Annotated in this window: 47 protein-coding genes and 8 pseudogenes (1 of these 55 running past the window's edge); 19 read left to right on the top strand and 36 right to left on the bottom strand. The window is 58.9% G+C overall.

What is annotated here, in order from left to right; translation table 11 throughout:
• The 23 genes and pseudogenes from EN955_RS09285 to queC all read right to left on the bottom strand — a co-directional run.
• Positions 1-809: the 5' portion of a TlpA disulfide reductase family protein gene (locus EN955_RS09285; RefSeq protein ID WP_024505905.1), read on the bottom strand. The gene continues 349 nt to the left of window position 1, outside the view; the window shows 809 of its 1,158 coding nt (coding positions 1-809); the start codon lies at positions 807-809; its stop codon lies beyond the left edge, outside the window.
• A gap of 599 nt (positions 810-1,408) precedes the next feature.
• Positions 1,409-2,422 (bottom strand): 1-aminocyclopropane-1-carboxylate deaminase, encoded by a 1,014-nt coding sequence (locus EN955_RS09280; protein WP_024505903.1) that lies wholly within the window; start codon positions 2,420-2,422, stop codon positions 1,409-1,411.
• Between the two features lie 230 nt (positions 2,423-2,652).
• Entirely contained in the window at positions 2,653-2,850 is a 198-nt protein-coding gene (locus tag EN955_RS35315) for an exopolysaccharide production repressor protein (protein WP_081714487.1), read from the bottom strand.
• 79 nt (positions 2,851-2,929) lie between these two features.
• Positions 2,930-3,247: a ferredoxin III, nif-specific gene (gene fdxB / locus EN955_RS09270; protein WP_174800308.1), complete on the bottom strand. Its 318-nt coding sequence runs from the start codon at positions 3,245-3,247 to the stop codon at positions 2,930-2,932.
• Complete coding sequence (locus tag EN955_RS09265; RefSeq protein WP_224571204.1) at positions 3,244-3,402, bottom strand: CCE_0567 family metalloprotein; 159 nt, start codon at positions 3,400-3,402, stop codon at positions 3,244-3,246. The genes fdxB and EN955_RS09265 overlap by 4 nt, the downstream gene beginning before the upstream one ends.
• 90 nt (positions 3,403-3,492) lie before the next feature.
• Complete coding sequence (locus tag EN955_RS09260; protein WP_245454719.1) at positions 3,493-3,936, bottom strand: DUF269 domain-containing protein; 444 nt, start codon at positions 3,934-3,936, stop codon at positions 3,493-3,495.
• 320 nt (positions 3,937-4,256) lie between these two features.
• Positions 4,257-5,402 (bottom strand): TlpA disulfide reductase family protein, encoded by a 1,146-nt coding sequence (locus EN955_RS09255; RefSeq protein WP_024505906.1) that lies wholly within the window; start codon positions 5,400-5,402, stop codon positions 4,257-4,259.
• Positions 5,403-5,673: 271 nt separating this feature from the next.
• Positions 5,674-6,051 carry a hypothetical protein gene (locus EN955_RS09250; RefSeq protein ID WP_024505270.1) on the bottom strand — a complete coding sequence of 126 codons (378 nt, stop codon included), beginning with the start codon at positions 6,049-6,051 and terminating at the stop codon, positions 5,674-5,676.
• A gap of 13 nt (positions 6,052-6,064) precedes the next feature.
• The gene (locus EN955_RS09245; protein ID WP_024505269.1) at positions 6,065-7,363 is read right to left on the bottom strand and encodes a SidA/IucD/PvdA family monooxygenase; all 1,299 of its coding nucleotides are present in this window, start codon (positions 7,361-7,363) and stop codon (positions 6,065-6,067) included.
• Positions 7,364-8,204: 841 nt separating this feature from the next.
• The gene (locus EN955_RS09240) at positions 8,205-8,840 is read right to left on the bottom strand and encodes a universal stress protein (RefSeq protein ID WP_245265404.1); all 636 of its coding nucleotides are present in this window, start codon (positions 8,838-8,840) and stop codon (positions 8,205-8,207) included.
• Positions 8,841-9,171: 331 nt separating this feature from the next.
• Positions 9,172-9,987: a response regulator transcription factor gene (locus EN955_RS09235; RefSeq protein WP_032899653.1), complete on the bottom strand. Its 816-nt coding sequence runs from the start codon at positions 9,985-9,987 to the stop codon at positions 9,172-9,174.
• Positions 9,984-10,463 carry a NifX-associated nitrogen fixation protein gene (locus EN955_RS09230; RefSeq protein WP_024505267.1) on the bottom strand — a complete coding sequence of 160 codons (480 nt, stop codon included), beginning with the start codon at positions 10,461-10,463 and terminating at the stop codon, positions 9,984-9,986. The genes EN955_RS09235 and EN955_RS09230 overlap by 4 nt, the downstream gene beginning before the upstream one ends.
• A gap of 16 nt (positions 10,464-10,479) precedes the next feature.
• Positions 10,480-10,977, bottom strand: coding sequence for a nitrogen fixation protein NifX (gene nifX / locus EN955_RS09225; RefSeq protein ID WP_024505266.1), 498 nt, complete (start codon positions 10,975-10,977; stop codon positions 10,480-10,482).
• A complete protein-coding gene (gene nifN, locus EN955_RS09220) occupies positions 10,974-12,326 on the bottom strand; it encodes a nitrogenase iron-molybdenum cofactor biosynthesis protein NifN (RefSeq protein ID WP_024505265.1) in 1,353 nt (450 codons plus the stop codon). Before nifN ends, nifX begins: the two co-directional genes overlap by 4 nt.
• A gap of 8 nt (positions 12,327-12,334) precedes the next feature.
• The gene (gene nifE, locus EN955_RS09215; RefSeq protein ID WP_024505264.1) at positions 12,335-13,819 is read right to left on the bottom strand and encodes a nitrogenase iron-molybdenum cofactor biosynthesis protein NifE; all 1,485 of its coding nucleotides are present in this window, start codon (positions 13,817-13,819) and stop codon (positions 12,335-12,337) included.
• A gap of 61 nt (positions 13,820-13,880) precedes the next feature.
• Positions 13,881-15,422: a nitrogenase molybdenum-iron protein subunit beta gene (gene nifK / locus EN955_RS09210; RefSeq protein ID WP_024505263.1), complete on the bottom strand. Its 1,542-nt coding sequence runs from the start codon at positions 15,420-15,422 to the stop codon at positions 13,881-13,883.
• Positions 15,423-15,551: 129 nt separating this feature from the next.
• Positions 15,552-17,054 (bottom strand): nitrogenase molybdenum-iron protein alpha chain, encoded by a 1,503-nt coding sequence (gene nifD / locus EN955_RS09205; protein ID WP_024505262.1) that lies wholly within the window; start codon positions 17,052-17,054, stop codon positions 15,552-15,554.
• An 87-nt stretch (positions 17,055-17,141) separates the two neighbouring features.
• A complete protein-coding gene (gene nifH / locus EN955_RS09200) occupies positions 17,142-18,035 on the bottom strand; it encodes a nitrogenase iron protein (protein WP_024505261.1) in 894 nt (297 codons plus the stop codon).
• A 1,050-nt stretch (positions 18,036-19,085) separates the two neighbouring features.
• Positions 19,086-19,282, bottom strand: a pseudogene (locus EN955_RS35310) (7-carboxy-7-deazaguanine synthase QueE); the annotation flags it as partial.
• A 160-nt stretch (positions 19,283-19,442) separates the two neighbouring features.
• Positions 19,443-20,195, bottom strand: a complete 753-nt coding sequence (locus EN955_RS09185) for a carbonic anhydrase (RefSeq protein ID WP_024505260.1) — start codon at positions 20,193-20,195, stop codon at positions 19,443-19,445.
• A gap of 767 nt (positions 20,196-20,962) precedes the next feature.
• Positions 20,963-21,688 carry a 7-carboxy-7-deazaguanine synthase QueE gene (gene queE / locus EN955_RS09180; protein WP_164752747.1) on the bottom strand — a complete coding sequence of 242 codons (726 nt, stop codon included), beginning with the start codon at positions 21,686-21,688 and terminating at the stop codon, positions 20,963-20,965.
• A 5-nt stretch (positions 21,689-21,693) separates the two neighbouring features.
• Positions 21,694-22,050: a 6-carboxytetrahydropterin synthase QueD gene (queD, locus tag EN955_RS09175; protein ID WP_024505258.1), complete on the bottom strand. Its 357-nt coding sequence runs from the start codon at positions 22,048-22,050 to the stop codon at positions 21,694-21,696.
• Positions 22,050-22,748, bottom strand: coding sequence for a 7-cyano-7-deazaguanine synthase QueC (queC, locus tag EN955_RS09170; protein WP_024505257.1), 699 nt, complete (start codon positions 22,746-22,748; stop codon positions 22,050-22,052). Before queC ends, queD begins: the two co-directional genes overlap by 1 nt.
• 369 nt (positions 22,749-23,117) lie before the next feature.
• Here queC and EN955_RS35305 point away from each other — a divergent pair.
• Positions 23,118-23,247, top strand: a pseudogene (locus EN955_RS35305) (transposase); the annotation flags it as partial.
• Positions 23,248-23,253: 6 nt separating this feature from the next.
• Here EN955_RS35305 and EN955_RS09160 read toward each other — a convergent pair.
• From EN955_RS09160 to EN955_RS09145, 4 genes and pseudogenes are all read right to left on the bottom strand, one after another.
• A pseudogene (locus EN955_RS09160) lies at positions 23,254-24,456 on the bottom strand (IS3 family transposase).
• A gap of 254 nt (positions 24,457-24,710) precedes the next feature.
• Positions 24,711-25,745: an LLM class flavin-dependent oxidoreductase gene (locus EN955_RS09155; protein WP_081714418.1), complete on the bottom strand. Its 1,035-nt coding sequence runs from the start codon at positions 25,743-25,745 to the stop codon at positions 24,711-24,713.
• A 78-nt stretch (positions 25,746-25,823) separates the two neighbouring features.
• Positions 25,824-26,954, bottom strand: a complete 1,131-nt coding sequence (hisC, locus tag EN955_RS09150) for a histidinol-phosphate transaminase (protein ID WP_127218593.1) — start codon at positions 26,952-26,954, stop codon at positions 25,824-25,826.
• A gap of 872 nt (positions 26,955-27,826) precedes the next feature.
• The gene (locus EN955_RS09145; RefSeq protein WP_196815419.1) at positions 27,827-28,099 is read right to left on the bottom strand and encodes a hypothetical protein; all 273 of its coding nucleotides are present in this window, start codon (positions 28,097-28,099) and stop codon (positions 27,827-27,829) included.
• Positions 28,100-29,272: 1,173 nt separating this feature from the next.
• On the opposite strand from EN955_RS09145, the gene EN955_RS09140 reads away from it, so the two are divergent.
• Together EN955_RS09140 and rpoN are read left to right on the top strand one after the other, a co-directional pair.
• Positions 29,273-29,806, top strand: coding sequence for a peroxiredoxin (locus EN955_RS09140; protein WP_024505252.1), 534 nt, complete (start codon positions 29,273-29,275; stop codon positions 29,804-29,806).
• Between the two features lie 68 nt (positions 29,807-29,874).
• Positions 29,875-31,308, top strand: coding sequence for an RNA polymerase factor sigma-54 (gene rpoN, locus EN955_RS09135; protein WP_024505251.1), 1,434 nt, complete (start codon positions 29,875-29,877; stop codon positions 31,306-31,308).
• Here the strand turns inward: rpoN and EN955_RS09130 are convergent.
• From EN955_RS09130 to EN955_RS09110, 6 genes and pseudogenes are all read right to left on the bottom strand, one after another.
• Positions 31,305-31,931 (bottom strand): nitrogen fixation protein NifQ, encoded by a 627-nt coding sequence (locus tag EN955_RS09130; RefSeq protein WP_024505250.1) that lies wholly within the window; start codon positions 31,929-31,931, stop codon positions 31,305-31,307. The genes rpoN and EN955_RS09130 overlap by 4 nt on opposite strands.
• Entirely contained in the window at positions 31,918-32,970 is a 1,053-nt protein-coding gene (locus EN955_RS09125) for an LLM class flavin-dependent oxidoreductase (protein WP_024505249.1), read from the bottom strand. The genes EN955_RS09130 and EN955_RS09125 overlap by 14 nt, the downstream gene beginning before the upstream one ends.
• A gap of 138 nt (positions 32,971-33,108) precedes the next feature.
• Positions 33,109-34,710 carry an SDR family oxidoreductase gene (locus EN955_RS09120; protein WP_024505248.1) on the bottom strand — a complete coding sequence of 534 codons (1,602 nt, stop codon included), beginning with the start codon at positions 34,708-34,710 and terminating at the stop codon, positions 33,109-33,111.
• Positions 34,711-34,858: 148 nt separating this feature from the next.
• Positions 34,859-35,446, bottom strand: coding sequence for a nuclear transport factor 2 family protein (locus tag EN955_RS09115; protein ID WP_050580531.1), 588 nt, complete (start codon positions 35,444-35,446; stop codon positions 34,859-34,861).
• Positions 35,447-35,584: 138 nt separating this feature from the next.
• Positions 35,585-35,707: pseudogene (locus tag EN955_RS35300) on the bottom strand (ferredoxin); the annotation flags it as partial.
• Positions 35,708-35,736: 29 nt separating this feature from the next.
• Positions 35,737-36,915, bottom strand: a complete 1,179-nt coding sequence (locus EN955_RS09110) for a cytochrome P450 (RefSeq protein ID WP_024505246.1) — start codon at positions 36,913-36,915, stop codon at positions 35,737-35,739.
• A 336-nt stretch (positions 36,916-37,251) separates the two neighbouring features.
• Here EN955_RS09110 and EN955_RS09105 point away from each other — a divergent pair.
• Positions 37,252-38,485, top strand: a pseudogene (locus EN955_RS09105) (IS3 family transposase).
• Between the two features lie 1,233 nt (positions 38,486-39,718).
• Positions 39,719-40,951, top strand: a complete 1,233-nt coding sequence (locus EN955_RS09100; RefSeq protein ID WP_024505243.1) for an MFS transporter — start codon at positions 39,719-39,721, stop codon at positions 40,949-40,951.
• A gap of 261 nt (positions 40,952-41,212) precedes the next feature.
• Here the strand turns inward: EN955_RS09100 and EN955_RS09095 are convergent.
• Positions 41,213-42,244, bottom strand: a pseudogene (locus tag EN955_RS09095) (hemin-degrading factor); the annotation flags it as partial.
• Between the two features lie 586 nt (positions 42,245-42,830).
• On the opposite strand from EN955_RS09095, the gene EN955_RS09090 reads away from it, so the two are divergent.
• The 14 genes and pseudogenes from EN955_RS09090 to EN955_RS09025 all read left to right on the top strand — a co-directional run bounded on the left by EN955_RS09090 (position 42,831) and on the right by EN955_RS09025 (position 54,332).
• On the top strand, positions 42,831-43,151 hold the full coding sequence (locus EN955_RS09090) for an iron-sulfur cluster assembly accessory protein (RefSeq protein ID WP_024505241.1): 321 nt from the start codon (positions 42,831-42,833) through the stop codon (positions 43,149-43,151).
• A 349-nt stretch (positions 43,152-43,500) separates the two neighbouring features.
• Positions 43,501-44,712 carry a cysteine desulfurase NifS gene (gene nifS / locus EN955_RS09085; RefSeq protein ID WP_024505240.1) on the top strand — a complete coding sequence of 404 codons (1,212 nt, stop codon included), beginning with the start codon at positions 43,501-43,503 and terminating at the stop codon, positions 44,710-44,712.
• Positions 44,713-44,892: 180 nt separating this feature from the next.
• Positions 44,893-45,270 carry a nitrogenase stabilizing/protective protein NifW gene (gene nifW, locus EN955_RS09080; RefSeq protein ID WP_024505239.1) on the top strand — a complete coding sequence of 126 codons (378 nt, stop codon included), beginning with the start codon at positions 44,893-44,895 and terminating at the stop codon, positions 45,268-45,270.
• A gap of 188 nt (positions 45,271-45,458) precedes the next feature.
• Positions 45,459-46,310, top strand: coding sequence for an electron transfer flavoprotein subunit beta/FixA family protein (locus EN955_RS09075; protein ID WP_024505238.1), 852 nt, complete (start codon positions 45,459-45,461; stop codon positions 46,308-46,310).
• Positions 46,311-46,326: 16 nt separating this feature from the next.
• Positions 46,327-47,436 carry an electron transfer flavoprotein subunit alpha/FixB family protein gene (locus EN955_RS09070; RefSeq protein ID WP_024505237.1) on the top strand — a complete coding sequence of 370 codons (1,110 nt, stop codon included), beginning with the start codon at positions 46,327-46,329 and terminating at the stop codon, positions 47,434-47,436.
• A 10-nt stretch (positions 47,437-47,446) separates the two neighbouring features.
• A complete protein-coding gene (locus EN955_RS09065; RefSeq protein ID WP_024505236.1) occupies positions 47,447-48,751 on the top strand; it encodes an FAD-binding protein in 1,305 nt (434 codons plus the stop codon).
• A gap of 12 nt (positions 48,752-48,763) precedes the next feature.
• Positions 48,764-49,063, top strand: a complete 300-nt coding sequence (locus EN955_RS09060; RefSeq protein ID WP_024505235.1) for a ferredoxin family protein — start codon at positions 48,764-48,766, stop codon at positions 49,061-49,063.
• Between the two features lie 391 nt (positions 49,064-49,454).
• Entirely contained in the window at positions 49,455-50,036 is a 582-nt protein-coding gene (locus tag EN955_RS09055) for an alpha/beta fold hydrolase (protein WP_338101325.1), read from the top strand.
• 670 nt (positions 50,037-50,706) lie between these two features.
• Positions 50,707-50,810 (top strand): annotated as a pseudogene (locus EN955_RS35295) (helix-turn-helix domain-containing protein); the annotation flags it as partial.
• Between the two features lie 273 nt (positions 50,811-51,083).
• Positions 51,084-52,565, top strand: coding sequence for a nitrogenase cofactor biosynthesis protein NifB (nifB, locus tag EN955_RS09045; RefSeq protein WP_024505233.1), 1,482 nt, complete (start codon positions 51,084-51,086; stop codon positions 52,563-52,565).
• 29 nt (positions 52,566-52,594) lie between these two features.
• Entirely contained in the window at positions 52,595-52,789 is a 195-nt protein-coding gene (locus EN955_RS09040; protein WP_024505232.1) for a 4Fe-4S binding protein, read from the top strand.
• 85 nt (positions 52,790-52,874) lie between these two features.
• On the top strand, positions 52,875-53,195 hold the full coding sequence (locus EN955_RS09035) for a nitrogen fixation protein NifZ (protein ID WP_024505231.1): 321 nt from the start codon (positions 52,875-52,877) through the stop codon (positions 53,193-53,195).
• A complete protein-coding gene (gene nifT / locus EN955_RS09030; RefSeq protein WP_024505230.1) occupies positions 53,192-53,404 on the top strand; it encodes a putative nitrogen fixation protein NifT in 213 nt (70 codons plus the stop codon). Before EN955_RS09035 ends, nifT begins: the two co-directional genes overlap by 4 nt.
• A gap of 34 nt (positions 53,405-53,438) precedes the next feature.
• Complete coding sequence (locus EN955_RS09025) at positions 53,439-54,332, top strand: SIR2 family protein (protein WP_024505229.1); 894 nt, start codon at positions 53,439-53,441, stop codon at positions 54,330-54,332.
• A gap of 307 nt (positions 54,333-54,639) precedes the next feature.
• Here the strand turns inward: EN955_RS09025 and EN955_RS09020 are convergent, their stop codons facing one another.
• The gene (locus EN955_RS09020; RefSeq protein WP_024505228.1) at positions 54,640-55,206 is read right to left on the bottom strand and encodes a sugar O-acetyltransferase; all 567 of its coding nucleotides are present in this window, start codon (positions 55,204-55,206) and stop codon (positions 54,640-54,642) included.
• Between the two features lie 583 nt (positions 55,207-55,789).
• A pseudogene (gene nifA / locus EN955_RS09015) lies at positions 55,790-56,833 on the bottom strand (nif-specific transcriptional activator NifA); the annotation flags it as partial.
• Between the last annotated feature and the right edge of the window lie 838 nt (positions 56,834-57,671).

Genomic DNA, 57,671 nt, shown 5'->3' with positions numbered 1-57,671 from the left:
TTGTCCATCGTGGGATCGAAGAGTTGGTTGAGGGCCAAGGCCATCCACGACACCGCGTCGGACGTTTTGTCGATCGCGTCCTCGACCAATTCTCGCATGACCGGCATGCCGGTCTTGATGTCGCGCAGCTTGTGAAGCAGAAGATCCGCATGAATCTGCCGGAACTCACAAGAGTCTGGCATCAAGGCGAGGCCTTCTTCGATGGCCAAGAGCGCCGCCGTCCAATCCTCGGCCTGCATCGCCGGCTCAAGTTTGGCGTATATCGGCCCGGTAAGCGACATTTCGCGCGCTGCAAGTTGGTTATGCGCGATGCGCTTTGCATCGGCGGCTTTCGCTTCATAGCTACTGCGCCAGCTGCCGTTAAGGACTTTCGGCAAAACGTCATCGAGTTCCGCCGGGTGGCCGATAAAAGCGATGTGGCCGTCGCGGTCGACCACGAACGAGGTGGGAATCCCAATCGAAGAGCTGGGATCCATCCAGAGCTTGTTCATTTCGCCAATGTAATCGAACCCGATACGATAATTCAGATTCGGGAACTTCTCGGTCAGCCAGGCATCCACGTTGGTCCGCGCCTCGTCTGCGGTAGGACCCTGTTCGCAGGCGGCAACTCCGACCGCCTCAAATCCGCTGCCTTCATATTTCTCCTGCAGTTCGATCAAATGGGGCATGGCGTCGACACATGGTCCGCACCAAGTCGCCCAAAACTCAACGAGGTAGACCTTGCCGGGCCGAAAGTTCGTGAGGGGCTCGCCACGCAGCCAGTTCTCCACTTTGATCGCAGGAGCCGGGGACCCCATACGCAGTTCCATCTTGGTGTCCAAAGTCATTCCACACCTTTCGTCTCTTTTGTCGCGGAATATTTTCCAGTCAAAATCGGACACGGTCTCGAGGGCATCGCTCCCTCTGGCTTGCTTCAGCGAAGCTCTCACCGTGTTGCCGCACATCAAGCTGCAACGGAGGTGCCAATTCCCTCAGCTCCGGTAAGCGGCGGGAAATGCTTTGAAATTCTCCACGAGCCCAAATGCGGCCGATTGTCGTGAACCCGACATGTCTTCTGCCGCTGTCGGGTTTCGCCCTATCACTCTTGAGAGCTTGGACGGTTCGCCTGTGATTAGACTGGCCTCGGTCCTCGAGCAGTGGCAGTTTGGCGCCAGTTCGAAAGCGCGAACTCGCCGGCTTGGTCCTCGTGCCGCCACCGCCGCGTGTGGATTCTTGCCCCGGAGTCAAAATTCGCCTCGCGGTTGCCAACGGCGGCATGCGCTCAATGCGCGTGGCGTTGAGCCCCGACAGCACGTAATGGTACCAATTAGTGGATGCCCGTCGCTGCCTCCACTTCTCCAGCCAAGCGCTCGAACGACGCTACCTACCCACGTTCGAGCGCGACCGCGGAATCGCAGACTGCCGAACGTCAGCCGTTGCGAAAGGTGTAGCCGTACCCGTTGATCGCCGGCGCGCCGCCTAGATGTGCGTAGAGGACCCTCGATCCCTGTGGAAAGAAGCCCCTCTGGACGAGGTCGATCATCCCTTGCATCGATTTGCCCTCGTAAACGGGGTCCGTAATCATGCCCTCGAGCCGCGCGCACAAACGGATTGCCTCTTTGGTTTCTTCCGATGGAACGCCATAACCCGGGTACGCGTAGTCCATGAACAACACCACGTCTGCCTCGACAATTTCCGCTCCGAGGTGGACGAGCTTCGCTGTATTTTGGGCGATGCCAAGCACCTGCGCCTTGGTCTTGGCGGGCATGGCGGAGGCATCGATACCGATCACGTTGCGCTGTCGACCATCCTTGGCGAACCCGACGAGCATGCCGCCGTGGGTTGAACCAGTCACCGTACAGACGACGATATAGTCGAAGGCAAACCCAAGCTGCTCTTCCTGGGCACGCACCTCCTCAGCGAACCCCACATAGCCCAGGCCGCCGTATTTGTGGACAGAGGCGCCGGCAGGTATCGCATATGGCCTGCCGCCCCTTGCCTTGACTTCATAAAGTGCCTTTTCCCAGCTGCGGCGGATGCCGATGTCAAAGCCCTCGTCAACCAGGCGCACCTCTGCCCCCATGATGCGGCTCAAGAGGATATTGCCGACCCGGTCGTAGACAGCATCATCATGTGGGACCCAGCTCTCCTGGACCAGGAGGCATTTCATGCCGATCTTGGCGGCGACCGCAGCGACCATGCGCGTATGGTTGGACTGCACGCCACCGATTGTGACGAGCGTATCGGCATCTGACGCGATCGCGTCGGGCACAATGTATTCGAGCTTGCGCAGCTTGTTTCCGCCGAACGCGAGACCGGAGTTGCAGTCCTCGCGTTTGACGTAGATTTCCACCTTGTCGCCCAGATGCTTGCCGAGGCGGTCGAGCCTCTCGATCGGCGTGGGTCCAAAGGTGAGCGGATAACGTTCGAATTTTTCCAGCATGCTATCTCCAGCAAAAAAGTACCTGAACCGGCTACGCACCGGTCAGCCCAGGGGTATGGTCGCGTGTTAGCCGAACACAGATTCCCTATACGATCAGCTCAGTCATCAGAGGGTGACCAAAATTGGTGTGGGTCTGAGCACTGATCCTGTCATCCGCGCATCAAAGCAGCAGCACATGCTGGGCATTCGACCAAGCCGGGACACAGCTGAAAATTGCATTCCGCAGTTGATCAGAGTGAGACGACTGGTACCCGAGCTTTCCTGTAACCATCGGCATGCTGGCCCCTGTGGCGAGTTCCACGAGCGCGGCTAGAGGACTGCCAGATCAGAAAGAGCACGCGGCCGAAGGAGCCGGCCTGAAGCAGCAGCGAACAGGCCAGCGTCGTGACGACTGCCACACGGAGCGAATCCAAAGCGAAGTAAACCATCGACGCATTGCTGCACAGGACCAGCCCCACGAGCCGACAAAAAGATGAAGTGCACGCCGCTCCCCTGGTTTTCGCCAGATCATGTTGCGAGCTCGTCGGCCGCAACATGCGTCTGGCAGTTCTTGGGGCAGACGCGGCCGCAGGCTCCGCAGCCGATGCAGCGGCCGGCATCATCGACAACCATGATCATGCGATTGAGCTTGCCGTCGAAATCGTCGTCCTCGTCATCGCAGGGGCCGAGGATTTCACCCGCATCATCAACGCCGTGAAGATGCATGACATCGCGCGAGCAGACCTTGAAACAACGGCAGCAGCCGATGCAGGTCTTGCTATCGATGGAGGTCAGGTACGACGGCATCCAAATGGAGCCGTCACGGGTGGTGAATGTGCGCATCATCCTAAATTCTTCATTGAAGCGAGTTCTCTCTTGGCAACATCCAACTCGGCATAAACGGCTTGGGTTTTCTCGGCGACTTCCTGTATGTCGGCCCACTTGCCCGGCAGACCCTCGACGAGGTCCTGCAATGCCATCTTGGCAATAGCTGCACGCAACTGGAGCTTTCAGACTTTTTTCCTCATCCTATCTAGGTCTGACATAGATCCTTCCTGGAACAATGGTTTCTTGATGCGCTCCATCTCGGGCTAGGCTTCAATGGCTGCAGTCGCATCGTCGACCAGTTTCGTACCGGCCTCAGCAAGTTTGCGGAAAGTCTCGAAGCCGAACCGGTGGACGTCTCGACAGAACGCCCAACCGCCGGAAGCCCCCACGGGTTTCATTTCTATTGTCGGCGACGTCGACACGCCGGAGCGCTCCTCGATCGCAAGCGCTACGGCGGTGTAAAACATGTCGAGCCTCCACAGCGCGTCAGGATCGGGATCGCCGCCAAAGGGTACCGCACGTTGCTGTTGCTTGGTGATGATGAACTCGGCCAGCAGCTCGGCATCCGAATGGCCTTCCCATAAGCCGAAGGAATCCTGAGTACGAATGAGCCGCAGGAGGCATTTGACGAACGGGGAAGCAAGGGCCTCGTCGTCCTTGTGGACAGCAGGGCCAACCGGTTCATGAGGAATTTCGCTTTTCCCCAATTTCAGTACTCCTCTTGAAGGACGATCTCTTTTTCTGCGATGTGTGGTTCGGGCGCTTGCGTGGGCGGGGAATGGCTTGGGCGAGCCGATCCCACGCAACAGTGTCCCGTGGCCGACCTTGAGCACGTCCACCAATGCGAGACCTTTCACCGCGGCGCGAACGCCTGCGCCGCGGTTCGACCCGAGGTAAACGCAATGGAAATTCCACCTGCCGCAAGCCGCGCACTTTTGCGGCATCGACGTTATTGCTGCGAAGTGCGCCTGGGCGGGCGGATTTGCCGGTGTTCAATTCCAATTGTCATGCCCTTCGCGATCCTTGCTCAGGAAGTGACAGCGTTTTGAGTTTCGCAAGTCTTGTTTTGCGGAGCCACACAGAGACCCGCGTGACAGGCAGGCTCACCCGTGTAGTTGGCCAGGGCTTGGAGCAACGAGGTGAGGTAGCGCTGTTTGGTTTGGTCCGGCACTGGCTCCGAATGGTCCAGCGATTTGATTGCCACCTCGATCAACTCGATCGCCCGGTCCTTGTTGCCGCTCTCGTAATAATACTGAGCGGCCGGAAAGTAACACCCGAATTTAAAGTCTCCATCGCCTTGCGGAGGATTAAGTTCCAGGATCTGTTCGGAGAGCTCCTTGCCCATCGCAAAGCGATCATCATGCGGAAGATGGGAGTTGTCGATCGTGGGATGGAAGAGTTGGTTCAGCGCCATCACCACCCAAGACATCGCTTCGAACTTTTTGTTGATCGCGTCCTCGACCAATTCGCGCATAAGCGGCAAGCCGGTTTTGATGTCGCGCAGCTTGTGAAGCAGAATATCCGCATGAACCCGCCGAAAATCAAAAGAGTCTGGCATCACGGCGAGGCCTTCTTCGATGGCCAATAGTGCCGCTGCCCAATCCTCGTCCTGCATCGCCGGCCCAAGTTTGGCGTATATCGGCTGACTCAGCGACGATTCGCGCACACGCGAGATTCGCTTTGCATCGACGGCTTTCGCTTCATAGCTGCTGCGCCAGCTGCCGTTAAGGACTTTCGGCAAAACGTCATCGAGAGGTGCCGGGTGGCCGATATAAGCGATGTGGCCGTCGCGGTCGACCACGAACGAGGTGGGAATCCCGAATGAAGAGCTGGGTTCCAGCCAGAGCTTTTTCATTTCGCCAGTGCAATCGAACGCTGTCCGATAATTCAGATTCGGGAACTTCTCGGTCAGCCAGGCATCCACGTTGGTCCGCGCTTCGTCCGCGGTTGCAGCCTTTTCGCAAGCTGCGACTCCGATAATCTCAAATCCGCTGTCTTTATATTTCTCCTGCAGTTCGATCAAATGGGGCATGGCGTGGACACATGGTCGGCACCAAGTCGCCCAAAATTCAACGAGGTAGACCTTGCCGGGCCGAAGGCTCGTGAGGGGCTCGCCACGCAGCCAGTTCTCCACTTTGATCGCAGGAGCCGGGGACCCCATACGCAGTTCCATCTTGGTGTCCAAAGTCATTCCACACCTTTCGTCTCTTTTGTCGCGGATATTTTCCAGTCAAAATCGGACACGGTCTCGAGGGCATTGCTCCCTCTCGCTTGCTTCAGCGGAGCTCTCACCGTGTTGCCGCACATCAAGCACGGCAAAGGGCATGCCAACCCTTCTTAGCTTCGGCAAGCGCCGGTACCGCCTTGAATAAGCGAGCCCTAACACGGCCAGCTGACGTTAACCTGAATGTCGGCTTTCGACGGCTCACCTTAGCGGCTGCCGTTTAGGAAGGTGAGAGTTTGGCTGGCCCGCTGGCGATAAGACCGGCTTCGGCGTCCTGGAGTAGTCGCACTTCGGCGATGGGGTCGAAAGTGCGGGAGAGGCTCGGTACCCTTGCAGCCACCGCCGCATGTGGCCCGGCGTCATAATTCGCGTCGCGGTTGCCAACGGCGGCGTTGGGCTCGATCCACGTGGCGTTGAGCCCGACAGCACGTAAAGCTGCATCGTGATTGAATGCCCTTTGCTGTTTCACGCCAAGCAGGAGTCGCGCGACGCTACCTTGCTCAAGCGCGAGCAGAGCGATCTGACGCCGTAGGAATATTGCTCGTCCCGCTTTTGCCGCCAGAGGCGGAAATCTTTCCTGAATGCCACCGCCGATCATCAATATCGACGAATCATATCCCGCTGCCCATTTGTTCGACTCCGAGGTCGGGCCAGCACTCCGTCAAGGGACGGTTGATGAACCCTAGATGCTCGGGATTGGCGCATGGCGCGCGCCGCAGAAGGCTGTCAAGGATGCGGCGCGCTCGCCAGGCCAGCAGCCCAAAGTTCGGATCAGCCAGCCCGCGCTGTCCAAGGCAGGCGTTCTGAACGAAAAGGCGTCGGTCTCGCGGTCCGTCCCAGTACACCGAAAAATCCTCACCGATGGCGAGCTCATTGCCGATCTGTTCGAGGCGATCTGCGATCGGTTCTAGGAAACCCGGCAGCGGTTTCTCGTACCCGGTGGCCAGGATGACGATATCGGCGGTTACTTCTCCGATGTTGTCCAAGCCGCGTTGCAGCGTGAGCCTGTGCCCTGCTCCGGCATTGATGCAGCGCGACACGTTGCAACTTGGCCGCAATGTGATCTCGCATTGGTGTGGCTCGAGAAAGGCGTGGCGGTAGAGCGCCTGATAGACCGCGCGCAACTTGCTTTCTGAAATGCCCTCGGAGGCAAGCGCGAAACGCCGCAGGAACAGCTGTCGATGCACCTCGCTCATCGCAGCAAAACGATCCGAGAAGCATGGCGTGAACAGCCCGTTTGTGAACGCGTGGTCGTCGAAAGGCATCTCGCGCGTCAAGACCCATGTGATCGCCGCGGGCCGCCGTTCTTTCGGCCGGCCGACAAGGTGCAGTAGCAGCTCGGCTCCCGACTGTCCGCCGCCAACAACGCAGACATGCTTTTTTTGCACCTCAGGATTGATGTGGGCCAACTCAGATGAGTGGAACAGGTTGGGTCCAGTCCAGCCATGAAACTGAGGCGGAATTTGCGCCTGCTTGCCTATGTCGATGACGAGGTTTCTTGCATCAAGGACCGCGTTGTCCGTCCGCACGCGAAACTCGCCGTCGAAGCGGATTTCGCGAACGGCCTCGCCGCCACGGACAAGCGGATTCTTCTGGAACGCCCAGTTGAGATATTGGGCGAACTCGGCTCTAAGCACCCCGTGAAATTGCGCATTGAGGAAATTGTAAAGACGCCCGTTCTCGTGGAGGTAGTTTACGAATGTGTAGGCTGATCGCGGATTGACCAGAGTAACCAGATCCTGGAAGTGGCCGACCTGGAGCTCCGCGCAATCGAAAGCGCTGCCTGGATGTCCTCGGAAATCGACCTCCCGGTCCAGGAACAGTGCCCCTTGCGCAATCTCTTCCTGTATCTGACACGCAAGGCTCAAATTAGATGGTCCAGCACCCACACCAATACAAAAGAGGTCCACTTATCCTTACTCCTCTGGAGTGTTTTCCAACTCAGCGGCATGTTGACGTCGATCGCCGGGCATTGAGCAATGCGAACCTCACAGGCATGCTTGAGCCGCGGTCCCGACTGAGAGGACAGCAAAAGCGTGTGCCGCCTTCCAGGTCTTGGGCTCAATGTCGGCGGCATCGACAGCGGCGCGGCGTGATCCGAACCCAAGAGCAGAAGGAAAGTGTGTGATGCTGTCGCGCGGCTCTTCCGGATCTTACGGCGGCTTCTAGCGCCGGCCTCCACCCCAGGAGTGGCTGTTTCCCTGCCACGACGGAAGCGGCTCTTTCTTTCGAGGGGCGTAACCATGGATAACGGCTCTTAATGCTTTCGGAGACTCCCATGCATGCGGCGTGCCGGATAAAGACCTGTCAAACCAACGAGTTCGCGCAGTTCCAGCTCGTCTGGAATCCGACATTGTCGCACGCCCGACGATCGGGCAGGGGAAGCTCCGCGGCAGCGGCCCTTGCACACCGCAGGCTGACAGGGACAGCCGCCGATTTGACGCGCGTCCGGGTACTGATAAGGGGCCTTCCAACAGGGTTCGCGCACGAGGCGGGGTCTCCTGGTACACCCGCCCTGTGGCTTGGCTGCGGTCTGCTGCAGCCGTTCGTCTTTACTGCCCGTTGCGGACGATCTCGCACGAGTTGGTTCACGAGAGCGTCGTGAAGCAGTCGAGGCGTCCGGTTTGGCTCTGACAAGCGTCGCAAGATGTTCGCGGATCCAGCCATGTCTCCGCAATCCGACCGGTAACCGACGACGACTTCGGACTGGTTGGCGGTCCTACGACCTGATCGGTGTTCCTACGGAGCTGATCAGCGAGCCAAAAACAGCGGCAATGTGGTCTTCCCAAAGCTCCAGCTCGGCGGACCGCCGAAAATCCGCTCACGCAGCCCACGGCTGCCATAAGCACCCATGACCATCATGTCAGCACAGATGTCGTTCGCGTGCTGGGTCAGCACTGTGCCCGCCGATTTGCCGGCGCTCTTAAGCAGGTCAACGGAGACCCGAGCACCGTGCCGAGTAAGATAGGCAGCGATGTCAGCTCCAGACTGCGCGCCTTTCCCGTTGTTTTGCGCCTTTGGATCGACCATAGCGACACAGACTTCCCTGGCAGCGGATAGGATACTAAGAGCTTCCCGAACCGCACGCGAGGCCTCTACACGCGAATCCCAGCCGACCAGCACGCGTCGAGGCGACAGCGTCGCCTTAACGCCCTTCGGCACGATGAGCACCGGCTTTCCGCTATCGAACAAGCAGCCGTTGACAACAGGAGGTCCGAGAGTCTCATCGTTGAGGAGGTCTCCTCCAACGATCGTCAGGTCAGCGCAGAGCGCCCGCTGTCGTGCCACTTCACCGAGGCTAGCCGGATCGCAATAGTCGGTGTCAACGTCACAGGAAAGCGACATAGCTTTCAGCCTTTTGAGGATATCCGCGGACCGTCTTTCCATTCTGGTCACGTCCTGTGAAAATTTCTCGATTTGCTGAAATCGATAGTTCGGTACTGCAATTGCCTGTGCACGTCCTGTATTCCATTCGGGGGGCGGAGAGGACATCAAGAGCAATGGAGGCGGTATAATCGTACCGATAGGTGCGCGCCGACCTCGGCACACAGTCCGGCAGCTGTTGTGAGGTCCTCATCAGAATGATCAGCACCCGTCACACTGAATATGCTTTTAAATTCCATTTGCCTGCTTCTCCTGGTCTTCGTTAGGAGCGCCTCAAAGCGGCAACACCGCTCTCAGGAGGAAGAGAGAGCGGCACCACATTCGATCACCGATTTCAGTCGTCCGGCTTCTCGAGCGAGTAGCCGGCCGACCTGACGGTGCGAATGACGCTGCCGGGCAAGGCCGTTTTCAGCGCCCTCCTGATTCGGCTGATATGGACATCGACGGTGCGTGCACCGACATGAATGTTGGGCAGCCAGGCCGCCCCGATAAGCTCGTCCCGGCTGAAGACCTTGCCGGGGGCCTCAATCATAAGCCGCAGCACGTTGAAGTCGATCCGTCCGAGATGGATGTCGTGGCCATTACCGCGAACCCGATGGGCATCGAGCTTCATCTCCAGGCCTCCACAACAAATCCAACTGTCGTTTTCAACCCCGTTCGGACCACGCTTGGTCAGCCCGAGCCTCGACCGCAGGCAGTCGAGCAGCTTGGCCGGAGCCACCGGCCGCACAAAGCTCTCAACGCCTGCCTTCAAGAGATCGAGGTGCTGGTGCTCGGCGCCAGGCGCGATCAGGGCGATGATGGGCAGGTCGGTGGTGCGCGGTTCCCGCTTGAGGTGGGCGCAAATTGCGGACCCGTTTATGCTGGCTGGGTCGCAATCCAGCACTACGGCCTGAAGCTCCCGTTGTTCGGCCAAGGCCAGCGCAGCCTTCGCGCCGTCTGCCGTCTCACTGCTGAAACCGTCAACCTCCAGTATGTGGCTGTAGAGCAGATAGAACTCGGCATCTTGCGAGCAGATCAGGACCAGCGGCTTTTTCATCGGCGATACCCCAACAACCTGGTCGGCCTCGAGTCCCTGGATCGAGGGGACTGGCCAACATAGTTTCTCGGGTCCGTCATGATGGCCTTTCTCGAAAATCGCGCCCATCATGCCAGCGCCACGTGGGGAAAGGTTTCGATGACAGAAATCGCATCGTCGACCAGCTTCGTACCGGCCGTGGCGAGCTTCAGGAGCGTCTCGAAGCCAAACCGGTGGACATCGCGCAGCGTTTTGGACAAAACGACCAGCCGTCCGGTCGTGAAAAGCACCCGACCAAAACCCTCATGGCTCACCTGGATCATCGGCGATGCCATAAGGCCGCAGCGCTCCTCGATCGCAAGCCCGATGGCGGCGTAGTACTTGTCGAGCCTCCACAGCACGTCGGGATCGGGATCTCCGATGATTGGGATCCCTCGGCGCTGTTCCTTGGTAATGATGAAGTCGCCCAGCAGCTCAGCGTCCGCTTTGCGTTCCCACGAGCCATAGGAATCCTGAGAACGGATCAGCCGCACGAGGCATTTGACGAACGGGGTGCAAAGAGCCGCCTCGTCTTCGGCGACAGCTGGGGGGATTGCGGGGTCAGGCATTGGCGTCCTCCTCTTTTCAGTCCTCGTCCTCGAAGGACGGTTTCTTTTCGGCAATGCCCGCTCGCGCCAGCACCTTGCGCAGCCAAGGCGGAGGACACGTCCTGAGCATCATCTGCGTGCGCAAGAGCACCTGTGGGATCGATTGGGACTCCGCCACTTTGATCGGGTGGATTTTTGCCGCGACAAGCTTGGCTGCCGAAGGGCCGCCAATTGCCAGACAAAACAGGATCTGACAGCCCTTGAGCGCATCCACCTTTGGCGTGATGCGATCATCGCGCTCGGCCCGATGCTCCCCGCTTTCATCGGACACGTCATCGAAGGCCACGGCTTCTACGAGATTCCATTCCTCGCGCGTCACGTCGTAGACAGCAAAGCGCCTGGCCGACCCGAAATGGGCGTTGAGGTCCTGCATGTCCTGAGTGGCGATCGCAACGCGCAATGCGCCCTTACGTCGTTCAGGCATCGGGGCGAAAACCTCACTACTGACCAGCGAGAGGCGGCGAACAGCGTTCATCGTGATATTTCTCGATTACGGAGTGGATCAAGCGCCTCAGGAGTGGGCGCGTGTTGGTTGGCCTGGAAGATGCTGGCGACCTCGAAGATCATGTCTCGGGTGCCCTGATAGAGAATTGCGAGCTTGTGCTGGCTGCCTAGTCGATCGAAGACCGGGAACCCGATGCGCATGAGCGGAATTCGGAGCCGCTCCGATGCTTGGCGCCCGTGCGAATGCGTGACAAGCAGGTCAGCACCGACGGCAAGACTTTCCAGATCGCCGAGATCGCCGATCTGAACCGAAACCGCCGGGACTTTCTCGAGAATTTTAGACCTGTCGGTCGTTGTGACGGCCGCGGCTATCTCGGAGCCGAGGCCAGCAAAGAAGGTCGCAAGTTGGAACAGCTGGTCTGGTTCGGCAGCGATGGCAATTTTCTTGCCGCCGAAATGGAAATGTCCGTCGAGCATCGCGTCCTGCAATTGCGCCCGGCGCCGGCGCACGCGGGCCGGTACCGCCGCGCCCGAAATCGCAGACAGCAGCGACACGAAGCGGTCCGTGTCCTGCAGCCCAGTCAGTGACTGGAACAACACGTAAGGCACGCCGGTCAACCCGTGCAGCGCTTTCGCCGGGCGGCGCATGTGCTCACCGATGGCGATGCATTGCATGGCCGTGCCCAACTCGCGAATGTCTTCGACGCTGGTGCCGCCGTATGTGGTCGCTACCCAGCGGTCAGGAACCGTACCGTCGAGCGAGCCTGAAATGTCGGGCAGAATAACCGGCTTGAGCCCAAAGCTTTCAACCATGTCACGCATATGCTCGATGTCGGCGACAGTGAGGTTGCATCCGGGCAGGATCGCGATCTTCTTCGGCTGCCGCGCACGTTCGCCCGAGCCTGTAATCCCTTTGATCATTGCGGTGACTGCCTTGGCCCAGCCCTCTTCGATCGCGCCGTCAAAATCCGGCGTGTTGGCCAGCACGACCTCCGTACCCGCAAGCTCTTGCGTGTGCTTCAGCTTGATGTTCGCAATATCACTCGCGCAATCTTCGCCACGCGTCTCCACCAGCGCGGTCGTGCACACCCCGATCAGCTTTGGCTTCGTGCGGTTCTTGAGGTTGAGGATGGCTTCTTCAAGATGGTCGGCAGCGCCGAGGATGGTCGCCACCTCATCCATCGCTGTTGTCTGCAATGGAATCGTTTCTTTGAAGTGCCGTACGAAGAGCACGAGCGCGAAGCTTGTGCATCCCTGGCTGCCGTGGAACAGCGGCATCGCGCCGTCGACCCCAAGAAAGGCAAAGGCGGCACCCAGCGGCTGCGACGACTTCAGCGGGTTCACCGCCGCGGATTTGGTCTGGGGAAGGATGCGGGCCATCGGTCGCCTCAACACTCGCTGAACTCGTGTGCCGTCGCGCCGGCGAATTCATCGAACAGGTGCCCGGACTCCTTCTTCGTGCATGGCAGTTCGTCTTTTAGATCAGGCTGGCAATCCCACGGGGCCGGCTGGCGCACCTGAGACCAGACCGGATTGTGAATGGCGAGGTCGATCTGGCGTACGAGTTCCACCATGCCGGCATAGCCGGCATAAGGGTGCTGGCGCTCCTGGTTGATATCGAGCCAGGGCGTCTTGGCCTTGAGCGCAATGAATTGCGTGCGACCGCCCGACAGCATGATATCGGCCCTGTGTTCAGAGAGCATGGCGTACAGCTCGCGCGCAGCCATGTATTCGAACATATGCTTGTCGTGCTTGAGAACTTGTTTGATGCGCTCCTTGTCCTGCACCGTAGATTTCTTGACCGAGGTGCCGACGATCTCGATTCCGATCTCCATCAGCGCACGGACAACCGACCAGGACTTCACACCGCCTGTGTTGAGCAGCACGCGCTTGCCTTGGAGCCTTTGCCGGTAGGATTCGAGTTTCTTCCACGCGATCGCCTCCTGCTGCGCGATCAGCGTCTCCGTGCGCTCGAGGATCTCCGGATCGGCGCCCTTCCTCACCAGCAGCCTGACAAGGTTGCGAAGAGCTTGCGATGTGTCGGAGATGCCATAGAAGGAGCCCTCGAAGAACGGGATGTCCCAGCGCTCCTCCATCTTGCGGGCAAGACTGATCAGCGCGGTCGAGCACACGATCATTGCCGCCCGGGCGCGGTGCGCGGAAGCAATGTCGCGGTAACGCGCATCGCCGGGAATGCAGGCGCGCACCCGGATGCCGAGCCGATCGAGGAGCGGCTTTACAAGCCAGAATTCGCCCGAGAGGTTGAATTCGCCAAGGATGTTGATGTCGTAGGGCCCGGGGTCGTCGGGTTCGACCGTGCCGATGACATGATCGAGCAACGCCTCGGCGGCGAGCTTGTTGCCGAGGTTCTTGGAGCCTGCCAGGCCAGGCGCATTGATCGGCACCACGGCCAAACCGAACTTTTCCGTGGCGCGTTTGCACACGGCCTCGATGTCGTCACCGATCAGCGCCGTTACGCAAGTTGAGTAGACGAAGATCGCCGGCGGCGCGTATGTGTGCTTGATCTCGCGGATCGCCTTGAAGAGTTTCCGCTCGCCCTGCCCCATCACCAGGTCGAGTTCGGTGAGGTCGGTCGTGAAGCTTGTCCGCCACAAGGTCGGCCCTGACGAAACCGCACCACGGTTGTCCCAAGAATTGCCCTCGCAGGCGAGCGGCGCATGGACCAGATGCGCAACGTCGGTGATCGGCTGCAGGACGATCTTGGCTCCGTCAAAGGCGCAGCCGCCGGCTGCCGCCCCTGGTGTCAGCGACTTCGAGCAGCCCTCCTTGCGCGCCTTGGCATCTTTGCCACGGTTCTTATCGCAGGCGGGCTCATCGAAGGCGTCCTTGATTTTGGCGCTGAGGGAGGACATCGCTCAGCCTCCCCAGTCCATTGGGCAAGGAATGGCCTCGGCGAAAAGCCGGCCACGGCTCTTAGCGCGTGAGGTCATAGGAATAATCCGTCACACCCGTCTCGCTCGTCTCGCGATCGAGTTTGTCGAAGATCTTGTCGAGGATCGTCGTCAGCACGCGCAACGCGCCCTGGTAGCCAAAGAGCGCAAAGCGGTGATGATGGTGCCGATCGAAGATCGGAAACATCAGCCGGATCAGCGGCGTTCCGGTGTCGCGCTCCAGGTACTTGCCGTAGGAATTGCCGATCAAAAGGTCCACCGGCTCGGTAAAGAGCAGCGAGCGCAGCGCCCACAGGTCCTTGCCCGCCCAAACCTGGGCAGCCTTGCCGAAAGGCGAGGATGCTAGCAGCTTCTTCAAATCGGCTTCCCATGCCGAGGTGCCATTGGTGGCGAGGCAATGGGTTGGCTCGCCGCCGGTCTCCATGACAAAGCGGGCCATTGCGTGAACGAAGTCGGGATCACCGTAGATGGCGTATTTCTTACCATGCAGCCAGGATTGGCTGTCCGCCATGGCGTCTACCAGTCGGCCGCGCTCGAGGCGAATTGCCTCGGGAATCTCCTTGCCGGAAATCGCCGCGACCTCCATCAGGAATTCGTCCGTCGCCTGAACGCCGAGCGGATAGTGGAACGAGGCCGTCGCCTGCCCGACCTCCTCGCAATAGCCCAGTGTCTTTCGGGTGTTGTGATGCTGCAGCGAAAGCGTTGCCTCGGCGTTGAGGGCCTTCTTCACCTCGTTGATCTTCGTGCCCCCGTCATACATGCGGTATTCACCGTCCGAAGGCGTATCGAACTGGTCAGAGGCATCCTGGATCAATGTATAGGACACGCCCATTACATCGAGCAGGCGCTTGAGCTCCCGGTTGTTGCCGACGCAGAAGCCGTCGAAGCCCGGAATGATGTTGATGGTTCCTTCGATTTGCGTACGCTCCTGACCTTTCCAGAAGTGCTCCAAAATGCCTTTGACCATGTTGTCATAGCCGTCGACATGACTGCCAACGAAGGCCGGGGTGTGGGCAAAGGGCACGTCGAAGTCGCGCGGGACTGAATCTTCGTCCTTGGCGTTCTGGATGAAGCTGTGCAGGTCGTCGCCAATGACCTCTGCCATACAGGTCGTCGACACGGCAATCATCTTGGGGTCGTAGAGCTGGTAGGTGTTGGCGAGCCCGTCGACCATGTTCTTCAGGCCGCCAAACACCGCCGCATCCTCGGTCATTGAGGAGGAGACCGCCGCGGCAGGCTCCTTGAAATGGCGCGACAGGTGCGAGCGGTAATAGGCGACGCAACCTTGGCTGCCGTGGACGAAGGACATGGTTCGCTCGAAGCCGGCGGCAGCGAATACCGCACCCAGCGGCTGGCAGGCCTTGGCCGGGTTCACGACAAGCGCTTTGCGGGCGAGGTTCTTTTCGCGGTATTCCCACGTCTGGGTGAAATCGCGCTGATCGGAAACGATTTCATCGGGGTGCGGACATTCGAAGTTTAGCTTCTTCTCAGCGAGCATCTTTCTGTATTCCGGCTCGCGGAACAGGGGAGCGTGATCGAGAATTTTTTCAGCCGACTGCGGCATGATGATTACCTCTTTTGCATCTGGCTGCGCGGGACGGCAGCTCAGGACGTCAAGACGTTCCAGGCTCCGGCGGATCAGAGGCCGCGGGAGTTCACCGTCTCAGTGGGAGACTGGGGCTGAAGCAAATGTTTATTCGGCAGCCATCGCCCGCTCATCGCCCCGGCTTCTTTTCCAAGGCGCGTGGAATAGGTCCCAGACCGGGTTGTTAATGGCGAGATCCACATCACGTGCGAAAATGGCAAAGCCATCGTAGCCGTGATACGGGCCTGAATAATCCCAGGAATGCATCTGGCGGAACGGTATGCCCATCTTCTGCACCGGGTATTTTTCTTTGATTCCCGAGCCGACCAGATTTGGGCGAATCCCTTCGATGAATTTCTCCAACTCATAGCCGGTCACGTCATCGTAGATCAGCGTGCCGTTCTTCACGTAGTGGCCGGTGCGCTGATAGTCGTCGCTGTGGGCGAATTCATAGCCGGTGCCCACGATGACCATGCCGAGGTCCTCGTAGGCCGTGACGACGTGGCGGGGGCGCAGGCCGCCGACATAGAGCATCACGGTATTTCCTTCCAGGCGCGACAGGTACTTGGCGATGACCGCATCAACAAGCGGCCTGTACTTGGCAATGACCTTTTCGGTCTTCTCCTCGATTTCCGGCCCAAAATGCTTGGCTATGTTGCGCAGAGAGGCTTCGATCTGGGAGGGACCGAAGAAATTGTACTCCATCCAGGCGACGCCATACTTTTCCTCCATATGCCGACAGATGTAATTCATCGACCGGTAGCAGTGGATAAGATTGAGCTTAGCCTTCGGGGCGCGCTCGATCTCTGCGAGTGTGGCGTCACCCGACCAGTTGCCAACCACGCGCAGCCCTATCTCCTCAAGCAGTATGCGCGAGGCCCAGGCATCGCCGCCGATATTGTAGTCGCCGATGACGTTGACGTCGTAGGGGCCGGCCTCGAACTTGACATCCTTTTTGTCGAAGACCCAATCCCGGATTGCATCATTGGCGATGTGGTGGCCAAGCGACTGCGAGACGCCGCGGAAGCCCTCGCAGCGTACCGGCACGATCGTCTTGTCATACTCCTTGGTCTTTTTGCGAGAAACGGCCTCGGTGTCATCGCCAATCAGGCCGATAGGGCATTCGGACTGCACGGTGATGCCGTTGTTGAGCGGAAACAAGACTTCAATCTCGTCAATGATCTGTTCCAGCTTCTTGTCGCCGCCGAAGACGATGTCCTTCTCCTGGAAATCGGAGGTGAACTGCATTGTCCCGAACGTGTCGACGCCCGTTGTACCGACGTAGTAGTTGCGGCGCTGCGACCAAGAATATTGGCCGCAGCCGACCGGGCCGTGCGAGATATGGACCATATCCTTGACTGGCCCCCACACCACGCCTTTCGAACCAGCATATGCACAGCCGCGAATCGTCATCACCCCGGGAATGGACTTGATGTTCGATTTGACGTCGCATTCGGAAAGGACCTCGCTTTCCCCGCCAGCCTCGTTGCCGCTCTTTGCGACGTTGAGGTGCTTCTTGCGGCGCTTCGCCGCCTTGTCGGGATAATGCGACAGCACCTCTTCGATAAGCTTCGCATGAAGAGCACCGTCATTCTCGTATTCCCGGCTCATGAGTCCCCCTTTCAAGGTTGGGTGACGCCTCAAAGAATAGGCGCCGTTCTCTGCAAGGCGCGCCGATTCATGGCAGCGCTAATGTCACTACTGGGCCGCCGCCTTCGCCGCTTCCTTGGAGTGAAGCTCGGCAAGCATCTGCTCGTCGGTCTTCATGATGCCGAAGTCGAGCAGCATCTCCTCCAGCTCCTCCATGGTGATCGGCGTCGGGATCGTACCCTGGCCCGAATTGGCGTGGATCTTCTCGGCCAGAGCGCGGTATTCCCCTGCCTGCTTTGAGTCCGGCGCGTACTGGATCACCGACATCTTCCTGAGTTCGGCATGTTGGACGATGTTGTCGCGGGGCACGAAGTGGATGAGCTTGGAATTCAATCGGCCAGCCAGTGCTTCGGCCAGATCGAGTTCGCGGTCGGTTTGACGTTCATTGCAGATCAGCCCGCCCAGCCGCACACCGCCCGAATGGGCATATTTGAGGATGCCCTTGGCGATGTTGTTGGCGGCATAGAGCGCCATCATCTCGCCGGACATGACGATATAGATCTCCTGGGCCTTGCCTTCGCGGATCGGCATGGCGAAGCCGCCGCATACCACGTCGCCGAGGACGTCATAGGAGACATAATCGACATCGTCATAAGCGCCATTCTCCTCGAGGAAATTGATCGAGGTGATGACGCCGCGGCCGGCGCAACCGACACCCGGCTCGGGGCCGCCGGACTCCACGCACTTGATGCCTCTGTAGCCCACCTTGAGCACGTCCTGGAGTTCGAGGTCTTCCACCGAGCCTTCCTGTGCGGCGAGATCCAGGACGGTATCCTGAGCTTTCGAATTCAGGATCAAGCGTGTGGAATCGGCTTTGGGGTCGCATCCTACGATGAGGATTCTCTGCCCGAGGTCGACAAGGGCAGCGAGCGTATTTTGGGACGTGGTGGACTTGCCGATGCCGCCTTTTCCGTAAAAGGCGATCTGACGCAGACCTGACATAATAGCTTTCCTTCCTTCGTTCTAATTATCGCGACTGCCCGCGACACAAGTGCCGATAGGCAGCTCGTGCCGCCTCACACCAAGCATCGCAAAAAGCGTACCAGCGTGATCGGCCGATCCCAGAAGAAACTTTGTCATTAAATTCCAGCCGCTTAGACGGCGGCAAAACGCGCGAACGGGCCTTTCAGGCGTCTGTCACGGACACGACAAAGCCGACACAGATTGTCGTGCGCCATCCAAACCGCCGTGTGTCGAGCTCGAAGCGGGAGAATGGGGAAGTTAGCCCAAAGCTGATGGCGAGACCATCGGAAGACATCGGCTCTTGTCTTTCCAGCCTGCCATTGATCGGGCGGTCGCTGGATGAGCAGGAGCCTGGGGCTTGACCGCGGCGCGGGTAGTTCAGGCAGGCTTACAGAGCGGGAACGCCGGCGGCCGATAGACATCCGCGCTTACCCTTTCATAGCCCGTCTACAAGTTGGTTCCGCCGACGCGCTATATGGAAGCCAAATAATTCAGTAGCTTAGCCGAGAGCATTGATTTTTTCAGAAAGATACGTGTTATACGCGTATGAACCGCCGAACCCATGGTCGGCGCCCTCATGCGCGTGAGACCCCGTTGTGGGCGAGGCTCGCGACTGGCTGCACGATCCTAGCCGGCCTGCTTGCCATTGAGTTTGGTCCCGCCGCGGTAGGCTGCGGCATCAAGGGCAACATCAGCTACAACACTGGCAAGAAGATTATCACGTTCTTGGACAGGAATCTTACTGGGAGACACGCATCAACCTATTGAAGGGCGAGCGGTGGTTTTGTTCAGAGGAAGCTGCACGAAAGGCGCCCACGGGGCCGCCACGATCGCAAAGTGTGTACAAAAGCGCCCTCTCTGCCGAACTGAACAGTGCTCACGGCCATAGCCTCGGATGAGCCCGACTGGCTTGACCTCTGCATGATGAGAGCAGCTTTTACACCAGGTGCGCAGCACATGTCTTTAACGAACGCATCGTCTTCAAGAATATAGAGAGCAATTCGGAAAACCGAGTAGTTGGCGGCGAAGCTAGGAGAAGGTATACACCACCCTCTTGTTACCCCAGAGTAGAACGTGCAGCTGCGGCAAGACGCGGGCTTCGAACCACCTGTCGCTGGTCACCTTTTCTACCAGCGGTTCCATGCGCATCATATTCCGTCCGACTCGACAGAGACGTCTTCATTACCACGGCGGGGCGGCGTGTGATTGCCGGGTTGCAGACAAACCTCGCCGCGACGTCTTTGGGACGAGTGGTGCCGGCACCGAATCCCTATCATTTAGACTAGCCAGCTTGGGGAGCGCCGTCAGACCGCCAGACCGGAAGAGGAGGCTTCGCGCCAAGTTGTGCCAAGAATGTTGGACCGTGCGGAACCGCTGGGGCGGCGCTCAACTCTGGCGCAGGATGAAGCGTCGATTGGGTGAATGACTAGGGCGCGCGTTCGACGGGTAGAGTGAGGTAAATCGCTGGATGTCTGCCGGATCAACGTCAACCGGTTCCATCGCCACCATCCACTCGACGTTTTCGGTGCACGGCGGCGTCGTCAGTGAGCCTTCATAAGTCCAATAGCCAAGCGAGGCTGGCAGAAGCCAGTTGGGATTCACCTCGTCGATCGTCACCTCCCCATTCGGCAGTTCGGGAAAGGCCGCAGCAAGGGCAGCAAAGCTGGCATTTGTCGCGCCGGGCGTTAAAAAGACGCCCAGCACGCCCAGAGTACCACTTTGCGTGTCCTTGTGAACGAAATGCACCTCCATCGGGAAGCTCTTGCCCGCCACGTGATGTTCGCTTGGCGCATGGAAATGGAACTGTACCAGTTCGTAGACACGATCGCCGCGGGTCAGCGTGCTGCCTTGTGGCATATTGATTTGAATGGTGTGGCCGTTGTTCACCATATTGCCGCCGCCCTTGTGCCAGCCGATGGCGATATGCGGGATATCCGCCTTGACCGCGCTGTTGATATTGATCGGCGATTGCTGCGTGCCGGCAGAGCATACGAAATTTTCCTTATCCAGATCAGCCCAGTGCTCCGGTCCGACCGGACCGGTGTACCCCCAATGGGCACTGGTCGCTTGGGCGGCTTGAACGCAAATCCGGCATGCGCCGAGCGCAACCAACCCTTTGATCAGGTGACGACGATACATATTGCTTTTGCTCCTCTTGCGAACTGATGTTGGTGGCTGCCCTAATGGACGCGTGATGGCCAATCGGCGCGGCCACTATTGTCCTTTGCAACTGATGGATGCCCGCATGCCTTGGCGTGCTTTCATAAGTGCGGCTCCCGTTTCTCGGCTGGCCGGCTTCTGCAGCCCGCAACGGGGGCAGTTTCAACCAGCTAAACGATAAAAAATTTGAGCAGACCAGCGCTTGACCCCCGCCGCAAAGGCACAGGCGAAGGTGATCACTGCGCGGCTGCCGCGCGCCTGAGGCCGCATCGCTATACTTTACACTCGCTGCCCAAGGAGACGCAGGCGACCCCAATACGTTTTCATCGCTACTCCCGACGCAGCCGACGACGCCACGAAAACGTTGCTATATTTCACGTTGGGCCAGTGAGGAAATCGATCTTCTTTATGGAAGGCATTTGCGCAATGGATGCATTCCCATGCTGACAGTCGTGCGTCAGGCCGGACAATGAGATACATCGATAAGAGCTGGACAAGGATGAGGGGATGACGTGCTTGCGACGGAGCAGGTGGGGCGAGAAGGCCAGTTCTTGCGGATTTCAACTTTGCGTGACGACAGCTCATCGGAGTCAAGGTGACACACGCCGGCAGCGGGGTGTCCGGGCGGTTTCCAGCCGCACAATCGCGAGACCGCTGACGCGAACAAAGCTCGGCTGTACTCGGCACGCGAAGAGAGCCTGCCAAGCCGTTGGAGCCCGGCCTTCCGGTGCGACGCAAGCCGCAGACTAGACCGCCCTCTTGTTACCCCAAAGCAGAACGTGCAGCTGCGGCAACACGCGGGCTTCGAACCACCTGTCGCTAGTCACCCTTTCGACAAGCCATTCCATTCGCATCATTATTCCGTCCAAGTCGACAGAGGCGTCTTCACTGCCAGGGCGCGGCGGCGTGTGATTGCCGGGTTGCAGATAGATCGGAAGGTGCGGATATCTCGCCGCGACTTCTTTGGCGTAGGCATAGTCACTCTCGTCGAAAACGACGAGCTTGAGCACGATTTGCGGCTTCTCTTGCGCCGCTTCGAGGCATGCATCAAACGCAGCCCAACGGGTCGTCATCTCGCTGGACGGCGGCTTTGGGCTAAGGGTCAGCACGTCAAGATCCGCAAACCACTCCCTCACCACGGAACCCTGCGTTTCCAGTGCAAAACGATAGCCCTCGCGATGGCCGCGTTCTATGAGGGGACCGAACGGCTGAATGGCCGGGTTGCCGCCTGACAAGGAGACCATAACCGGCCTGCCGCCGGAAAGCGCATGGACGGTTTGCCACACGGCATCGATCGGCATCGGTAGCCATTCATGGCGATACTGATTGTCCACCGCGTGAAGGCTGTCGCACCATGAACAGCGATAATCACATCCGCCGGTTCTGATGAACACCGTCGGCAAGCCGATGAGCACGCCCTCGCCCTGGATAGTCGGCCCGAATATCTCGCTCACACGGATTGCGGGATGCATGTCGGTCACGGACGGTATTCCGCCCAAGTTTTCGGTGTTTCGCTAACGCGCACGGCCGCGGTCTGCGGCAGACGTGCCTTGCACCATTCATAGAAATGTCTGGCCAGGCATTCCGCCGTGACCTTCTCATGTCCCAGCACGTCGTTGAGGTGCCGATGGTCGAAGCTCTCGTCAATGTAGCGTTTGAGCGGCGCCAGATCGTGATAGTCGCGCACGAAGCCGTGGGCGTCCAGTTCCTTGGCCGACAGCTGCACTACGACGACATAGTTATGCCCGTGCAGGCGCGCGCATTGATGGTTGGGAGGCAAGGAGGTGAGCTGATGCGAGGCCGAGAAGTGGAATTCCTTGCTGATGTGGAACATTACGCGCGCCTCCTGCGCAGCGCCTCAAGCCAGAAATCGGCGTCCTCGTAGTCGGTGGGATCAGCGTGCCCGGCGAGATGGAACGCTTCGCGCCGCTCGACGCAGGTCCCGCATCGTCCGCAGTGACGCACGCCGCCCTTGTAACAGGACCAGGTCTCAGCAAACGGGGTGCCGTATCTTGCGCCATCCGCAACAATGTCAGCTTTTCTGAGATTCACATACGGTGCATAGAGGCGTATCTGCGCATAGCCGTCGAGCGCGCGGTCTTGCATTGTCTGGAAAGCTTCAATGAAGGCCGGACGGCAATCGGGATAGATGAAATGGTCCCCACCATGCACGGCCGCCGCCACCGCTTCGGCGCTGTGGGCGGCGGCGAGACCGAAGGCGATTGCCAACATGATGGCATTGCGGTTCGGCACCACCGTAATCTTCATCGTGTCTTCGGCGTAGTGGCCGTCCGGCACGTCGATACTGCTAGTCAGCGCTGAGCCGGAAAGGCCACGGCCAATTTCGCCGATGTCGATGATCTGGTGCGGGACCTTCAGTCGCTGCGCGCAAAGAGCGGCGAAGCCCAATTCCTTCCTGTGCCGTTGGCCATAGTCGAAAGATAGAAGGCCGGTGAGTTCGTGCTCCGCTGCCACCATGTGAGCAAGGGAAACGGAGTCCAATCCGCCAGAGCAGACGGCGAGAGTCTTCATCATTGGTATCCTTGTTTTGACCGGGTAAGGCTGCGACCGGAGATTTCTCTGCGCCCCCACTACTCCAGCGACTCAGTTTTGTGAACCGGGAGAATTTGCGCTCAGCCCGATTGGAACGGGAGTGCGTCGCGTCCAACACGCGTGATCAATAAAAGTTGAGCGCTTCAGCAGTTTGTTTCGCATCGCGCCAACTTTCGCAACCTGCTGTCCGATCGTCGACTTCGAGACAAGGTGATGTTCGGCCGACATCGGCTGGCTCTTAATTAAGCCGCAGAACACATGTTGGCTTTCTGGCCTTCGCTTGTGCGGTTGGCGAGGGCGACATGGATGCCAGCAAATTTGACATTGGCGACATCCGCCTGGAGAACCCTGCGCGGCGCGATTGAGGCCGCAGGCGAGCCTGCTCTACCTGCCGCCCTACAGTCCCGACTTCAATCCGATTGAGAACGCCTTCGCCCAACCTAAGGCGCTGCTGCGAGCAAAGGCCGAGATAACCATCAAGGCTCTATGAGACTGACGTTGCCCCAGCAGTTTTGAGTTCGTTTCCGGCGTGGGTTGTGCCCTGCTGGGCGGGTGAAGCGACGGGCGCTGGCGCGGAGCCCTTGGCATAGCGCAGCGCGAGCGACCGTCGCGGATTGAAGGTGCTGGCGAACTTGGCCGGGGTCTGCCAGGGGGGAGTGCGGCCGCGCGGTGTTGTAGTCGGCGTGCCACAGGGCGATGGCTACGCGCGCCTGAGCCAGCGAGGTGAACAGCGTCTCGTTGAGCAGTTCATCGCGCAGTCGGCCGTTGAAGCTCTCGATGAAGCCATTCTGCATCGGCTTGCCGGGCGCAATGTAATGCCATTCGACGCGGTTCTGATCCGCCCAGGAGAGGATGGCGTTCGAGGTGAACTCGCTGCCATTGTCGCTGACGATCATCCTGGGCCGGCCGCGCTGGTGATGAGCCGGTCCAATTCGCGGGCAACCCGCATGCCCGAGAGAGACGTATCAACGATGAGTGCCAGGCACTGTCTCGTGCAGTCGTCGACGACGGCCAGGATGCGGAAGCGGCGCCCGTCGGTGAGCTGGTCCGATACGAAGTCGAGCGACCAGCGCTCGTCGGGCCTCAGCGGCACCAGCATCGGCGCCCTGGTCCCGATCGCCCGCTTGCGGCCGCCACGGCGGCGAACGGCGAGCTTCTCCTCCCGATAGAGCCGGAACAGCTTCTTGTGGTTCACGACCAGGCCCTCCCGCCTCAGCATCACGAGAAGACGCCGGTAGCCGAACCGGCGACGCTCCTGCGCGATCGCCTTCATCCGCTCGCGAACCTCCCGGTCGTCCGGCCTGCTGGTCTGGTAGCGAACCGTCATGCGGCAACAGCCGATGGCTTTACACGCCCGCCGTTCGCTCATCCCGAAGCCTTCCTTCAGGCGAGCGACAGCTTTCCGCTTGGCGGCGGGCGTCACCATTTCTTTCCCACAAGGTCCTTCAACGCGGCATTGTCGAGCATGGCGTCGGCCAAAAGCCGCTTCAGGCGCGTGTTCTCGTCCTCCAGCGCCTTCAGGTCGCCGAGCCTCGGAGACATCCATCCCGCCGAAGCGGGCCTTCCAATTGTAGATCGAGGCGTCGCTGACCCCGTGCTTGCGGCACAGATCGCCAACCGATACCCCGGCCTCGTGTTTCTTCAAAATTCCGATGATCTGCTCTTCAGAGAAGCGGCTGCGTTTCATGTCCTGGTCCTCTGGATGGGCCAGAACGAACTTCAAACCGGATTAGATCAGAGGGGCAAGGTCAGGACGCCTCGGCGCGGTCGTCGACCTCTTCACCCCAGCCGAATGTGCCAACTACTTCAAAGCCGCAGGATATGACCTGGATCAGATAGGACGTGCTCCAATGGTTTACACCTGACACAGGAGTCCGGCCCCCACAACCGTTTCGCAATGAGGAGCAGCGCTGCCGCTGCTCCTCCAATCACACGACGGATTCACGATGCGGCAACTCGAGCCATGATTTCGGATCGAATGGCCGATGCGGTGTATAGTGAGGCATCCAGCGGCAAATCTCCAAATGCCAGTTGACACAGAAGATAATTAGCACCTGCCTCTTCCAGCTGATCAAGGAGAGCTTTTCGGACAGAATCTGCCGTTCCCACGACGCACAATTCACTTTCAATTGCTGCATCGAAGTTCAAAGGCAAGTTTGGTGGAGTGGAAATGGCATTTAGTTCGTATAGAAATTTGAAGCTATTGAGCCATCGTTCATAGGCAGGTGCTGCGAGCAAATACGCATCTGTTTCAGAACGCCCTATCACCACCATTCGGAGCAATCCAAGAAATGGCGCTTGCTGGCCAATGTCAGCATCGTGAATTCGGGCGGCGCGGAACGCGTCGGTAACGCTGCGAACAGAAGTGGAGGGTCCGACGCAGGCGATGTTTGCCCCATTCGCAGCGGCCCAGCTAGCCGGCTCGGGTCGATTGGTGGCGATCCATGTCGGCGGATGGGGATATTGGTGAGGTCTCAACGTCAGCGGAACATCTTTCAACTCAAAGTGGCGGCCCTGATAAGAAAGCGTCCCGCCTTTCATCGCATTGATGAGAATCTCACTGGCCTCCGCATACTGTTCTGGTGCTGCTTCTACAGCAACCCCGAAGTATCCCAATTCAGTGGGAGCAGAGCCGCGCCCTATGCCGAGTTCAAGCCTGCCGCCGCTCAACTGATCAAGCATGCAGATCTCCTCGAAGGCACGCAGCGGATGATAGAGCGCAAGTAGCATTACCATGGGACCAACACGAAGACTGCGGGTTCGCTGGGCGACGCTCGCTAAGAACATATTCGGTGATGGACCTCTGCCATGCGGGGTACAGTGGTGCTCGGCGAGATGATACGCATAAAAGCCAAAGCCATCGCACGCTTCTGCTAGGCTCAGCCGATCTGCATATTGCTGTGCGATGTCATCGCCGTTTTCGTCCAGATGATCGAAGATGCCGAAGGTCAGGCCCGAAGCGGAAATTTTCTTCAATTAATTGCTCTCCAAATTACCAATTATTTGTTCGATAAAATCATAGCTCACGACATATCAACACCTATTACTTGATGCTTAATGTGAATCGACTTCATGCTTGTGAACACCGCGATTCTTCTTAAAGTTCATACAGACGCGTTCGGCGGCAGCAAGGAATTTGTCCATCTGCTCTGTGGTGCCAATGCTGACGCGAATACAGTTCTTCAAATCTACGTCAGGAAAGCTGGCGATGAGGATCGCCTGCTCTTTCAACGCGGCTTGCCAGCATGAGCCCTCCTGTCCCGCCGGCACACGGGCCAGCAAAAAGTTTGCGTGGGAGGGTGTTACGGAAAAGCCAAGTTGCAACAGCGCCAGGGTCACTCGCTGTCGTTCATGCTTGATGTGCCTGTGGTTCTCTTCGTAGGCGTGGCGATGCGCAAGAATGCTTTTCCCGACCGCCTGCCCGATCACGTTCATGTTGAAGACATTCTGGATGTTGCGCAGCCTGCCAATGATTTCTGGGTGACCGAAACCGAAGCCGACTCGCACGCCAGCGGCAGCATAGCTCTTTGAAAAAGTCCTCAAGATCAAAAGATTCGGATGTCTATTGACGAGGCGCAGGGCATTGTCGGGTGCGAAGTCAACGTAGGCCTCATCCAAGACGATCAAGCGATCTGCTTGCTCCACAAGGCGTTCGATTTCGGCCACCGGCACGAATGTTCCGGTCGGATTGTTCGGATTAGCCAACAGAATGAACTTCGCGTCTTTTGCGGGGCCGGACAGCAGTTTTTCTATCGGCAGGGGATGAGCTTCGCTCGATGCGATTTCGAGAAACTCGGCACCCTGCAACATGGCAAGTTTACGGTTGAACGAAAATCCGGGCGACAGCATTGCCACTCTATCTCCTGGGGCGAGGAAAGCTCTGTAGATGAGTCCGAGCAGCTCCGACGAACCGTTGCCGGCAATCACCTGATCTTTGGAAAATCCGTAAGCATCGGAGGCAGCTGCCCTTAAGCTGAGATTGTCGTCTTCCGGATAAAGATACTGGTGTTCGATCGCAGCAATTGCACTTTGCATTACGCTCTTCGGCAACGGAAACGGGTTCTCGTTCGTATTTAGCTTAACGCAATTTGCATCCGTCGCTGGTCCGTTGGACGAGAGAGCATCTAATTTGCTGGCCACCGGCGAAAAAAGCGAAAGCACGGTCTTCAGTTTTGCATCGCACATGTTCTTCTCCGTTTTTCAGTCCCGCAGGGCATGTGACATGAGGCAATCGTTGATCGTGACTTGATCGACGTTCGGCTATATCAGCGCTGCCTTCCCACCCTGGTGGGGATCGCCGACCACGGTTTGGATTTGACACCGGGAAGCTGTCGAGAACCTGATGACGACCCAACGTTTGGCCGACGGCCGATTCGGCGCAACAGACGGTGTTTCAACATCGCATCGTCCTCAAAGCCGCATGCAGGGCCTGCACGACAGCCCGTCTCCAGCGCCCGCAGATAGGTGGAAGCCGAAGTCTTGCCGAACCTCAGTTGCTCTGCCACCTGGCCCACCGGACTGCCCTGTTTATGGGTCAGGCGCAGGATATCTCTGACGCTCGTTCGTCTTGCTTGCTTCCGTCTTGGCATGGGCTCTCTCGGTTTGCTGATGAGAGAGCCAAATACCGGCTCATCTGAGCATGAGACGCAGGCCTGACGATATGGAGCGTCGCTGGTGGCGCGCGTAGCCAAGAGGGTTCGCCTCGCTGGCGGGGCATGCAAGACGGCGCACCTCCTTAGCCATCCTGTCCCATCGTCTCAGATCGTGAGGCGCACCTTATAGTCGGTGAGGAGATCTTGCAGGGTCAGGTTACGCCCTAGCGCTTAAGGTTGTTGGTCGCACCGAGCAAGCGCGGGACCTGTCGACGGACAACAGCGGTGCCACTGCCGGCACTAGGTCGTCCAGCATCACAGTGAACCGCGTACGTAGTATTTTGTCGTAGGCGGCATTCTGGATAGCCGGATACGGGCTCTTCACCCGCTGCACCACCGATTGCGGGATGATGTCGCGAGAAACATTCACGGATTTCGTGAAAAAAGTGTCCCCGCCGAAGAGCCCTACTCGCGGGGGCGGTGCAGCACCACCTCGGTGTCACTGTTCGTGTTCATGCGATGGACTAGGCCGGCCAGCTGTTGACGCAGCTCGCGGTAGTTGTAAGTCTCACCCGTGTAGACGAGCACCAAGTCAGGTCGGCCATCCTCCTGGAGCATCCTCGGCTGGCGGCCGCCCTGGATATCGATGATTGCCAGGCGGTGGTGTCCCAGCGCCGCAGGCCCGCCGATCCAAGTCCCCTCGTCGTCCGGACCGTGGTTCGCTATGGTGGCCGTCATATCGGCAAGCTCCCTTCGCGCATCGGGACCTCCGAGGTCTCGATTGAAGTCGATCCATTCACAGATGCCGCACAGGTTATGTCGCCGCATTTGGGCGAAGCAGATATAAGGCCAGTGGGAAACCATCGAGGCAAAGTGACGGATCTAGCCCAGCTACGATCCGCATCCGACATTGTCGGACATCGGACAGCACCGCGATTCGCTGCATAGGAAGCCTGGAGTCGCGATTTCCCCTGGGGGAATCAGCGCATGAAAGGAGAGCTGGGTCGTGTCTGCCGAAATGAGAAATTGCTCCCCCTTATTGCCTCACCGAGGAATGTTACCCAGCGCGATAGACGGACATGCCCTATTTCCCCCCGTTGCAGCTGAGGGAGATAGGGGCCAGCTCTTCATTCAACCCTCATGGAGGATGATCAGCCCAGCCATTTCCATGCGCCGGCCTTCACAAGCCGTGCACCATTCAGGTTCTTTTCCTTGAAGCGCGACGATCCTTGTCAGACGTCGCAACACTTGCTGCCGAGAGCACGAGCTCTTCCTCGAGCATGCCTTGATCTTCGCCTCGAACGGCTCGCACATGCTGGGTTTCAACGACTTCGCAGAGGTTGATATTCTGCAGTGACTTCGTCTCGCTGCTGCACGGCATTGACGCTGGGAGCCATGCTCGCGGGGCGCAATTGTGCTGAAGCCGGTGCCCACGGCAACGTTTCTTAACCCGCCCCAGATCCTGGCGTTTGGCTATTTGCGACATTCGTGTCCGGCTTCGGACAAAGGCCGGGTTTGCCGAACGGAGTCGCACCCAATTTCCAGTGCTGCTTGAGCAATAATATCGACCGGCATTACTGCACAACACGAAAGTTGCTGCAAAAACCGAAGTGAACCCAAGGCATCGGGTCAATTGGCATGGCGCTTGCGACTCGGTCGATAGAACGCAGTCAAAATCACGGTTGCAGACCATGCCTACCTCTCAAAGCTCGATAAAGCACGCGAGCAAAATTCCCCGTCTCCGCGGAAGCTCGTCGCCGTTAAACGTGCCTGCTCGGGGGCGGTCTTGCACAAGACCGGTCCGAGGCAACCACGCCAAGGCGCGAGGCTGCCGGAACTGTCGACCGAAGTCGATGCCGCTTCAGTTTAACCGAAAAATGCACCGTATCACTTTGGCCTGGAAGCAAATCAATGACCTATAGAAAGAACGTTCCTCTCGTGACCTTTCGCACGCGTGTTCGCGATGAGTCGATCGGGGGGCCAAATCCTTATCGGTGGGAGAACAAGACCTCCGACGATTATTTCGGGGGCAAGCGCATCATCCTGTTCTCGCTGCCTGGCGCCTTCACCCCGACCTGCTCGACCTTCCAACTGCCCGATTTCGAAAAACTCTATGATCAATTTCTGGAACTGCGAATTGACGCGATCTACTGCGTCTCGGTCAACGATGCTTTCGTCATGAATGCGTGGGGAAAGTCCTTGGGGCTGCAGAAGATCGAGCTGATCCCAGACGGGTCGGGCGAGTTCACGCGCAAAATGGGCATGCTGGTCGCGAAGGACAATCTGGGCTTTGGCATGCGCTCCTGGCGATACGCCGCTCTGATCGACGATGGCGTGGTGGAGCAGTGGTTCGAGGAGGAAGGCTTCTGTGACAACTGCGAGACGGACCCCTATGGCGTTTCATCCCCGCAAAACGTTCTCGACAAATTGAAGGCGGCGGCATGACCCAGAAGTGGAAAGTCTCACACAACCCAAGCACACACTAGAGCCTCCTCGGCAGATCACGGTTCAACATGCATCTCTCAGCAAGCCTGCTTCAACGCCAGAAGCAACGTATGGTCTTATCGCCTCAAGCCATTGAAGCTATTCGCTTGCTGCGATTGACGCATACTGAACTCCATCAGCTCGTGCAGCAGGCACTCGAGAAGAACCCCGTTTTGAAGCCTGACCCGTTTGACGACGATTCGCCGCTGCCAGGGGTGGATCAGCGGAGCAGTCAAAGCAGAAGCGAAATCGGCGAATCGCCCATTGGCGGGCCGTCTGGCGGGCGCGGGCAATGGAAGTCGCAACGCAGTAGCGGCAACGATCGACCTGCCGTCGAGGAGTTTACCGCCCACACCGAAACATTGCACGACCATGTCGCCCGCCAGGTCGCCCTCACCCCGTTCACCCCCCAGGAGCGGCTGATTGCCGGACAGCTCGCCGCTCATCTGGAGGACACTGGCTATCTTCAGGTAAACCTTTTCGATCTGGCCAGGAGGTTAAACGTTCGGCAAGCTGATGTGGAACGGGTCATCGGAATCTTGCAGCAATTTGATCCGCCGGGCATTTTTGCGCGAACTCTCAGCGAATGCCTGGAGATTCAGCTGCGCCAGCAAGACCGGTTCGACCCGGCTATGGCAGCTTTGGTCGCCAATCTCGAGATGCTTGCACGGGGGGATTTTCAGGGATTGAAGCAGCGTTGCGGAGTCGACGAGGAGGATCTCCTCGACATGAGGAACGAAATCCGCGCGCTCGATCCCAAGCCTGGAGACCGGTTCCAGTCCGGGACGCCGGAAACCATCGTACCGGACGTCTGGGTAATGCCCTCGTCCGAAGGTGGATGGCGGGTGGAGCTTGATCCGGCCACGCTGCCCAAAGTGTTGATCAACCACACCTATGTCGCCGAAATCTCGCAGCTGACCAAGCAAAATCCGGAAGGCAAAGCGTTTCTCGACCATTGCCAGGAAACAGGGAACTGGCTGATCAGCAGTCTCAAGCAGCGCGCTAAGACGATCCTTAAGGTTGCGAACGAAATCGTGCGCCAGCAGGATGCCTTTTTTACACACGGCGCCGCCCATCTGCGGCCTCTCTGTCTCAAAAATGTCGCTGACGAGATCGGCATGCACCAGTCGACGGTAAGCCGGGTGGCTTCGAACAGGTACATGTTAACTCCGCGCGGGGTGTTCGAGCTGAAGTATTTTTTCGCTGCGCCAATCGCATCCTGCGAGGGCGGCGATGCGCACTCCGCCAAAGCTGTCCGCCATCGGATCAAGGCAATCATAGCCGAAGAATCGCTCGACAAGGTACATTCCGACGAAGACATCGTTGCTCAACTCAAGGAGACCGGCATCGATGTCGCTCGCCGTACCGTCACCAAATATCGCGAGGCGATGAACATCCCTTCCTCCATACGACGGCGCCGCGATAAGCGTTTGTCCGCAGCTGCGATCAAGCGAAGTGACTAACCGACATTCGTGGTCGGCGAGAGGCAACTCTCAACTTCCTCCGGGCCGAAGCAGCTTTCGAAGTCATGGCATTCCCCGCAACTGGGTGCTGTGCATGACGAAAAGCCTTCGGCCTCACACAGCTTGCGGTAAAAGTACTTTTTCCATTTCATGTTTTCTGTGTTGCCTGCCGCCAGCGCGGGAAAATGTCTGGCAAGCAGGCGGCTGAGCTCAGCGCGATTTGAGAGGCCAAGATCCCGCCAAAGATGGTCCATGCGCATCGCACGCCGGGCGATGATCTTGGCCAAGCGGGCGCTCGCCGGGTCGGCCGGCGCAGCATGCGCTAGCAGCAGCCGGCGTAGCAGTTCCTCTTCCAGTTCCGGCTCGGGCTCGCTCAACTCCTCCAAAGCGAATACGCTGCTGGAGGTAGACGGGAAAGTTGCGGCCAAGACATCACGCAATTCGACAGACGAAAGGCCTGTCCCCTCCGTCGCCAACACCTCGCCCGCCTGGACCTCCTCAAGCGAACGTGAATGTACGCAGGGCAGCACATGCTGATCGAAGCTCCTCCCTAGCTCGGACCCACGCCATTGCGCGCTGGATAGGCAGCCATCATCGTAACGGCCGGCTTCAGCTTCCGGCATGACAAAGCGCCTTGTTGACCGCAGGGATGATCTTGTCGCCCCAGAGCTCGATCTGGCGCAGCATCGTCTTTTGGTCGAAGTCGCCCAATTGAGTCTGAACTGCGATCTGGTCCGGTTTCAAGATATCGATCTCTTCCAGCAGGCGATCAATCACGCGATTTACGCTGCCAATCGGCAAATTTTTGCGCATGGTCTCGAAGGACAGATCCTGCTGGGTCGGTGTCTCCTGCAGCAGGTAGCCATCGTGGCTCTGTTGGCGGCGCTGATGCAGGGCTTCAGAAAGCCGGCGCTGGAAGCGGGCATTGTCGAGATAGCTGTTGATCTCCAACTCGTCGTGGCTGGCATAGCAGCAGCGCAGCAGCGATATCTTGACGTCGGTGACGTTCTTTTCCTCGGATGCCGCCGCCCTCTCGACTGATTCACGCAGTGTGGTCAAAGTCTCTAAGCCGTCGTGGAAGGCTGTGACAAAAAAATTGTGCCCCTCGCGGTAGGCCCGAGCCATCCGTGCGGCTCCGCCAGCGATCCAGATAGGCGGCGTCGGCTGCTGGACTGTGCGGACCGAAATCGCTGTTGGGGGGATCTTCTCATATTGGCCGTCGTGTTCGAAGACGTTTTGGTTGAGGCCCTTGAGAATGATGTCCAGGTATTCCGAAAAGACGGCCGGCGCCTCATCGATGTCCACGCCGAACCGTTCGAACTCGAACTGCTGGTATCCCAAGCCTACGCCGAGCTCGAGACGGCCGTTCGCAACGATGTCGGCGAAGCCGATCTCGGACAGCAGGCGCTGCGGTTGGTAAAGCGGCAGCACGCAGACGGCAGTGCCCAGGCGAATCGTGCTTGTCAAGCCGGCGCAGTGCGCCACCATCATCAGCGGGGATGGTATGAGGCTGTAATTGTTGAAGTGGTGCTCAGCAAACCACGCGGTGTTGAACCCAGCCTGCTCCGAAGCGACGGCCTGTTCGATGGAGTTGCGGATGACGCTTTCTGAGGATTGGTGATAGCCACGCTGGGCGGCCAGAATGAAAGTGGCAAATTCCATGATTTCTCCTCGTTATGGACACGTCAGCCGACCGGGAATGTGCTCGGCATGCGCATGCTTGGATCTCAAGCACCTCAGGTGCGTCGTGGAGCCGAGGCTTCATAATGCTCGGCCGGTCGCCCTGGGAAGGCCTGGCAATTAACCTGCGGCCTCCGCAAAACATTCGTCATAGAGCTCGCTGGCGTTTCCCGCATCACCGAACGAGGTCCAGCCGCCGTCCACGTAGAGGATCGAGCCGTTGATGTATGAGGCGTCAGACGAAGCAAGGAAGAACGATGCATCTGCGACGTCTTCTGGCCGTCCCATCCTGCCCATGGGGATGCGTCGTCCGATTGCTGTCAGGTCGATGCGGCCGGCTTTGGCCAACTGAGCAAGTGCGGGCGTGCGGATGTGGCCAGGAGCGACGGTGGCTGTCCGAATTCCGACCGGCCCGAGTTCGGCCGCCATGCAACGGGTCAGCATATCCATCCCCGCCTTGGAGGCGCCGTAGGCATGGCGCGGCGCGAACGGCAGAAAGCTGTCGATCGACCCGAGATTGAGGATCACGCCGCCCGGGCGCATAGCCTTGATCGCTTCGCGCGCGCAGGTGAAGGCGCCGGTAAGGTTGACATCCAGGACGTGTTCGAGCTGTTTCGACAGTTGCTCGATCGCAGGCACAATCCTGTCGGCGGTATCAGCACTATTGACCAGAACATCGATATACCCGAAGCGTCCCCTCAGTTCTTCGAACATCGACACCACATCGCTCTCGACGGCCACGTCCAGCGATTTCGCCAGATGCTTGCCGGGGAGCGATGTAGCCAGCTCTGCCGCTGCAGTGCCATCTTTATCAGCAATCACGACGGTGTCGCCGTTCGCGGCAAAGCGGCGAGCGACGGCCGCGCCAATGCTTTTTGCGCCACCGGTGACGAGCACGATTCGCGCATCTGTGCATTCGGCCGGACAGGAGAGCTCGGCTTGAAGCGCACCACCCACCGGCGGGTGAGCATCCCCCGGCTGGTTGAATGACATCCAGCCTCCGTCGACTGCCAGCACCGAGCCGGTGATGTAGCGCGCCTGCGTGCTGCTCAGAAAACGCACGACCCTGGCGATCTCGTCGGGGCGAGCCAAGCGCCCCATCGGCACGCGGCGGCGTATCGCCGCGAGGTCCATTTTGCCAGCGCGTGCCAGTTCTGTGACCATTGGGGTGCGGACGGAGCCCGGCGCCACCGCCGTGACGCGGATTCCTCGCATAGCCCACTCGCATGCAAGGGATTTTGTCAACGAGATCACGCCAGCTTTCGAGGCTGCGTAGGCGTTGCGCCTGGGATTGCCGACCACGCCCGCCATCGAAGCCACATTGACGATCGCACCGCCCGGCTTCATGCGCCGCGCCGCTTCCCTGGCCATAACGAATGGCCCAATAAGGTTCACTGTCACGCCGCGTCGGAAGGTATCGACAGCGGTGTCGATGATCCTATCCATCGTGGGTCCAACCGCCGCATTGTTGATGAGGACATCGATTTGCGCGAAGCGTGCTTCGACCTGGCCGAAAAGTGAGAGCATGTCCTTCTCTCGCGACACATCGCACTCCAGACCGACGTGCGGCGACCCGAGATCCCGAGCCAGTTCAACCACACCACTGCCCGGAAGGTCCACCGCAACTACAGTGTCTCCGTCCGCGGCAAGGATATCGACCAGGGCACGGCCGATCCCGCCCGCAGCGCCTGTGATGATTACGGTGCGTGCTGCCAGTTTCACGAGAGCTTCTCCACGATGACCGCTTGTGATCTCAGCCCATCAACCTTGGGCGGAATGAAGGGCCGAGCCAAATCGTTCCAGTGACCGCCAGTTGCGGCCCCACACAGATGTCGTTCCCGTAGGGCGCTCATCCTCCATTTCTACCCACTTATGCAGCTCCCAGTTGGGGACCCTCGACGCCATCTTGGTCGGTGGGGATGTGACCCTTGAGCAACTGGTAGATGGGATCGTCTGGATGTGGTGCTCCAATCGGCTGTCGCCGGCCGAACCTATCTGCCTCAAGAATCGCTGGCGGGATTTGCTCCTCAACCCAATCGTAGACGACTGTCCGTTCCGCAATTCGCCACTCGTCCTGCCTCTTCTGAAACAGATCGCAGTAACGGCCGCAAAGCAGCGTCTGACGTATTTCTTGGTCTGTATCCGGTCCGCGTTGCAGCGCGGTGAAATAGCTCTCGACCGCGGCCTCTGCTGAACTGATGAAGTCGATCAGGCTGTTCGTGATTTGATGGATGTTACGGTGCCCCGGCAGACCGAGAGCAAATTGGATGAAGTCCTCTGCCGGTCCGCAATAGGGACCGTGCCTGTCATACGCTTCGGGCCAGTATGCGCTACGCAGCGCCGCCTCATCGGCGCGGTCTATCCCGCGGCAGTACCGATACAGGCAGTTGCGGATCGCCTCTCGGTCACGCAGTTCGGTAATTTTCGCGTGGTCGACAGGGTCTGTCGCGAATTGTATGATTGTTTTGTCCTTCCCGATGCCAGTCTGCACTTTGCGTGTGTCTCTCTCTACAACTGAGTTAGCGGGGGGCTCGTCAACTTCCAGAGCTTGTTCGGGGCAGGCTCGTACCCCTTTTGAGGCAAGCAGTTGCTCCCCATCGGCAACATCAATATCACCGGGCAAGATGTAGCCGGCGTCATCAAGCTTGAAGACTCTCGGCGCCCGCGCCCAGCAGCGCGCATGACCCTGGCATCTGGCTTTATGTACGACGACACGCATAGCGAACTCCAATGTCGTTGGCTGAAACTTCAGGACCAGTCCAGGATCAGATTCTCGATCCCGAACACATGGCCGCCGAAGGTGATAGGTTCAGTCCCTGTCTTGATCCGAAAGGCTGGGATGCGCGCCAGCCACTCCTCCAGGCCAATGACAATCTCCCGCCGGGCAAGGTGTGAGCCAAGACAACGATGGGGACCATAGCCAAAGGCAGCGTGCCGGTTGTCCTCGCGCGCCAGATCGATCTCATTCGGGCATTCGAATTCCGCCGGGTCACGATTGGCAATCATCGTGGCACAGGAAACATAATCTCCCTTGCGGATCGGCGCGCCTTTGAAGTCGACATCCTTCGTTGCCACTCGGATCATCTGAATGGTCGAATAGGCGCGCAGCAATTCTTCCGCAGCGACGGCAATCCGGTCAGGTTCGCTTCGTAGCAATTCCTGATCTTTGGGGTTGCGCGCGAGATGGGCCAAGTCGAAGCATATGGCTGCTGAGACCGTGTCGAGTCCCGCGACGAACACAAGCACGCCGATGCCACGGACTTCTTCGTCACTGAGCAGACGACCCTCGACCTTTGCCTTCACGATGAAGGTCATGAAATCATCGACCGGCTCCTTGCGGCGCTCGGTGGCAAGTTCGTCGATGAAGGCCACGATCGCCCGGGCTGCGGGTGGTCGTTGCTCCTTATCGCCGTGGAGCAGATCTCTAGCCCAGCCGACAAATGTTTCTAGTCCGTCGTCCGAAAGCCCAATAAAGCGAAGGAAGATATTGACCGCGAACGGAACTGCAAAATCCTTCATGATGTCGCAGCTCGTGCCTGATGCGGCGATCCTGTCGATCAGCTTGATCGCTCGTTCCCGGACAGCCGGCTCCAATGCCATTACCCGCTTTGGCGAAAGCAGCGGATTGAGCAATGAGCGAAAAACACCGTGGAATGGCGGATCGAGCTCAAGCGGGATCATCGGCCAGCTCTCGCCGAGCACAGAGGCGAAGATGCTGCGATGGCTGGAAAACGTTTCGGTGTCCTGCAGCACCCGGCGCTGGTCGCTCGCGCGAGTGATGACCCAGGTACCCCGACCGTCGCGCGTGTTGCTGGTTGAATAAAAGATCGGAGGCCCGGCATGAACGCAAGCAACCGCTGCATGCGGATCCCCGTTAGCCGTCGGCAACATGCCGGGCGACGTAAACAGGTTGAAGTCCCTCACCATTTCGGGCGGGACATGATCTGGAACCGGCCGCGATTTAACCGCGCCAGAATCGAGAGACCGTTCATGAGATGCTGTCGTTTGCATGCAATCGTTGGTGCAAGCTCCGTGCCGAATTCGTCTTTCGATAATCCTTGCCGTTTTGCTGGGCAACAGGTGGCGCCTGTGCTGACTTACTGGTCGGGATTGCAACATTCTTGTCCAGCGTCGGACACAGAATGTAGAAAGCTAGACACCGACTTGGAGCAACTCAACTGGTGGGATCGTGAACTGGCCCCCGTTTCGACCGGACAGTTGGCATAACGCGGGAGGCTTGAGGCTATCCTCAAGCACAGGCTTATGGCTGACGATTATCGACGGATCGAACTGATCACCGGTGAGGCACGGCGCCGACACTGGACGACCGAGCAGAAGCTTCAGATCATCGAGGAAAGTTTTCTTCCGGGTGAGACGGTGTCGTCGGTCGCCCGGCGACGTGGCGTCGCGCCAAATCTGCTGTATCGTTGGCGCCGTCTGTTGACGGAAGGCGGAGCGGCGGCGGTGGGATCGGACGAGCCTGTGGTCGGGAGTTCGGAAGTGCGACGGCTGGAGGAGCGCGTTCGCGACCTCGAACGGCTGCTCGGCCGCAAGACGATGGAGGTCGAGATCCTCAAGGAGACGTTGGCAAAGTCGGAGTCAAAAAAACCGAGCTTGCGGCTCTTGTCGCAGCCGAGGGACGGTTCCCGATGAAGGCGGTTGCCGAGACAATCGGGGTGGCCCGCTCCCATCTCCATGACAAGGTGCATCGCGCGAAGAAGCCCCGCAGCCCCTATTGCAAACAAGAGGACGACGCGCTGGTGCAGCTGGTCCGCCGCCTGATCGACGAGCGCCCGACCTATGGCTATCGCCGCATTACGGCCCTGGCGAACCGGGACCTTTCCAAGGCCGGCAGCCCGCCCGTCAATCACAAGCGGGTCTTCCGCATCATGCGCCAGAACGGCATGCTGCTGGCCAGGCACACGGGCCGCAGAACCGGCCGTGTCCACGACGGCAAGGTCATCGTCATGCGCTCGAACCTGCGCTGGTGTTCCGACGGGTTTGAAATCTCGTGCTGGAATGGGGACCTCATCCGGATCGCGTTCATCATCGATGCCCACGACCGCGAGATCATCGCGTGGCATGCCGTCGTCGGATCGGGCATCAGCGGTGGCATGGTCCGGGACATGATGCTGGAGGCCGTCGAGAGCCGGTTCGGCGCCCTTGCAGCGCCGGCGCCGCTCGAATGGCTGACAGACAATGGCAGCGCCTACACCGCCAAGGAGACGCGCGACTTCGCCACCGCGCTCAATCTCATTGCCTGCTTCACGCCAGTCCAAAGCCCGGAGTCGAACGGCATGTCGGAGAGCTTCGTCAAAACCTTCAAACGCGACTATGTTCGCATCAATGCCTTGCCGGATGCGGTCACCGCGCTCGGCAAGATCGCCGGGTGGTTCGAGGACTACAACGAGAACCATCCTCACTCAGGGCTCAAAATGCGCTCCCCGAGGGAGTTCATCAGGGCACAAACTAAATAGCCGGCTGTCCGGTCAAATAGGGGCAACTCCAGATCGCTAGCCGATCATGTGCCCGGGGAGCATCCAGTTCGAAAGCTTGCGCTAAGCGGCTTGGTGACTTGGCCGAGGTCACCAGGTGGAAACGACCAACACTTGGGGTGAGCCTAGTGGCGCTCCCCTCGATGATGTCTGGCGGGGTGGTTAGCCGCCTCCGTGGGACAAGATCAGTCTACACGAATGGACTATAGCCTCTCCTCGCATGCCTCATTGGCCGTCCTTCAGAGCCGGTCACACGAGCTTTTGTCTTTCAGCAGGGCGTTTTTCTCGCCAGCTACAGAGCCACACCGACGCCATTAATGAGCGTCCAGTCGACGGGTTGGATGGCCCTGTCCATCTTGCCCAGCACCTTGGCTTCGCATTTGCCGGTGCGGCGGAAGCCTTCAAGACGCAGTTCTTGACCTTCTCCAGATCAGCCTCGGACGGATATCGGCAAGGGTTCAGCTCGTCCTTTTGAACTTGCGCATCTTCGTGTTGGCCAACCCCAGGCCGCCCGACATATTTGCGGTCTATCCGGCACCTCAACTTCGAACAACCTTGCGGCAAGCTCTTGGGATAGACCACGCTCGTGCCTCCACCACCCGCTCAGCAGAGCCAGATTTGTCGTTGATGGCACGGAACTTGCGCAGTCATTCGCAGATGCGTCACGGACCGAGAGTGTCGTCCCATGAATTCGATCACCAAAAAGGCCGCCCGACGTTGCTGGGACCGCCTGCAATTACCTTATCCCAGAATTGGGAGCAACGGCTTCAAAAGGGATAACTCATCACCTCAATTTTGTCGATCGCGCGGCCATCGAACCGCAGCCATCCATCAGACTTCCGCCTCGTTGCACTCATTGCGACCGCCTTGGTGCTTGCGACAACCGCTCAATTCTGGCTGCCAGGATAACCACATATGGCGACGGAACTTCCTGCTTCAAAGCAATATAGAGATCGTCGATCATCCCCCCATCAAGGCCTCAATCGAGGACACCGCGTTCGGCTTGCTTGGTTCGCAGTGAACAGACCGCACTTCACGAATGCGATCGATGCGACCGCGCCGAGAACTCTCCCGCATTGTCGACGGTTGGGTCCGTCGGCCCTCCGATGAGGCCTCGGATGCGTCGGGCGCCGAGGCCTCGACTGATGCCGACTGGCCGCCGCCGGAAGGTCTCGCGGCTTTGATCCCCGGCGATGTAGCCACCCCTGCTGCAACACTAGCCGGAGAACTCATTCATGACCGAATCGGCGACAGATTTAGTGGACGCGGCTTTGTTCGACCGAGATCGGCTTGACCCAGAAAGTCTCTATCAACGTTCTGGCCCTGCATGGGGTGCCATCATTTCGCTTTCCTTCGGCACCTTCGGGCTTGTGACGGCAGAGTTTCTGCCCGCCAGCGTTCTGACACCGCTCGCGCATGATCTCCGTATCACCACGGGCACGGCTGGACAGGCGCTAACAGCGACCGCAATCGTCGCGGCGATCTCGGCACCGATAATCGCCTTCGTGACAAAGCGTCTGGACCGCAGGGTCGTCATCTGGGCGATGACGCTCCTGCTGATCCTGTCGAACGTTCTGGCAGAGGTTGCGGGGTCGCTGCCGGTTTTGCTGGCGGCACGCGTCGTCCTTGGCATATCGCTTGGTGGTTTTTGGTCAATTTCGGCAGCGTTGGCGATGCGGCTGGTTCCAAGTCACCTCATGCCGCGCGCCATGTCGATCATCCTCACCGGCGTTTCTGTCGCCTCCGTCTGCGCGGCTCCAATCGGCGCTTATGTCGGTGACATTTGGGGATGGCGAGCCTCGTTCAAGGTCGCCGCAATCGTGAGTGCCGTTGCGCTGCTCGTGCAACTCGTAACCATTCCGCCACTGCCTCCGATCGAAGTGCGCAGATTCCGCAGTCCGCTGGATGTCGCGAAGAATCCGGCGATGAAGGTTGCGGTGCTAGTCGTGCTATTGGTCGCTTCCGGCCATTTTGCCAGCTTCGCCTACATCCGCGCCTTTCTCGAGAGCGTTCCTGCGCTCGAAAAGAAGTCAATCCCGCTCGTGTTCCTTGCTTTTGGCACGGCCGGCGTCTTCGGCAATTTAGCCGGCGCATTCCTCACCAAACACAGTCTCAAGGCGGTCGCGGCCCTGCCGCCCCTGCTCATTGCCGTAGCCGCTGTCTCGCTCCTGACCATGGGAGCATCGGCCTTGACCTCGGCAATTGCAGTTGCCGTATGGGGCTTTGCTTTTGGCGCGGTCCCGGTCGGATTGCAGACATGGATGGTGCTACGCGCCGCTCCGAAACAGGCCGAGAGCGCTGGTGTACTGATGGTCATAACCTTCCAAGTGGCCATCGCAGCCGGCACAACTTTCGGTGGCCTATTGGTGGATCACACGGGTATTGCCAGTGTCTTTGTCTACAGCGCGGTTGCCACGTTCCTCGCTGTCTTGACAGTATTTTTGCTCGGCCCCAACCGCAAAACCTGACCGCCTGGTGGGGAGTGACGGTCGGCGGCGTTCACGCTATTGTCACCTCTGAGCTCGGCCCAAAGGCCGCGGCTTCGTCGTAACCATGCGGTCGATGGGGCAGCGCCAAATTGCTTCCTGCTCATCGCGTTGCGATAATACAGCGCGCTTATTGCGTCATCGTGTCCCCGGTCTCGGCTTCAATGCCCGGCTACTGGCTGCGGAGGCAGATGGGCGCCGGCGTCCCACCGACGACGATCGGTCTTTTCTCATGTAGCTGTCGGGGAAACGAGGCAGGTTTTCCGCCAGAACCCGCCAGTCGTCGCGCTCGCGTTCGCCTTCCTTGCGCGCACCGAACAACTGGATGATGATCTTGCCGTCGGACCCATATGCTTCGAGCGAGGTGACGTGACTGTCATTGGTCGGCTTGCGCACGGCCCAAACCTCACGGATTTGGTGGGTCCTGAGATGCAGCCGGAACGTTTCGTCCAGCACATGGATGCACGGCCCGATCTGCTTGACCGACTTGATTAAGCCGGAATGGGTCTGGATAGAACCTCGGTTGCCGACGAAGCACATGATCGGCAATTCGTCTTCGGCCGCACGCTGGAGCACGGCGCCAACTGCGGCATTGTCGAGCAGCCAAGCGTAATCCTGGCCGACCATGCGCAAAGCCTGGCAGCGGCTGAGCTTGAGCGTCTTTAGAAGGTTGACGTCAGTCAGCCGGCTCCAGTACTCGCGTAGGTCGTCCACCGTGCCGGCCCAGTCCGCAGTCCTCGCCCCCAGGTCGGCTACTCTCGCCTTAAGCGACATGGTCGGCTCCTGGTTGGCGGATACGAGCTCGGCCACCAGCTTTCGATAGGCATGAAGGTTGGAGACCGGCCTGAGATGCACCTTATGCACTGCTGCGCCGGCGGCGTCGAAGAATTGCAAACTGCGCTGGATTCCGCCGCGATGGCGCCTTTCAACAGCGAAACCATACCTCCAAGCCTGCGGGAAGACGCGAAGGTCGAATTCGTCACCAAGGACCATGGCGTGATTGTTGCCGGTTATCACTCTGTTGAAGACGCTAATCTTTTCGTGCACGGCACCTTGATTGCAGGTCAGCGCCGTCACTTCGCCCACGAATTCGAGGCCCGTCAGAAGGTGATTCATGCGCGGGTCGATGCGTGCCGCGCCGAAACCGCAATGGGCCGCGACCAGTTCCGCTTCCGAAATGGCCAATTGGGCGGCGAAATCACGCGCGGGAATGTTCGGACAGACTTCCCACGCACGCCGGATTTCGTTGGGCGACCGCTTCTTGCGCTGATCCATGTTTTTACCCCTGCCCCGTTCTTCTTTTGACGATCGATCGAAAAACGGGCCTCAGGGGTGTGCACGGCGGACGCGATCGATCGTCAGGCACATGCCAGTCGAATCCTGTCTCCGGGCGGTCAGCGGCCAATCGCCGGTAGAGAGCGATTGTTGGGTGGTCGGCGCCAATCGGCCGATCGAGCATTCGGGTACCACCGGCGGTGCTGCTTTCCCACTTAAGGCGGGTCTGATGGATCATATTGCTTTCCTTCGTTCTTCGATTGCGAGGGCAACCCAAAGGTGAATCGGCCGGCAATTTTGCCGCCGCAACGAAGGCTTCACAAAAATCGTGCCAGTTGCTCCGCGGCAAGCTCTGAACATCTTTGGCTCTGTTCATTGCTTTACGCGTGAGTGCATCGCGAACTCAGGCGCCCTTCCTGTGACGCGGACGCGACAAACCCGACAGTAAGTGTCGGTTGTCGGACGTCTCCCCAGCAATCGAGCATAAGAGACGTCGGGATGTCCTACGGTTTTTGACACGTCTTCCCTTTGGCACGGTCCATGCGAGATGATCCGCGAAAACGCCGGACCGAGGAGAAATCGAGCCATGATTACGCTCACCGACAACGCTGTTGCCGCCATCAAGGCCGCTCTTTACCGCGCCAGCGAGCCGGCGGAAGGATTTCGCATCATGGTCCATGCCGGCGGCTGCACCGGCTTCCAATACTCAATGGGCCTGGAGAGCGTCTCACGTGAGGGCGATGCGATCATCGAGCGAGATGGGCTCAAGGTGTTCATGGATAGAGGCTCCCAACCCCATGCCGCCGGCATGACCGTGGACTTCGTCACTGGGCTCGAAACATCCGGCTTTGTTTTCGATAACCCCAATGCGCGTGAGACGTGCGGCTGCGGCAAGTCCTGCAAATGATTGCGAGGGAACAGGCTATGTTCGACAATAGCGACGCCAAGGAATACTGCGTCGAACCGGTAACCGCCGGCGCTCTGGAACCGGCCGACACGCACTGTCGGCCCGGAACAATTGCGTTCGGTGATGCGCCAAATCGCGATCATCGATCGTTGCCGTGGGCAAGCAAACAAAATTGCCCGAAACAGCTGAATTCCCGGCGGATGCCGCCACCAAAGGGCAATGTCGACAGCGACCGGTCAGCAAGCCATCGCTCGCCCGGCCGCCCACCTTACCAGATACGATATGCGCCAGAGGTTCAATGGCCGCCCGCCTACCCTTGAATCATTTCAGCAGTTGAAGGATCACTCCCATGAACCCTGTCTATCTCGACAACAACGCAACGACGCGGGTTGATCCTGCAGTCGTTGGAGCGATGTTGCCTTTCTTTACGGAGCAATTTGGCAATCATTCGTCCATGCACGCCTATGGCGCATCGGTTGCTGAAGCCGTGAGAAAGGCGAGGCAACAGTTGCAAGCCCTCATCGGCGCGGGATTCGAGGACGAGATCATCTTCACCTCGGGCGGGACTGAAAGCGACAGTACAGCCATCCTTTCGGCGCTGGAGGTGATGCCCGACCGAACGGAAATAGTGACTTCCGCGGTTGAACATCCGGCCGTTCTGAAGTTGTGCGCGCACCTTGAGAAGACGCGCGGCGTCAAGGTGCACATTATCCCAGTCGATCACTACGGCCGGCTCGACCTGGACGCCTACAGAACCGCCCTCACCCCACAAGTGGCAATCGTCTCGATAATGTGGGCGAACAATGAGACCGGTACGATCTTTCCCGTGGTTAAGCTTGCCGATCTAGCCAGGGAAGTCGGCGCGCTTTTCCACACTGATGCAGTGCAGGCGGTCGGAAGGCTTCCGATTGAGCTGAAATCGACCGCGATCGACATGCTGTCGCTCTCCGCCCACAAGCTGCATGGTCCAAAGGGGATAGGCGCGCTTTATGTAAGACGTGGCGTGCGCTTCTCCTCCATGATCAAGGGTGGGCACCAAGAGCGCGACCGGCGTGCAGGCACTGAAAACACACCCGGCATAGTCGGACTGGGCATGGCGGCCGAACTCGCCTTGAAATTCATGGACGAGACAAAACGAATAAAATGGTTGCGCGACCGCCTTGAGAACGGGATCATCCAGCGCATCCCAAACACATCCATCAACGGCGATCCGCAAGAGCGATTGCCAAACACTGCAAACATTGGATTCGAAGGTATCGAAGGCGATGCAATTCCAATTGTCCTGAGCCGGCTGGGAATCGCCTGTTCCGCCGGGTCCGCCTGTGCCTCTGGCTCACTGGAACCGAGCCATGTTCTGATCGCTATGAACGCGGCATGTGGGGCAGTCCGCTTCTCCTTGTCGCGTGACAACGGCGAAGATGACGTAGACCGCGTGCTTGAGGTCCTGCCTGCGATCACCGAGAAGCTACGGGCCGTTCCCAGTGCTGGACTGTGCGGGCGAGGTGCAGAACAGCTTCATTCCGGCCCGGGTCCGAGCGGCACAATAGCCGACAAGCCGTGAGGTCTTCCTCAACGTGACGACCCTGCGCAATGGAGAGCAGTCAAACTCGGGGTCGCCTTCACCACTTCAGAAAAGCTTGAGATCGCCAAGTCTCTTGCCCAGCCGCCGTGCCAGAGGTCGGCACGCCGTCAGCAATGTCACCAATGCATCGACACCACAATTACGCGCCGGGAGAATACAATGAACTGCTCCGCTGATAGCCGCCCGATCGATCGCACCGATATCCTAGCGCGACTGAAGGGCCTGTCGGCCGCGGAGGACTTCTTCGCCTGCCTTGGCGTCTCCTATGACCCGAAAGTGATGAATGTCTCGCGGCTCCATATCATGAAGCGCGTGGGCCAATACCTTGCCGAAGAAGATTTCTCCGGTCTGCCTAACCAGGTAATCGCCGCGCGGGTGCGCGCCAAGCTGGAACGCGCCTACGAAGATTTCGCGACTTCCTCGCCGCTCACGCAACGTGTGTTCAAGGTGCTAAGGGACCACGATCCAAACATATGTCCCGCACCTGGCCGCGCCTTCGTCCCGCTCGACTCTGCACTGAAGCGGTTCGGAAAGTAATGAGCCCGACACGGCTGCGACGCGACAATGTCGAGAAGTCGACAAATCCAGTCCTCATGACGCCTCCTCGGAAGCAAACGAAGCCACCTTCTGGAATAGAGGCAGGAAGACGACTTGGCATGAACGATGCAGGCAATGAGGTGAACCGCCAAGCACGAATCCGGACTGGGAGCTTAGAGAAACCGCCAATGCATATCGTAGTCTGCATCAAGCAGGTGCCGGATTCGGCACAGATCCGCGTGCACCCGGTGACGAACACGATCATGCGTCAGGGTGTTCCGACCATCATCAATCCTTACGACCTGTTCGCCCTGGAAGAAGCGCTCAAACTGCGCGACGTTCATGGTGGCGAGGTTACTGTGCTCACAATGGGTCCGCCCATGGCGGAGGACTCGCTGCGAAAGGCGCTCGGTTACGGTGCTGACCGAGCAGTTCTCTTGACGGACCGCTATTTTGCCGGATCCGATACGCTGGCGACTTCCTTTGCTCTTTCGCAAGCAATCGCAAAAATTGGGGAGACTTTCGGCAGGCCGGACATCGTCTTCACCGGCAAGCAGACGATTGACGGCGATACCGCCCAGGTCGGACCGGGCATAGCCAAGCGCCTAGATTTATCGCAACTTACCTATGTCGCGAAGATTGCCTCCATCGACCGCGATACGCGAGAGATCGAAGTCGCGCGTCGCGCCGAAGGCGGCACCCAGTTGCTGAAGAGCAGACTCCCTTGCCTCATTACAATGCTGGAAGACACCAACGAAATCCGCCGGGGCTCGCTCCAGCAGGCTCTGTGCGCGGCGCGCAGCCAAGTCGTGAAGTGGACTGCAGCCGACGCCGGCATTGACGATCTCACCCGGTGCGGTCTGCGTGGCTCGCCTACAGTCGTCAAGCGTGTTTTCGCCCCCACCGCACGGGCAGAAAGGGCGGCGCAGATCGACACCGCGGAAAGGGGCTTGCAGGACATAGCCGATGAACTCATCGCCGATATCTTAACCCGCCGGCCGGCGCTGGAACATGAGCTGGCCTTCAACAGCGGCACGTGACGGCCAGGAGCAGAAAATGTCGACCGCAAGCCAAACTACCCCTCGCATTGCCCCCGGCCGTGCCGGTGTAAAGAAAGAACTTCCCGACCGTTTCAAAGACTACCGGCACGTGTGGGTCTTCCTCGAGCTCGAACGCGGCAATGTGCATCCTGTATCATTCGAACTGCTGGGCGAAGGCCGCAAATTAGCCGACAAGCTTGAAGTCCAGCTCGCGGGCGTCGTGCTGGGACCGCCGGGCGAGATGGTCGAGGACGCTGTTGCCGAGGCCTTCGCTTACGGGGCGGATCTTGTCTACATCGTCGATGCGCCGCCGCTCGCCGACTACCGGAACGAGCCGTTCGCCAAGGCGCTCACGGATCTGGTCAATACCCATAAACCCGAAATCCTCCTTCTCGGCGCGACCACACTGGGCAGGGATCTTGCAGGCTCGGTAGCGACGACCCTGCAGACGGGGCTCACGGCCGACTGCACCGAACTTGATGTAGATTCCGACGGTTCACTCGCCGCGACCCGTCCGACTTTTGGTGGCTCATTGTTGTGTACGATCTATACACTAAATTACCGGCCGCAAATGGCGACGGTGCGACCAAGGGTCATGCCTATGCCGCAACGGGTGGATAAGCCGGTCGGGCGTGTCATGCGGCACAAGCTGTCGCTCGTTGAGGACGATATCGTCACCAAAGTCCTCGGCTTCCTACCGGATAACCAGTCGGCAATGGCAAATCTTGCCTATGCGGATGTCGTGGTTGCGGGAGGCCTCGGTCTCGGAGCGGCGGAGAACCTTCAGCTTGTGAAGAATCTTGCCCGAGCGATCGGCGCCGAGCATGGCTGTTCGCGCCCCTTGGTCCAGAAGGGCTGGATGCCGGCTGATCGACAGATTGGACAAACTGGCAAGACCATTCGACCGAAGCTTTACATCGCGGCCGGAATTTCCGGCGCCATCCAGCACCGAGTTGGGGTCGAGGGGGCCGATCTCATCGTCGCGATCAACACCGATCCGAACGCGCCGATTTTCGAGTTCGCCCACCTCGGGATCGTCACGGATGCAATCCGCTTCCTGCCCGCACTGACGGAAGCCTTCACCCGGCGGCTGTCGCCGCACAGTCGAGACAAGCTTGCGAGTTGAGGGAGAGGACATGATTGAACAATTCGATGCCATTGTGGTCGGAGCTGGCATGTCTGGAAACGCAGCTGCTTACACTTTGGCAAGCCAGGGGCTGAAGGTACTGCAGTTGGAGCGCGGGGAATATCCGGGCTCCAAGAACGTCCAGGGTGCCATAATGTACGCGAACATGCTGGAGAAGATCATCCCGGACTTCCGCGATGATGCGCCCCTCGAGCGGCACCTGGTCGAACAGCGACTTTGGGTGATGGACGACACGTCTCACACCGGAATTCATTACCGGTCGGACGACTTCAATGAGGCGAAACCCAACCGCTACACGATCATCCGCGCCCAGTTCGACAAATGGTTTTCCCGCAAGGTGCGCGAGGCTGGCGCGACGGTCCTGTGTGAGACGACCGCGACGGAACTCGTCCGTGATGGCAATGGCAAGGTGATCGGCGTCCGCACAGACCGGGCTGGCGGAGTGGTCTTCGCGAATGTGGTCGTTCTCGCAGAAGGGGTGTCGGGATTGCTTGGCACTCGCGCAGGCCTGCGCGAGATGCCGAAGCCGGAGACCGTGGCGCTTGCCGTCAAGGAAATGCATTTCTTGCCCGAAGAGGTCATTGGCCAGCGGTTCGGTGTCAAGGGCGATGAAGGCTGCGTAATCGAGGCCGTGGGCACGATCTCTCGCAGCATGGCCGGGCTCGGCTTCCTTTACACCAATAAGGAGTCGATTTCACTCGGCATCGGCTGCCTGGTCTCGGATTTCGCCGCGACGATGGAGAGCCCGTCCGCCCTCCTGGATGCGATGAAAAACCATCCTTCGATCCGGCCGCTGATCGCTGGCTCGGAGGTGAAAGAATATGCCGCCCATCTTATCCCCGAAGGTGGTTACAGGGCCATTCCGCAGCTCTTCGGCGACGGTTGGGTCATCGTCGGCGACGCAGCGCAACTGAACAATGCCATTCACCGTGAGGGTTCGAACCTTGCCATGACCTCGGGTCGCGTCGCGGCTGAGGCGATCATCAAAGTCAAAAGCCGCAACGGTCCTATGACCAAAGCGAACCTTGCGCTCTACAAGACGATGCTGGATGACTCCTTTGTGATCAAGGATCTTAAGAAATACAAGGACATGCCAGCCTTACTCCACACCAATTCCAGCAACTTTTTTGACAGCTATCCGCGGTTGATGTCGCATGCCGCTCAGAACTTCATGCGTGTCGACGGCACGCCGAAGATCGAGAAGGAAAAGAACACCACGGCCGCCTTCATCAACGCGCGCTCGCGCTGGGGGTTGGTCAGCGACGCGGTCCGCCTGGCATTGGCATGGCGCTGAAGAGGGTACAAGATGACGATCGCAGTGACGAAGGTTCGTGTCGAGGACAAACTTTACCAGAACCGCTATCTGGTCGATTCCGGCCGCCCCCATATCATAGTGCGACCGCACGACAAGCCAAGCGCGAACTTGCTTGCCTTGACCTACGTCTGTCCGGCGAAATGCTATGAGTTGAATGACAAGGGTCAAGTCGAGATCACCGCCGACGGCTGCATGGAATGCGGCACCTGCCGGATATTGTGCGAGAAAGGCGGCGACATCGAGTGGAACTATCCGCGCGGCGGCTTTGGTGTCCTGTTCAAGTTCGGATGATCAGCCGGTGCCAAGAGCATGCCGGCAGCGAGCAACTGCGGCACACCATGAGCCTCTCCATCCACTTGCAAAGAGCTAGTGAATATTGGCCTTTCGCAATTCAAATTTCCTTGACTCGTTAGCGGTGTCCTCAGGCCACGGCGCTGCCCTGTGCGCCGGACTTATCACCGGTCACGTGGTCGAGCCCCTTTGGGACAACGCCCGGCCATCGTGCCGGATGGCAGCCACAACGGCCGGTGAGCAAGTGGAACGGCACAACCCATGGCAAAGACGTATGTGCTAGTGCATGGTGCCTGGCATGGCGGATGGTGTTGGCGGGACGTGGCTGCCAATCTTCGCAAGATGGGATGCCACGTGACCACGCCGACCAGGTGTCGGCGAACGCGCACATTTGCTGTGCAAGGACATCACGCCCGACACATTCGTGACCGACATCGTCAACCACATTGTGACGGAAGAGCTGAGCGATGTGATCCTTGTCGGTCACAGTCTAGGCGGCATCAGCATCACCGGCGCCGCCGACCGGATACCCGACCATATCAGCCATCTCGTTTATCTCGACGGCGCCATCGTCGAGAGCGGTCAAAGTGTATTCAGCACCATGCCCCCCGACATCGTCGCCGCCCGTCGAAAATTGGTTGCGGAGGAAGGACGGGGTATCTTCATGCCGACTCCGCCGCCAACAGCATTCGGCATTCCCGAGGGACACTCGCTCACGGACTGGGTGCGGCGCCGGATAACACCGCATCCGGCAGGCACCTACGAAAGCGGACTTAAGCTCGAGCACCCGCTCGGCAACGGCAGACCCCGAACCTATGTCGTCTGCACTAATCCACTCCACCCGCCGATGGCGGGAGCGCGAGAATGGGTCGCGAAGCAGGATGGCTGGGCGTGGCAGGAACTCGCCACTGGCCACGACGCAATGATCCTCGCGCCGACGGAAGTTGCTCTCCTTCTTAGCGCAGTCGGCTGAGGAACCAAGTAGGGTGAGCGGCGGCCGATTCTCAGGCCGTGGCCTTGAGCTCTGGTGCACGGATAGGCCCAACGGGTCGTTCCGGTGGCGCCACCGAAACCACTAGGCGGGAGTGGCCTGTCCTGCCGACGTCGCAAGCTTGCGAGCGTTCCGCCGCGGCCGCAGCCCGTAGCGCCGGGCAACCTCCGAGATCACCGCGTCGGCTCCAGGGTCTCGGAGATGACTCCGTGCCTTGTCGTCCATCGACCAATGCCGCCGACCAACAGCGCCGTTGATCACCCTCGAAAACGCCGAGGCTGCCGCTCAGGGTCAATCGTAAGTTCAAGTTCAGACACAAGCCGATCTCCGATCCACCTCAGAATCGGCAGGCCCACAGATCGCGGGTCCTCCTGGAAGGACACAGCGCTTACCCTTGAAATATGGAGAACCATGGCTTTGCGCCGTCGGCAGTTGAGCTGATCTCGCAATGCTATTTCCCCGGCAACGTCCGAGCCGGAGAACTGCGTGCTTGGCGTTCTCCTCTGGAAGGAACCAATCTTTCGGAACGTGGCAATGTCATCGACGAGCTCTCACGGGCCAGCACGATGCCGGTTCGGCGCATCGGCGCCCGCCTGAACACGAGATGGGCACTTGCGATTCTAACGATACGGCCGGACGGGGGCTGGGACCGCGGCGGACGGAGCGTGACGGCTGATCGACACAATGGAGAAGGCCGGCTGGGTTCAGGCTAATGCGGCTCGAATTCTCGGCCTCAAGCTGCGACAAGTCGGCTAGGCGATACGCCGGCATAGTATCGAGGTGAAGGAACTTCTAAGAGCCTGATGAGCCAATCGTCAGGCCAGTGGTCTTGCGCGCCCTGTGCGCGACAAGGAGTGCTTCGTGCTTCTGAACGGATTTGGACTTGCACTGTCGCAAGCAGGACAAAATTGTGTCGCGCCGGCCTGACACAATGCGATATCGACCCGAATAGTGAACTGAAGCCGCTTTTTTCAGTTGGTATGGCTCTTGCACCTTGAACCGCGACGTTACCAGCAACGGAGCCGTTTGATGTCCTCACCGACAGTTTCGATTGAGGGGCCGACTAGCACGACATCCGAGGGTTTTCTGGCAGCCGCGAAATCCGGTGGCTGCGCATCGTCCTCCTACGGCTCGTCGCCGACCAGCCCGGGCGAAGGGGATCCGGCTATTTGGGAAAGGATCAAGGATCACCCCTGCTTTTCGGAGGAAGCGCATCATTATTTCGCGCGTATGCATGTGGCGGTCGCGCCGGCTTGCAATGTCCAGTGCAACTATTGCAATCGCAAATACGATTGCGCCAACGAGAGCCGGCCTGGTGTTGTGTCTGAGAAGTTGACGCCCGACCAAGCGCTACGCAAGGTCATCGCCGTTGCCAACAAAGTTCCGCAGCTTTCGGTTCTTGGCATCGCTGGGCCGGGGGATGCCTGTTACGATTGGGAGAAAACGAAGGCAACGCTCGACCGCGTCATCAGGGAAATCCCCGACATAAAGCTGTGCGTCTCCACTAATGGGCTCGTGCTGCCGGACCATGTCGCCGAGCTTGCCGAAATGAATGTTGATCACGTGACGGTCACCATCAACATGGTCGACCCGGAAGTCGGCGCGAAGATCTATCCATGGATCTTTTATGAAAATCGCCGCTACTTCGGCATCGAAGCCGCTCGAATCTTGCACGCGCGGCAGATGCTGGGCCTGGAGATGCTGAGCGCGCGCGGCATCCTCACCAAAATCAACTCGGTGATGATTCCTGGAGTGAACGACCAGCACCTGTTTGAGGTGAACAAAATGGTCAGGGAGCGGGGCGCGTTTCTGCACAACGTGATGCCTCTGATTTCGGACCCGGCGCACGGTACCCACTACGGACTCATCGGGCAGCGCGGCCCAACGGCAATGGAGATGATGGCTCTTCAGGATCGACTTGAAGGTGGCGCCAAGTTGATGCGCCACTGCCGGCAGTGCCGGGCAGATGCTGTCGGCCTGCTCGGTGAAGATCGTGGCCAGGAATTCACGCTGGACGGGATTCCCGACGATGTCGCCTACGATGCTGGCAAGCGTCAGGCCTATCGGCAGGTGGTCGCACACGAGCGCCGTGATCATGAGGCGGCGAGGAGCGAGGCCATCGGTATGGTCAAGGCAACAGACTCCGAAAAGTCGCTTCTGGTTGCGGTGGCCACTAAGGGAGGTGGACGGGTCAACGAACACTTCGGCCACGCGAAGGAATTCCAGGTTTATGAAGTCTCGCCTAGAGGGATCAGCTTGGTCGGGCATCGGAAGGTCGAGCGGTATTGCCTCGGAGGCGGGGGCGAAGACGCCATCCTCGAGGGCGTCATCGCAGCGCTCGAAGGCATACACATAGTGCTATGCGCCAAGATCGGAAATCGCCCGAAGGAACAACTCTCGCGAGCTGGACTGCGCGTAACCGACGCCTATGGCCATGACTACATCGAGACCGCAGTCAGCGCACTTTACGCGGCAGAGTTTGGGATCAGACCACTAGCGGCGACGGCCTGAGCCGTCTCGTCCGATAACCAGGAGTTAGAATGGCTTTAAAGATCATCGCATCCCAATGTACCCAATGCGGGGCCTGCGAGTTCGAATGTCCTTCGGAAGCGATCAAGTTCAAGGGCGACGCCTATGTGATCGATCCAAACAAGTGCACCGAATGCAAGGAGGCCTTCGATACGCAGCAATGCGTGTCGGTCTGTCCGGTACCGAAAACCTGCGTTCCCGCTTGATTCCTACCGAAACGGTCGGGTTCGCCGCACGACGACGCCTGCAACCCGCGACCACAACAAAAGCCTCGAGAAAGGAATGGACAGCATGTGGTCCAGACGCGAACAGGAGGTCGAAATCGGCAGACCGCCACGGTTCATGCAGGGTGAGCGGGTCCGTGCGATACGCCACATAAAAAACGACGGCACCTATCCCGGCAAGGAGATCGGCGAAAACCTCGTGCGGAAGGGCGACGAAGGCTACGTGCGCGACATTGGAACCTTTCTCCAGCAATTCTTCATCTATGCGGTCGAATGGATCGATCGTGGCACGGTCGTCGGCATGCGAGCGCGCGAACTCATTAGCCTCGACAAAGTCGAGGTTCCCTGCGGAGCTGAAGGCATTTCCAACGGGGGAACAGCCGGATGAAAGTAATGATTCGCAGGACTGCTACTGGCTTGTCGGCTTATGTCCCCAAGAAGGATCTCGAAGAGCCGATCACCGAGATTGAGAACGCTGACTTATGGGGCGGGACCGTGACGCTCAGGAACGGTTGGCGGCTCATGCTGCCCGACCTTCCGCGCGACACGCGTTTGCCGATCACCGTCGAGGCGATGAAGATTTCCGACGGGGCCTGATGCCGGTGGGTTCAGTGGCGGAGAGGAAACGCGTATGAACACGATGCTGAGCTGGGACCATCTCGTCGTCGTCCGGGGCAGTTTTGCCAAAAAACTGATTGACCTGCTGAACGGCGCTCTCAAGGCCGATCGAGTGATCCCCTATCTCGGTCCTGGTCTTCTGCAGCTTAACCCACCGGAATCACCTGTACCTTGCACCCCTGAAGATGTCGCCGCGGCCCTCAACAAGCGGGCGCCTGCCCCTTCCAGGATTCGCACCAATATGTGGTCGGTCGCGCAGTTTATCGAGCAGCGCCGACATCGTCGGACTCTCCAAGCGTGGATGGCGGAGATATTCGCAGCCCCCGCCGAGCCGACCGTTCTTCACGCCTGGCTCGCAACCCTTCAACTGTCTGTCATCATCGACAGCTGGTACGATGGCGCCATGCGAGCAGCCCTTGCAGAGGCCGGCCAAACAGACGTTGTCGAGATACAAGGAACGACGCGCGCGACCGGAATCGGTAACATCTGGACGAGAACTTACGATTTGTCAGGAACAGAACTCGAGGCCGAACAAGTGGCTAGGACGGTGCTCTATGCGCCGCACGGCAGCGTCAGGCCGGCGGCAAACTTCCTCGTGGCTGATTCCGATTACGTCGAAGTCCTAACCGAAATTGATATCCAGACGCCGATCCCGGACGCGGTGAAGCAACGGCGCGTCAACCGGGGTTTTTTCTTCGTGGGCTGCCGCTTCAACGATCAGATGCTGCGCACATATGCCAGACAGCTGATGAAGCGCTCCACTGGCCCACATTTTGCGGTGATCGATTCGGCTACGCTGACCAGAAACGAACGTCGTTTCCTTGCCGAAGGCGCAATCACGGTCATCGACATGCCGATCCGCAACGCCGCGGCTCGCCTTGTCGGGGTCGATGCTAGCCAGGATTAATGGCCGGCGATTGCTGGTGAGTCGCTGCTTGCCTCCAAGGGCGAAAACTCAGTTGGGAATACATTCGTGAGTAGTAATGCTAGTGGCAGCACAACGTAGGCTCTGAATTCGTTGGGCGATGTGAAAGGGTCCGCTGCTGCGGGACGTGAGCACGTTGCGGCGGCATTACGCACATGATCTTGTGACCCCCGTGGCAAAAGAACTGAAGCGCCCGAGTCGCGACAACATATGCAGCGCTCAATGGCTTCGACAAAAATTCGGCACAGTTTCGACAGTTCGCATGCACCTCCAGGGTCAACGAGGTTGATTATGCCTGTTTATGTGGGTCGGCCACGCGAGCAGGAATTCCCACTACCTTTGCCCCGGCGGGAACATCTCGTGTGACCACGCAGCCAGCGCCTACCACTGCATTATCACCAATCGTGACGCCAGGCAGAATGATTGCTCCACCGCCGATCCAGACACGGCTGCCAATGTGAACAGGACGCCCGACCTGCAGGCCGGCCTGCCGCTGCTCGGCATCATGTGGATGATCGGCGGTATAAATCTGCACAGCAGGCCCAATTGCCGTTCCTTGCCCGATTTTGACCTCTACCACGTCAAGAATAACGCAGTTGAAGTTGATGTAGGCATTGGCTCCAATGCGGATATTGAATCCGTAGTCGCAAAAAAAGGGCGGACGGATGACCGTTCCGCGCCCAACCTCTCCCAGCCGCTCGGACAAAAGCTCATGCCAATGCCCCGTGGTCTGCCCCAGCGTATCATTGTACCGCTTGAGCCAAGCCCCGGTGGCCAACAGGTCAGCTTGGATCTCCGGATCCGCCGCATTGTAAAACTCGCCTGCGAGCATCTTTTCTTTTTGGCTACGCATCATAGTCTCCCGTCAGGTCGTGTCCCGTACAGTGATGCAGGAACGCACATCAAACTGCCTCGGCAACTTTGTAACTCGGTCTTGCCGGGCGCGCGGTCGGTCACGAGCCGGGGCGACAGTTTCGTCTCGACCAACTTCCGCGAATTTGGATATCGCAGATCAACCGGTCGCAGGGGCCAATACCTGACGAGGTCGGCAACTGTCCAGCGGTCGAACTCACTTTCATGCCCATCTCAGATTGCGTGATATCGAGCGGTAAGCCATCAGCTAATGTATCGACCAGGTCCCGCCAGCGGAGATCTGCGCGTCGCCTCTACGCATGCTGGCGTGTCACCAATAATACATCGATTATTTCTGGATCCAGGCACGTCGAATTGATTTGCCCTTGCGGTGTAGAGCGAAGTTCCTAGCCATAGGATTACTCCTTTTTAGTTTGTCAGTCGCAGAGCCCCAGTATGACTACGTGGTAGAAAGCACACGGCCGGAATCTTGGCAGCGCTGTTCACACCCACTTCGTAAGCCTGGCCGATGGGCTCGCCAGAGCACCAATGCTTGACCTGCTCCAGCTCTTGCTCGGCGGGTTGTTTCAGAGACGCTTGATCTCGATACCGCGTTTTCTCAGCACGTAGCCGATCTGGCGCGGGGTCAAACCGAGCAGGCGCGCCGCCTTTGCCTGCACCCAGCCACACTTTTCCATGGCAGCAATGACCGTATCGGCATCGGGCACCCTACCACGACTCGTGGCAGGGCCTATCGGCGCTTGCCCGTCGCCGACGGGCGGGGCGGCACAGGCGGCGGAAGGCTCGATCGTAGTCGACTTCTCTGACGTCGGCGGTCCGTTCTTCCACAGCGCCGCGGCCAAGCACTGATCCGCGTAACAGGCAAAGTCAGTTCTGAGGATTGATGGACCCGTCGCCAGAACTGCCGTCCGTTGAACGCAGTTTTCGAGCTCTCGGATGTTGCCTGGAAATTCGCAGTTCATTAGCACCTCAATCGCTTCGGGAGCGAAGGTCAGCGTGTGATCATTCTCAGTATTGAAATTCTTGAGAAACTGAGCGGCCAAGAGCGGAATATCACCTCGCCTTTCGCGCAATGCCGGCACGCGTAAAGTGACGACGTTGATGCGATAATAGAGGTCTTGCCGGAACTCCTTGCGTTGAACTGCCGTTTCCAAGTCCCTGTTCGTTGCGGCAATCACGCGAACATCAACTTTAATGGTGTGGTTGCTGCCGACGCGCTCAAACTCCTGCTCCTGCAGGACACGCAGCAGCTTAGCCTGGAACGAACCTGATATTTCGCCAATCTCGTCCAGAAACAATGTGCCTTTGTCGGCAGCCTCAAAGCGCCCCTTGCGCAAACTGCTCGCGTCGGTGAAGGCACCCTTCTCATGACCGAACAAGTCAGATTCCAGAAGCGTCTCGGTGAGCGCCGCGCAATTGACCTTGATGAAGGGCTGCTTGGCGCGAGGCGAGAGCTCGTGAATGGCTTTGGCAACCAGCTCCTTACCGGTTCCGGATTCACCTCGCAACAGGACCGTAGTCTTCGCCTTGGCCACCTTGACAAGGTGCTCACGCAGCTTGCGCAGCGCCTGACTATCGCCAAGCATCTCCTTGCTGATCTTTTTACGTTCCATTTGGCAGCCCATCCCACTCCGCCACCCGCCGGTAGAACTGCACTGGACGGTGAGCTGTGTTGTATTTCGTCATCATCATTCTCGATCTCACCTTTGTTGCTTCGAAATTTTCGGCGCGCGGACGCCCTCGGCAAATGGCAATGGCGCCTGAGCATCGTTGCCTTTCACCAGGACGAGCGTCTTCCTCCGCGCGGGCGCTCGCAATATGCGGTTTGCGCAGGCCTTTACTCGACCGGTCGCTGTTCTGTCCGGCTTCTGCCGCACCGCAGCCTGCAAACTCATCCTTGACAAGAAAGGAGGGGAGTCAACCGAGCTCTCCTTGCATTTATGCAAGGAAAATTGTCAGTTTGATAGAATTCTATCAAAACGGCAGAAACGCCCCGCCCCAGTTTGGCTGTACCTGCGGCGTTCAGCGTACGTGACGACATGTGCGGACTTGTCCCAATTGCCATCCGAGTTGTGCGGAACAGTAGCTGCTGCGCTGTTCGCTTCAACCGCGTGAGGCCGGAGACAGTAGAGACGGCGGCTCGTCGAGCGAGGTTTCATTGTTCGGCTACTAAACCGGCTGTCCTTTGGTGGGAGTTGGTTTCGCCCAAGTTCTGGGCCTGGGGGCGTCTAGCCCGTTTCGCCGCACAGGCTCCTTCCAAATCGTCGAGGCCGAGAAGGAGGGACCCCACAGCTCTCCCTGTATCACAATGCCCCGCCCCTCAAGCAGCTAGATACGACAGGTGACCTCAAATGAGGCGTCTTGCATGGCTTCTACACCTGCCTGAATGCCAGAACTGCGTTCGTACCGCCCATGGCGAAGGCGTTGCTCATGGCGACGCGCACCTTG

Source organism: Mesorhizobium sp. M7A.F.Ca.CA.001.04.2.1, assembly GCF_003998485.1.
Lineage (GTDB): Bacteria > Pseudomonadota > Alphaproteobacteria > Rhizobiales > Rhizobiaceae > Mesorhizobium > Mesorhizobium ciceri.
The sequence above is the reverse complement of the archived record's forward strand: the minus strand, read 5'-3'. Positions and strand labels throughout refer to the sequence as shown.

Bases quoted from the DNA above. Each gene is read 5' to 3' on its own strand.
- EN955_RS09280 (WP_024505903.1), bottom strand. From the start codon at position 2,422: ATGCTGGAAAAATTCGAACGTTATCCGCTCACCTTTGGACCCACGCCG.
- EN955_RS35315 (WP_081714487.1), bottom strand. From the start codon at position 2,850: ATGGTTTACTTCGCTTTGGATTCGCTCCGTGTGGCAGTCGTCACGACG.
- fdxB (WP_174800308.1), bottom strand. From the start codon at position 3,247: ATGATGCGCACATTCACCACCCGTGACGGCTCCATTTGGATGCCGTCG.
- EN955_RS09255 (WP_024505906.1), bottom strand. From the start codon at position 5,402: ATGGAACTGCGTATGGGGTCCCCGGCTCCTGCGATCAAAGTGGAGAAC.
- EN955_RS09250 (WP_024505270.1), bottom strand. From the start codon at position 6,051: ATGATCGGCGGTGGCATTCAGGAAAGATTTCCGCCTCTGGCGGCAAAA.
- EN955_RS09240 (WP_245265404.1), bottom strand. From the start codon at position 8,840: ATGGAAAGACGGTCCGCGGATATCCTCAAAAGGCTGAAAGCTATGTCG.
- EN955_RS09235 (WP_032899653.1), bottom strand. From the start codon at position 9,987: ATGATGGGCGCGATTTTCGAGAAAGGCCATCATGACGGACCCGAGAAA.
- EN955_RS09230 (WP_024505267.1), bottom strand. From the start codon at position 10,463: ATGCCTGACCCCGCAATCCCCCCAGCTGTCGCCGAAGACGAGGCGGCT.
- nifX (WP_024505266.1), bottom strand. From the start codon at position 10,977: ATGAACGCTGTTCGCCGCCTCTCGCTGGTCAGTAGTGAGGTTTTCGCC.
- nifN (WP_024505265.1), bottom strand. From the start codon at position 12,326: ATGGCCCGCATCCTTCCCCAGACCAAATCCGCGGCGGTGAACCCGCTG.
- nifE (WP_024505264.1), bottom strand. From the start codon at position 13,819: ATGTCCTCCCTCAGCGCCAAAATCAAGGACGCCTTCGATGAGCCCGCC.
- nifK (WP_024505263.1), bottom strand. From the start codon at position 15,422: ATGCCGCAGTCGGCTGAAAAAATTCTCGATCACGCTCCCCTGTTCCGC.
- nifD (WP_024505262.1), bottom strand. From the start codon at position 17,054: ATGAGCCGGGAATACGAGAATGACGGTGCTCTTCATGCGAAGCTTATC.
- nifH (WP_024505261.1), bottom strand. From the start codon at position 18,035: ATGTCAGGTCTGCGTCAGATCGCCTTTTACGGAAAAGGCGGCATCGGC.
- EN955_RS09185 (WP_024505260.1), bottom strand. From the start codon at position 20,195: ATGTATCGTCGTCACCTGATCAAAGGGTTGGTTGCGCTCGGCGCATGC.
- queE (WP_164752747.1), bottom strand. From the start codon at position 21,688: ATGCATCCCGCAATCCGTGTGAGCGAGATATTCGGGCCGACTATCCAG.
- queD (WP_024505258.1), bottom strand. From the start codon at position 22,050: ATGTTCCACATCAGCAAGGAATTCCACTTCTCGGCCTCGCATCAGCTC.
- queC (WP_024505257.1), bottom strand. From the start codon at position 22,748: ATGAAGACTCTCGCCGTCTGCTCTGGCGGATTGGACTCCGTTTCCCTT.
- hisC (WP_127218593.1), bottom strand. From the start codon at position 26,954: ATGTGCGATGCAAAACTGAAGACCGTGCTTTCGCTTTTTTCGCCGGTG.
- EN955_RS09145 (WP_196815419.1), bottom strand. From the start codon at position 28,099: ATGACGGCCACCATAGCGAACCACGGTCCGGACGACGAGGGGACTTGG.
- EN955_RS09140 (WP_024505252.1), top strand. From the start codon at position 29,273: ATGACCTATAGAAAGAACGTTCCTCTCGTGACCTTTCGCACGCGTGTT.
- rpoN (WP_024505251.1), top strand. From the start codon at position 29,875: ATGCATCTCTCAGCAAGCCTGCTTCAACGCCAGAAGCAACGTATGGTC.
- EN955_RS09130 (WP_024505250.1), bottom strand. From the start codon at position 31,931: ATGCCGGAAGCTGAAGCCGGCCGTTACGATGATGGCTGCCTATCCAGC.
- EN955_RS09125 (WP_024505249.1), bottom strand. From the start codon at position 32,970: ATGGAATTTGCCACTTTCATTCTGGCCGCCCAGCGTGGCTATCACCAA.
- EN955_RS09110 (WP_024505246.1), bottom strand. From the start codon at position 36,915: ATGGTGAGGGACTTCAACCTGTTTACGTCGCCCGGCATGTTGCCGACG.
- EN955_RS09100 (WP_024505243.1), top strand. From the start codon at position 39,719: ATGACCGAATCGGCGACAGATTTAGTGGACGCGGCTTTGTTCGACCGA.
- EN955_RS09090 (WP_024505241.1), top strand. From the start codon at position 42,831: ATGATTACGCTCACCGACAACGCTGTTGCCGCCATCAAGGCCGCTCTT.
- nifS (WP_024505240.1), top strand. From the start codon at position 43,501: ATGAACCCTGTCTATCTCGACAACAACGCAACGACGCGGGTTGATCCT.
- nifW (WP_024505239.1), top strand. From the start codon at position 44,893: ATGAACTGCTCCGCTGATAGCCGCCCGATCGATCGCACCGATATCCTA.
- EN955_RS09075 (WP_024505238.1), top strand. From the start codon at position 45,459: ATGCATATCGTAGTCTGCATCAAGCAGGTGCCGGATTCGGCACAGATC.
- EN955_RS09070 (WP_024505237.1), top strand. From the start codon at position 46,327: ATGTCGACCGCAAGCCAAACTACCCCTCGCATTGCCCCCGGCCGTGCC.
- EN955_RS09065 (WP_024505236.1), top strand. From the start codon at position 47,447: ATGATTGAACAATTCGATGCCATTGTGGTCGGAGCTGGCATGTCTGGA.
- EN955_RS09060 (WP_024505235.1), top strand. From the start codon at position 48,764: ATGACGATCGCAGTGACGAAGGTTCGTGTCGAGGACAAACTTTACCAG.
- nifB (WP_024505233.1), top strand. From the start codon at position 51,084: ATGTCCTCACCGACAGTTTCGATTGAGGGGCCGACTAGCACGACATCC.
- EN955_RS09040 (WP_024505232.1), top strand. From the start codon at position 52,595: ATGGCTTTAAAGATCATCGCATCCCAATGTACCCAATGCGGGGCCTGC.
- EN955_RS09035 (WP_024505231.1), top strand. From the start codon at position 52,875: ATGTGGTCCAGACGCGAACAGGAGGTCGAAATCGGCAGACCGCCACGG.
- nifT (WP_024505230.1), top strand. From the start codon at position 53,192: ATGAAAGTAATGATTCGCAGGACTGCTACTGGCTTGTCGGCTTATGTC.
- EN955_RS09025 (WP_024505229.1), top strand. From the start codon at position 53,439: ATGAACACGATGCTGAGCTGGGACCATCTCGTCGTCGTCCGGGGCAGT.
- EN955_RS09020 (WP_024505228.1), bottom strand. From the start codon at position 55,206: ATGATGCGTAGCCAAAAAGAAAAGATGCTCGCAGGCGAGTTTTACAAT.